This window comes from Mycolicibacterium sphagni, assembly GCF_002250655.1.
Lineage (GTDB): Bacteria > Actinomycetota > Actinomycetes > Mycobacteriales > Mycobacteriaceae > Mycobacterium > Mycobacterium sphagni.
This window is the reverse complement of the sequence record NZ_NOZR01000034.1, coordinates 1-57492: the sequence shown is the minus strand read 5'-3', so window position 1 is coordinate 57492 and position 57492 is coordinate 1. Positions and strand designations below refer to the sequence as shown.

53 protein-coding genes and 2 pseudogenes (1 of these 55 only partly in view) are annotated in these 57492 nt (G+C 64.5%); 29 read left to right on the top strand and 26 right to left on the bottom strand.

Annotated features, from left to right (window positions below; all coding sequences use genetic code 11):
- The 5 genes in view from CG716_RS27110 to CG716_RS27090 are tightly spaced (at most 20 nt apart) and all read left to right on the top strand, a layout consistent with a single transcriptional unit that may run on beyond the window.
- Positions 1–341 carry the end of an MCE family protein gene (locus CG716_RS27110; protein ID WP_094484231.1) on the top strand. The gene continues 760 nt to the left of window position 1, outside the view, so the window shows 341 of its 1101 coding nt (coding positions 761–1101); the start codon falls outside the window, past its left edge; it ends in the stop codon at positions 339–341.
- Positions 338–1825: an MCE family protein gene (locus CG716_RS27105; protein ID WP_165774320.1), complete on the top strand. Its 1488-nt coding sequence runs from the start codon at positions 338–340 to the stop codon at positions 1823–1825. The genes CG716_RS27110 and CG716_RS27105 overlap by 4 nt, the downstream gene beginning before the upstream one ends.
- Positions 1822–3102 (top strand): MCE family protein, encoded by a 1281-nt coding sequence (locus CG716_RS27100; protein WP_094484229.1) that lies wholly within the window; start codon positions 1822–1824, stop codon positions 3100–3102. The genes CG716_RS27105 and CG716_RS27100 overlap by 4 nt, the downstream gene beginning before the upstream one ends.
- A complete protein-coding gene (locus CG716_RS27095) occupies positions 3102–4697 on the top strand; it encodes an MCE family protein (protein ID WP_094484228.1) in 1596 nt (531 codons plus the stop codon). Before CG716_RS27100 ends, CG716_RS27095 begins: the two co-directional genes overlap by 1 nt.
- 20 nt (positions 4698–4717) lie before the next feature.
- Positions 4718–5233, top strand: coding sequence for an Rv2253/PknI dimerization domain-containing protein (locus tag CG716_RS27090; protein ID WP_094484227.1), 516 nt, complete (start codon positions 4718–4720; stop codon positions 5231–5233).
- Here CG716_RS27090 and CG716_RS27085 read toward each other — a convergent pair.
- Both CG716_RS27085 and CG716_RS27080 read right to left on the bottom strand, forming a co-directional pair.
- Positions 5220–6779, bottom strand: coding sequence for an FAD-binding protein (locus CG716_RS27085; RefSeq protein WP_094484226.1), 1560 nt, complete (start codon positions 6777–6779; stop codon positions 5220–5222). The genes CG716_RS27090 and CG716_RS27085 overlap by 14 nt on opposite strands.
- Before the next feature lie 77 nt (positions 6780–6856).
- The gene (locus CG716_RS27080) at positions 6857–7438 is read right to left on the bottom strand and encodes a PaaI family thioesterase (RefSeq protein WP_207760795.1); all 582 of its coding nucleotides are present in this window, start codon (positions 7436–7438) and stop codon (positions 6857–6859) included.
- Between the two features lie 99 nt (positions 7439–7537).
- On the opposite strand from CG716_RS27080, the gene CG716_RS27075 reads away from it, so the two are divergent.
- Positions 7538–8203: a helix-turn-helix transcriptional regulator gene (locus tag CG716_RS27075; RefSeq protein ID WP_094484224.1), complete on the top strand. Its 666-nt coding sequence runs from the start codon at positions 7538–7540 to the stop codon at positions 8201–8203.
- A gap of 18 nt (positions 8204–8221) precedes the next feature.
- On the opposite strand, the gene CG716_RS27070 is transcribed toward CG716_RS27075, so the two are convergent.
- Entirely contained in the window at positions 8222–9973 is a 1752-nt protein-coding gene (locus CG716_RS27070) for a 3-ketosteroid-delta-1-dehydrogenase (protein WP_094484223.1), read from the bottom strand.
- 92 nt (positions 9974–10065) lie between these two features.
- Here CG716_RS27070 and CG716_RS27065 point away from each other — a divergent pair, with 92 nt between their 5' ends.
- Positions 10066–11211: a 3-ketosteroid-9-alpha-monooxygenase, oxygenase component gene (locus CG716_RS27065; RefSeq protein ID WP_094484243.1), complete on the top strand. Its 1146-nt coding sequence runs from the start codon at positions 10066–10068 to the stop codon at positions 11209–11211.
- A 2-nt stretch (positions 11212–11213) separates the two neighbouring features.
- Complete coding sequence (locus CG716_RS30940) at positions 11214–11492, top strand: ferredoxin (RefSeq protein ID WP_094484242.1); 279 nt, start codon at positions 11214–11216, stop codon at positions 11490–11492.
- On the opposite strand, the gene CG716_RS27055 is transcribed toward CG716_RS30940, so the two are convergent.
- Positions 11484–12098: a TetR/AcrR family transcriptional regulator gene (locus CG716_RS27055; RefSeq protein ID WP_234818062.1), complete on the bottom strand. Its 615-nt coding sequence runs from the start codon at positions 12096–12098 to the stop codon at positions 11484–11486. The two genes, CG716_RS30940 and CG716_RS27055, sit on opposite strands and share 9 nt — an antisense overlap.
- A 153-nt stretch (positions 12099–12251) precedes the next feature.
- Between CG716_RS27055 and CG716_RS27050 the strand changes: the two genes are divergently transcribed.
- Complete coding sequence (locus CG716_RS27050) at positions 12252–13199, top strand: hypothetical protein (RefSeq protein ID WP_094484222.1); 948 nt, start codon at positions 12252–12254, stop codon at positions 13197–13199.
- An 84-nt stretch (positions 13200–13283) separates the two neighbouring features.
- Here CG716_RS27050 and CG716_RS27045 read toward each other — a convergent pair whose 3' ends face one another.
- The 7 genes from CG716_RS27045 to CG716_RS27015 form a co-directional block, all read right to left on the bottom strand.
- Positions 13284–13727, bottom strand: coding sequence for a nuclear transport factor 2 family protein (locus CG716_RS27045; RefSeq protein WP_207760794.1), 444 nt, complete (start codon positions 13725–13727; stop codon positions 13284–13286).
- Between the two features lie 98 nt (positions 13728–13825).
- Positions 13826–14902 carry a hypothetical protein gene (locus CG716_RS27040; protein ID WP_094484221.1) on the bottom strand — a complete coding sequence of 359 codons (1077 nt, stop codon included), beginning with the start codon at positions 14900–14902 and terminating at the stop codon, positions 13826–13828.
- Positions 14889–15923, bottom strand: a complete 1035-nt coding sequence (locus tag CG716_RS27035) for an alpha/beta hydrolase (RefSeq protein ID WP_207760793.1) — start codon at positions 15921–15923, stop codon at positions 14889–14891. The genes CG716_RS27040 and CG716_RS27035 overlap by 14 nt, the downstream gene beginning before the upstream one ends.
- A 1-nt stretch (position 15924) precedes the next feature.
- A complete protein-coding gene (locus CG716_RS27030) occupies positions 15925–16788 on the bottom strand; it encodes an SDR family NAD(P)-dependent oxidoreductase (RefSeq protein WP_094484220.1) in 864 nt (287 codons plus the stop codon).
- Entirely contained in the window at positions 16785–17267 is a 483-nt protein-coding gene (locus CG716_RS27025; protein WP_094484219.1) for a polyketide cyclase, read from the bottom strand. The genes CG716_RS27030 and CG716_RS27025 overlap by 4 nt, the downstream gene beginning before the upstream one ends.
- Positions 17268–17338: 71 nt before the next feature.
- Entirely contained in the window at positions 17339–18907 is a 1569-nt protein-coding gene (locus tag CG716_RS27020; protein ID WP_094484218.1) for an acyl-CoA synthetase, read from the bottom strand.
- Positions 18904–20076: an acyl-CoA dehydrogenase family protein gene (locus CG716_RS27015; RefSeq protein ID WP_094484217.1), complete on the bottom strand. Its 1173-nt coding sequence runs from the start codon at positions 20074–20076 to the stop codon at positions 18904–18906. The genes CG716_RS27020 and CG716_RS27015 overlap by 4 nt, the downstream gene beginning before the upstream one ends.
- Before the next feature lie 101 nt (positions 20077–20177).
- On the opposite strand from CG716_RS27015, the gene CG716_RS27010 reads away from it, so the two are divergent.
- Together CG716_RS27010 and CG716_RS27005 are read left to right on the top strand one after the other, a co-directional pair.
- Positions 20178–22100, top strand: a complete 1923-nt coding sequence (locus tag CG716_RS27010; RefSeq protein WP_234818061.1) for a flavin-containing monooxygenase — start codon at positions 20178–20180, stop codon at positions 22098–22100.
- The gene (locus CG716_RS27005; RefSeq protein WP_094484216.1) at positions 22097–22984 is read left to right on the top strand and encodes an SDR family NAD(P)-dependent oxidoreductase; all 888 of its coding nucleotides are present in this window, start codon (positions 22097–22099) and stop codon (positions 22982–22984) included. The genes CG716_RS27010 and CG716_RS27005 overlap by 4 nt, the downstream gene beginning before the upstream one ends.
- Here CG716_RS27005 and CG716_RS31260 read toward each other — a convergent pair.
- The 7 genes from CG716_RS31260 to CG716_RS26970 all read right to left on the bottom strand — a co-directional run bounded on the left by CG716_RS31260 (position 22981) and on the right by CG716_RS26970 (position 30620).
- Positions 22981–23604 (bottom strand): Dabb family protein, encoded by a 624-nt coding sequence (locus CG716_RS31260; RefSeq protein WP_337360780.1) that lies wholly within the window; start codon positions 23602–23604, stop codon positions 22981–22983. The two genes, CG716_RS27005 and CG716_RS31260, sit on opposite strands and share 4 nt — an antisense overlap.
- A 367-nt stretch (positions 23605–23971) precedes the next feature.
- On the bottom strand, positions 23972–24898 hold the full coding sequence (locus CG716_RS26995) for a LipP1 family hormone-sensitive lipase (RefSeq protein ID WP_094484214.1): 927 nt from the start codon (positions 24896–24898) through the stop codon (positions 23972–23974).
- Positions 24895–25743, bottom strand: a complete 849-nt coding sequence (locus CG716_RS26990; protein ID WP_094484213.1) for an IclR family transcriptional regulator — start codon at positions 25741–25743, stop codon at positions 24895–24897. The genes CG716_RS26995 and CG716_RS26990 overlap by 4 nt, the downstream gene beginning before the upstream one ends.
- A gap of 139 nt (positions 25744–25882) precedes the next feature.
- Positions 25883–27352 (bottom strand): FAD-dependent oxidoreductase, encoded by a 1470-nt coding sequence (locus CG716_RS26985; RefSeq protein ID WP_094484212.1) that lies wholly within the window; start codon positions 27350–27352, stop codon positions 25883–25885.
- Positions 27349–28257, bottom strand: coding sequence for a biphenyl-2,3-diol 1,2-dioxygenase (gene bphC, locus CG716_RS26980; RefSeq protein ID WP_094484211.1), 909 nt, complete (start codon positions 28255–28257; stop codon positions 27349–27351). The genes CG716_RS26985 and bphC (CG716_RS26980) overlap by 4 nt, the downstream gene beginning before the upstream one ends.
- Positions 28257–29438, bottom strand: a complete 1182-nt coding sequence (locus CG716_RS26975) for an acyl-CoA dehydrogenase family protein (protein WP_094484210.1) — start codon at positions 29436–29438, stop codon at positions 28257–28259. The genes bphC (CG716_RS26980) and CG716_RS26975 overlap by 1 nt, the downstream gene beginning before the upstream one ends.
- A 102-nt stretch (positions 29439–29540) precedes the next feature.
- The gene (locus tag CG716_RS26970; RefSeq protein WP_094484209.1) at positions 29541–30620 is read right to left on the bottom strand and encodes a ferredoxin--NADP reductase; all 1080 of its coding nucleotides are present in this window, start codon (positions 30618–30620) and stop codon (positions 29541–29543) included.
- A 103-nt stretch (positions 30621–30723) separates the two neighbouring features.
- Between CG716_RS26970 and CG716_RS26965 the strand changes: the two genes are divergently transcribed.
- From CG716_RS26965 to CG716_RS26945, 5 genes are all read left to right on the top strand, one after another.
- Complete coding sequence (locus CG716_RS26965; protein ID WP_094484208.1) at positions 30724–32337, top strand: flavin-containing monooxygenase; 1614 nt, start codon at positions 30724–30726, stop codon at positions 32335–32337.
- Positions 32337–33140 carry a mycofactocin-coupled SDR family oxidoreductase gene (locus CG716_RS26960; protein ID WP_094484207.1) on the top strand — a complete coding sequence of 268 codons (804 nt, stop codon included), beginning with the start codon at positions 32337–32339 and terminating at the stop codon, positions 33138–33140. The genes CG716_RS26965 and CG716_RS26960 overlap by 1 nt, the downstream gene beginning before the upstream one ends.
- Complete coding sequence (locus tag CG716_RS26955) at positions 33137–33970, top strand: mycofactocin-coupled SDR family oxidoreductase (RefSeq protein WP_094484206.1); 834 nt, start codon at positions 33137–33139, stop codon at positions 33968–33970. Before CG716_RS26960 ends, CG716_RS26955 begins: the two co-directional genes overlap by 4 nt.
- A 109-nt stretch (positions 33971–34079) precedes the next feature.
- On the top strand, positions 34080–34934 hold the full coding sequence (locus CG716_RS26950) for an enoyl-CoA hydratase (RefSeq protein WP_094484205.1): 855 nt from the start codon (positions 34080–34082) through the stop codon (positions 34932–34934).
- 119 nt (positions 34935–35053) lie between these two features.
- A complete protein-coding gene (locus tag CG716_RS26945; RefSeq protein ID WP_094484204.1) occupies positions 35054–36337 on the top strand; it encodes an HNH endonuclease signature motif containing protein in 1284 nt (427 codons plus the stop codon).
- Positions 36338–36357: 20 nt separating this feature from the next.
- Here the strand turns inward: CG716_RS26945 and CG716_RS26940 are convergent.
- The 3 genes and pseudogenes from CG716_RS26940 to CG716_RS26930 all read right to left on the bottom strand — a co-directional run bounded on the left by CG716_RS26940 (position 36358) and on the right by CG716_RS26930 (position 39923).
- A pseudogene (locus CG716_RS26940) lies at positions 36358–37818 on the bottom strand (FAD-dependent oxidoreductase).
- A 1-nt stretch (position 37819) separates the two neighbouring features.
- Positions 37820–38728, bottom strand: a complete 909-nt coding sequence (gene bphC, locus CG716_RS26935; RefSeq protein ID WP_094484203.1) for a biphenyl-2,3-diol 1,2-dioxygenase — start codon at positions 38726–38728, stop codon at positions 37820–37822.
- A gap of 13 nt (positions 38729–38741) precedes the next feature.
- The gene (locus CG716_RS26930; RefSeq protein WP_094484237.1) at positions 38742–39923 is read right to left on the bottom strand and encodes an acyl-CoA dehydrogenase family protein; all 1182 of its coding nucleotides are present in this window, start codon (positions 39921–39923) and stop codon (positions 38742–38744) included.
- 120 nt (positions 39924–40043) lie between these two features.
- On the opposite strand from CG716_RS26930, the gene CG716_RS26925 reads away from it, so the two are divergent.
- Positions 40044–41654 carry a flavin-containing monooxygenase gene (locus CG716_RS26925; protein WP_094484202.1) on the top strand — a complete coding sequence of 537 codons (1611 nt, stop codon included), beginning with the start codon at positions 40044–40046 and terminating at the stop codon, positions 41652–41654.
- Positions 41655–41660: 6 nt separating this feature from the next.
- Here the strand turns inward: CG716_RS26925 and CG716_RS26920 are convergent, their stop codons facing one another.
- Positions 41661–42515, bottom strand: coding sequence for an alpha/beta fold hydrolase (locus CG716_RS26920; RefSeq protein WP_410430770.1), 855 nt, complete (start codon positions 42513–42515; stop codon positions 41661–41663).
- Between the two features lie 169 nt (positions 42516–42684).
- On the opposite strand from CG716_RS26920, the gene CG716_RS26915 reads away from it, so the two are divergent.
- The 3 genes from CG716_RS26915 to lhgO are packed head-to-tail and all read left to right on the top strand — an operon-like array spanning position 42685 to position 47530.
- Complete coding sequence (locus CG716_RS26915; protein ID WP_094484236.1) at positions 42685–44907, top strand: adenylate/guanylate cyclase domain-containing protein; 2223 nt, start codon at positions 42685–42687, stop codon at positions 44905–44907.
- A complete protein-coding gene (locus CG716_RS26910; RefSeq protein ID WP_094484200.1) occupies positions 44907–46322 on the top strand; it encodes a mechanosensitive ion channel domain-containing protein in 1416 nt (471 codons plus the stop codon). Before CG716_RS26915 ends, CG716_RS26910 begins: the two co-directional genes overlap by 1 nt.
- Positions 46323–46327: 5 nt before the next feature.
- A complete protein-coding gene (lhgO, locus tag CG716_RS26905) occupies positions 46328–47530 on the top strand; it encodes an L-2-hydroxyglutarate dehydrogenase (protein WP_094484199.1) in 1203 nt (400 codons plus the stop codon).
- Positions 47531–47560: 30 nt separating this feature from the next.
- Here the strand turns inward: lhgO and CG716_RS26900 are convergent, their stop codons facing one another.
- Entirely contained in the window at positions 47561–49012 is a 1452-nt protein-coding gene (locus tag CG716_RS26900; RefSeq protein WP_094484198.1) for an MFS transporter, read from the bottom strand.
- 65 nt (positions 49013–49077) lie between these two features.
- On the opposite strand from CG716_RS26900, the gene CG716_RS26895 reads away from it, so the two are divergent.
- The 5 genes from CG716_RS26895 to CG716_RS26875 all read left to right on the top strand — a co-directional run bounded on the left by CG716_RS26895 (position 49078) and on the right by CG716_RS26875 (position 53591).
- Complete coding sequence (locus CG716_RS26895; RefSeq protein WP_094484197.1) at positions 49078–49890, top strand: acyl-CoA thioesterase domain-containing protein; 813 nt, start codon at positions 49078–49080, stop codon at positions 49888–49890.
- Between the two features lie 440 nt (positions 49891–50330).
- Entirely contained in the window at positions 50331–51179 is an 849-nt protein-coding gene (locus CG716_RS26890) for a sulfurtransferase (RefSeq protein ID WP_094484196.1), read from the top strand.
- A 5-nt stretch (positions 51180–51184) separates the two neighbouring features.
- On the top strand, positions 51185–51958 hold the full coding sequence (locus tag CG716_RS26885) for a potassium channel family protein (RefSeq protein WP_094484235.1): 774 nt from the start codon (positions 51185–51187) through the stop codon (positions 51956–51958).
- Positions 51955–53151, top strand: a complete 1197-nt coding sequence (locus tag CG716_RS26880) for a thiolase family protein (protein WP_094484195.1) — start codon at positions 51955–51957, stop codon at positions 53149–53151. Before CG716_RS26885 ends, CG716_RS26880 begins: the two co-directional genes overlap by 4 nt.
- The gene (locus CG716_RS26875; RefSeq protein WP_094484194.1) at positions 53148–53591 is read left to right on the top strand and encodes a Zn-ribbon domain-containing OB-fold protein; all 444 of its coding nucleotides are present in this window, start codon (positions 53148–53150) and stop codon (positions 53589–53591) included. Before CG716_RS26880 ends, CG716_RS26875 begins: the two co-directional genes overlap by 4 nt.
- 39 nt (positions 53592–53630) lie before the next feature.
- Here CG716_RS26875 and CG716_RS26870 read toward each other — a convergent pair whose 3' ends face one another.
- The gene (locus tag CG716_RS26870) at positions 53631–53816 is read right to left on the bottom strand and encodes a long chain fatty acid-CoA synthetase Faa4p (protein WP_094484193.1); all 186 of its coding nucleotides are present in this window, start codon (positions 53814–53816) and stop codon (positions 53631–53633) included.
- Positions 53817–53988: 172 nt separating this feature from the next.
- On the opposite strand from CG716_RS26870, the gene CG716_RS26865 reads away from it, so the two are divergent.
- The 4 genes and pseudogenes from CG716_RS26865 to CG716_RS26855 all read left to right on the top strand — a co-directional run bounded on the left by CG716_RS26865 (position 53989) and on the right by CG716_RS26855 (position 56178).
- Complete coding sequence (locus CG716_RS26865; protein WP_094484192.1) at positions 53989–54381, top strand: DUF1801 domain-containing protein; 393 nt, start codon at positions 53989–53991, stop codon at positions 54379–54381.
- A gap of 382 nt (positions 54382–54763) precedes the next feature.
- Positions 54764–55171: a nitroreductase family deazaflavin-dependent oxidoreductase gene (locus tag CG716_RS26860; RefSeq protein WP_094484191.1), complete on the top strand. Its 408-nt coding sequence runs from the start codon at positions 54764–54766 to the stop codon at positions 55169–55171.
- A gap of 28 nt (positions 55172–55199) precedes the next feature.
- Positions 55200–55357, top strand: a pseudogene (locus CG716_RS31255) (maleylpyruvate isomerase N-terminal domain-containing protein); the annotation flags it as partial.
- 236 nt (positions 55358–55593) lie between these two features.
- Positions 55594–56178: an MspA family porin gene (locus tag CG716_RS26855; RefSeq protein WP_094484234.1), complete on the top strand. Its 585-nt coding sequence runs from the start codon at positions 55594–55596 to the stop codon at positions 56176–56178.
- A 169-nt stretch (positions 56179–56347) separates the two neighbouring features.
- Here CG716_RS26855 and CG716_RS26850 read toward each other — a convergent pair whose 3' ends face one another.
- Together CG716_RS26850 and CG716_RS29980 are read right to left on the bottom strand one after the other, a co-directional pair.
- Positions 56348–56605, bottom strand: coding sequence for a hypothetical protein (locus CG716_RS26850; protein ID WP_094484190.1), 258 nt, complete (start codon positions 56603–56605; stop codon positions 56348–56350).
- A gap of 13 nt (positions 56606–56618) precedes the next feature.
- Positions 56619–57173, bottom strand: coding sequence for a RodZ family helix-turn-helix domain-containing protein (locus CG716_RS29980; RefSeq protein WP_133067031.1), 555 nt, complete (start codon positions 57171–57173; stop codon positions 56619–56621).
- Between the last annotated feature and the right edge of the window lie 319 nt (positions 57174–57492).

The window sequence follows — 57492 nt, the reverse complement described above, 5'->3', positions numbered from 1 at the left end:
TCGCCGACAACGAGAAGGATCTGGCGCCGGCGCTGGAGAAGCTCAATTCGGTGACCGCGATGCTGGAGAAGAACAACGACAACATCACCGCGGCCATGAAGGGCCTGGCCAAGTTCCAGCTGACGCAGGCAGAAGCGGTGAACAACGGCTTCTACTACAACGCGTTCGTCGCGAACCTGAGCCCGGCGCAGCTACTGCAGCCCTTCTTCGACTACGCGCTCGGCTTCCGTCGCGGCATCGATGCTGGCCGACCGAGTGACAACGCCGGACCGCGTGCGGAAATCCCGTTCCCCTACAACGGAATACCGCAACCTAACGAGCAATGGGGGCAGCAGCCATGAAGTCCCGGAGGCGATTGACGGTTGTGGTGGCGGCGGTGCTCGCCGTCCTGATCGTCGGCGGGATCGCACTGCTGGTTCGCCAGGCATTCTTCAAGCCCAACACCATCACCGCATACTTCACCAGCGCTACCGCGATCTATCCCGGCGACGAGGTGCGGGTGGCGGGAGTGAAGGTCGGCACCATCAAGTCGATCGACGCCCAGGGCACCAAGGCCAAACTGGTTCTGGCCGTCGATCGTGACGTGCCGATCCCGGCCAATGCCCAGGCGGTCATCGTCGCGCAGAACCTGGTGGGCGCCCGCTACGTTCAGCTCACCCCGCCCTATGACGACAAAGGGCCCACGATGGCCGACGGCGCGGTGATAGGTCTTGACCGCACCGCGATCCCGGTGGAATGGGACGAGATCAAGACGCAGTTGATGCGCCTGGCAACCGATCTCGGGCCGGCCAGCGAAGGCCAGAACACGTCGGTAGGGCGCTTCATCGACAGTGCGGCCAACGCGCTGGACGGCAACGGGGACAAGCTGCGTGACGCCATCCGGCAGCTGTCCGGGGTCAGCAAGGTCTTGGCCGACGGCAGTGGCAACATCGTCGACACCATCAAGAACCTGCAGATCTTCGTGAGCGCGCTGCGCGACAGCAACGTTCAGATCGTCCAGTTTCAGGATCGCCTGGCATCGTTGACCAGTGTTGTCGACGGCAGCCGGTCAGATCTGGACGGCGCGCTGACCAACCTGTCCAGCGCGGTCGTCGATGTCCGGCGCTTCATTGCCGGTACCCGCAACCAGACCGCCGAGCAATTGCAGCGGCTGAGCAGCGTGACCAAGAATCTCGCCGACAACAAGCTCGTCGTCGAGAACCTGCTGCACGTGGCGCCCAACGCAATCGGCAACGCCTACAACATCTACAACCCCGACTCCCAAAGCGCGCTGGGTGGATTCGCGCTCGCGAACTTCTCCAACCCGATGCAGGTGATCTGCTCGGCGATCGGGGCTGTGCAGAACGCGACCGCACCGGAGACCGGAAAGCTGTGCGCGCAGTACCTCGGCCCTGCCCTGCGGCTGCTGAACTTCAACTACCTGCCGTTCCCGTTCAACTCCTACCTGGGCAAGTCGACCAGCCCGGACAAGCTGATCTACAGCGACCCGGGCCTGGCCCCGGGTGGCTCGGGCGGGGTCCCGCCGGGCTATGAGACTCCGCCCGCGGTATCGGCTTTCACCGGCTATAACGGCGACGTACCAGGGCCGGCCGGCTGGGGGGCGCCGCCGAACTCGACTCCTGGTTCGTACGCCCCCAACGGATTGCCCGCCGATCCGTCGCCCGCGTTGTTCCCCGGCGCTCCCATCCCACCCGGGGTGCCGGCCGGGCCTGCGGCGCCGGCTCCGACCAACCTGGAAGGCATCCTGCTTCCGGCCGAATCGCCTGCCCCAGCTCCGGCTCCGGCTCCGGCACCGGCACCGGCTGAAGGGAATCCGCCATCATGATCCGTCGTCGTTCGGTCCAGCGACTGCTGGTGACCGCATCGTGCGTTGCGGTCACGGTGACCGGCTGCAGCTTCGGCGGCCTGAACTCTCTGCCGTTGCCGGGGACGGTCGGCCACGGCAAGGGTTCGAGCACCTACCACATTGAAATCGCGAATATCGGTCAGCTGGAATCGAATTCGCCTGTAATGGTCGGCGACGTCGTTGTCGGCAGCGTGGGCGATATGACGGTGACCGACTGGCACGCCGATGTCGAGGTGTCGGTGGAGCCTGGCGTGGTGATCCCGGCCAACGCCGTGGCGACGGTTGGCCAGACCAGCCTGCTGGGCTCGATGCATCTGGCGCTGAACCCGCCGCTGGGCCAAGCCCCCAGCGGGGTTCTGCAACCCGGTGCCACCCTCGGGCTCAACAAGTCCTCGACGTATCCGTCGACCGAGCAAACTCTGTCGGCGCTGTCGGTGGTCGTCAACGGCGGTGGACTGGGCCAGATCGGCGACATCATCCACGAGTTCAGCGCCGCGCTCAACGGCAGGCAGGACCAGATTCGCGACTTGCTCACGCGGCTCAATGATTTCGTCGGACTGCTGGCCACTCAGCGCGACAGCATCAATGACGCGGTGAACTCGCTGAACCGGTTGGCCGGCACGTTCGCCGGGCAGCAGCAGGTGCTCACCGATGCACTGAACCGGATTCCGCCCGCACTCGACGTCCTGGTCAAGGAGCGTCCGCGGATCACCACGGCATTGGAGAAGTTCCGTGACTTCTCGAACCTGGCCACTGGTCTGGTCAACGACACCAAGACCGACCTGGTGCGCAACCTGCAGAATCTCGAACCCACGCTGAAAGCACTGGCTGATGTCGGGCCCAAGCTGGACACTGCGCTGGCCTACCTCCCGACGTTCCCGTACACGCAGCAGGTGATCGACCGAGGCATCCGAGGCGACTACCTCAACCAGTTCATTGTCTTCGACTTCACCGTGCCGCGGTTGAAGAAGACCTTGATGCTCGGTACGCGCTGGGGTGACGAGAACGCCAAACTGGTTCCGGCACCGGGTGATCCGTGGTACGCGACGTACACCTACGATCCGCTGAACGCTCCGTTCACCGGCCCGCCACCGACACAGGTTGCCGATATCGACACCGGTGCACCGCCGCCGCCGGCACCCGCAGCACCTCAACCGGCAGTCCTCAGTGGCGACACCCAACCCGCCCCCGGAACGGGGACTGGCCCATTACCCGGCCCCGCCCCGCAGGCAGCGCCACAGGACGGGGGTAACTGATGCTGACGCGTTTCGTCCGAAATCAGCTCATCATCTTCACGATTGCCTCGGTGGTCGGCATCGGCGTGATGCTCGTCGCGTACATGCAGGTGGGGACGCTGTTCGGCATTGGCAAAATGACCGTCAAGCTCGAACTTCCCAGAACCGGTGGGCTCTACCAGTTTTCGAACGTGACCTATCGGGGTGTCCAACTGGGCAGGGTCACCGACGTGAAACCGACCCGCACCGGTGCTGAGGCCACGCTGTCACTGGACACCAATCCTAAGGTGCCTGCTGACCTGCAAGCCCGGGTGCTGAGCGTCTCGGCGGTCGGCGAGCAGTATGTGGATCTCGTACCACGTACCGATTCGGGCCCCTACCTGCAGGACGGATCGGTGATTCCGGTCAAGAGCGCGACCGTGCCGCAGGCTGTCGGCCCGATGCTCGACCAGGTCAACACGCTGCTCAAGAGCATTCCAACCGAACGCATCCCTGACCTGCTGAATAGCACCTACAAGGCGTTCAACGGCGCTGGTGACGACCTCACGACCCTGAACGACTCGGCGTCGAAGCTGGCCGCCGATTTCAGCGGCACCGCCGATCAGACCCGCACCCTGGTCGAGGACAGCCGTCCACTGCTGGACGGCCAGCTGGCTTCTACCGATTCGATCCGCACGTGGGCGCACAGTCTTGCGGGCATCACCGATCAGCTGAACACCAACGACCCGCAATGGCGCGGCATCCTGGCCAACGGCCCTGGCGCCGTCAACGAGGCGACCGCTCTTCTGAATCAGGTGAAACCGACGCTTCCGGTCTTGCTGGCCAGCCTCACCACGCTCGGGCAAGTAGGAGTGACCTATAACCGGTCGCTGGAGCAGTTGCTGGTGCTGCTGCCGCCCTACGTCGCATCGATCCAGGCGGTCGGCTCACCACTGAACAACCCGACGGGCATGACGCTGGGTGACTTCACCCTGACGATCAGCGATCCGCCGGCCTGCACGGTGGGCTTCCTGCCACCGTCCCAGTGGCGCTCACCGGAAGACACGTCGGACGCGGACACGCCGGACGGGCTCTATTGCAAGCTGCCGCAGGACTCGCCGACCGCCGTCCGCGGCGCCCGCAACTATCCATGCATGGGTCAACCCGGCAAGCGGGCACCGACGGTGGAGATCTGCGATAGCGACAAGCCCTATGAGCCGCTGGCGATGCGACAGCACGCGACCGGTCCCAACCCGATCGACCCGAACCTGATCGCGCAGGGCATCCCGCCCGACGACCGGACCACGTTCCAGGACCACATCTTCGGTCCGCTGCAGGGAACGCCGATGCCGGCGGGGCCGGTCCCCGCGCCGCCGTCTGGTCCGATAGCGCCGCCTGGTGGATTCACGGGGCCTGTGGGTGCTCCGAATATCGCGCCGACTGACACCGGTGGCGCACCGGGAGTAGCACCGAGTGCCTTCAAACCCGGCGCCGGAGGTGGTCCGTCGGTGGCGATTGCCACGTACGACCCGGCGACGGGTCAGTACGCGACGCCGGACGGCAACGTGTTCCGACAGAGCGATCTGGTGCATCCCGGTGGGGACCAGACGTGGAAGGACCTGTTGCCGACGACATGACGGCTGAAGGGAGAGGTCACATGCTGAGATCGGGGACGCTGATCAGCGTCGCGGTGCTGACCGCTGCCACGATGGCTGGTGCGGTGAACCCTGCCACTGCGCACGCGTCCGATAACTGGGCGCTCAACGGGACGTTCACCGCAACCTCCAATGGTGAGTGGGCCACCAACAACGACGTCTTTCACAACGAGAAGAGCGTCCGGAGTATCTGGACCATCTCGTCGACGTGCAGCTACCCGACGGAGTGCATCGGCACCGTGAGCAGCGACGCGGGCTGGACCGCTCCGATCTTCCAGACCGGCGGGGATTGGCGCGTCAAGCGGACGCTTCCGGATTGGATGCCGTGTGACGACGGCACCACCGCCCCGGGCTACCAGGTCTATCGGTTCCATGGAGCGAGCCCCGGCGGCGACCAGACCGATCCGAGTTCCACTACGTTGGTCGGCCAGGACGAGACCACCGGGGTACCGGGGGCCTGCGGTCACAGCCTCGCATTGTTCATCAACATGCCGTTCAAGCTGGTCAAGCAGACCTGACAGCCGCCATATCCAGCGCGGCCAGGTGGCTGAACAACATTGACGCGCCGATCGGGTTCCCGCCGCCCGGATATGTGGTTCCGCTGACGGCTGCCATGCTGTTGCCTGCCGCGTACAGACCGGGGATCGGCTGACCGGATTTGTCGAGCACCCGGGCCTGGGTGTCGGTGCGCAGGCCGCCCTTGGTCCCGAGGTCGGACAGGCCGAACGCCGCCGCGTGGAACGGTGGGGTGTTGATCGGCACCAGGGGCGATTCGCCTCCCGAGAAGGCCCGGTCGTAAGCCTCGTCGCCGCGGCCGAAATCGGTATCGGCACCGGCGGCGACCATCGCGTTGTAGCGGGCGACCGTCTGCTCCAGATTGTCGGCGTCCACCCCGATCACCTCGGCCAGTTCGGCCAGAGTGCTTGCACTGCGCCATAATCCGGCGCCGCGATAACTCTCGGTGTCCACCATCGAGACGTTGGTCGCCTTGACCGGGGGCACCTCGCCGTCACGATTGTCGTAGACCATCCAGAACGGAGTATCGAGGCGGCCCGCCCGCATCTCGTCGATGATCTGCCGGCCGATTCGGTCGTAGGCCGCGGACTCGTTGACGAATCGCTGCCCGGCCTGGTTGACGAAGATGCCGCCGGTGAACCACAGCGCGAACGCCGATCGACCGTCGGGGTGGGTCAGGCCGGGTGACCACCATGCCTGATCCATCAGGTCGGTGTCGGCGCCCACGCGCAGCGCCGCCTCGAGCGCGGTGCCGGTGCTGCCAGGGCCGCCCATGGTGTCTTTCGGGGAGCCGGGGACGCCGTAGGTACGGCGCAGTTCGGCATTCTGCTCGAATCCGCCTGCCGCCAACAACACTCCGCGCCTGGCGCCGACCCGCACCGGGGCACCGTCACGCTGCACGACCGCACCGACCACCCGCCCGTCTTCGGTGATGAGGTCGGTCAGCTGCGCGTTGCGGTACAGCGCGGCGTCCGGATAGCCGGCCAGTGCGGCCAGGAAGCGGCCGATGAGGGCGCGGCCGCCGAATAGTTTCGCCGGAGCCGGAGTGCCGAGCCGATCGTGGTCGAGGGGCCCGCGCACGAAACCGGCGTACGGGCCCAGTTTCTCGGCGCGGATCGGGGCGGCGACGATATGGCGCAAACCGTCGCCGCGCGAATCGGGGGCCTTGCCGTAGTAGTCCGGCCAGGGCAGCACACCAAAGGTGAAATGCTCCTCGTCGCCTTCCAGGTACTCGATCAGGCCGGGGCCCCTGCGGATGTAGGTCTCCTGCAGTTCGAGTGGGGTGCGGTCACCGATGACGGCGTGAAAGTAGTTGAGGGCCTTGTCGATCGTGTCGTCGCTGCCGGCACGTTGCAGCACCGGGTTGCACGGAAACCACATGCCGCCGCCGCCCGAGTAGGCGGTCGTCCCGCCGAACTTGTCGGTCGCCTCCACCAGCGCCACCGACAGGCCCTCGCGGGCCGCGGTGTACGCGCCCGTGATGCCCCCGCCGGAGCCGGCCACTATGACGTCGACGATCTCGTCGAATGAGGTGTCCTGCGCTGTCATCGGCCTCCTTTGTCGCCTGCCCCACTGTGATCGGTGACCGCACGCGAAGCAACAACAACTCCCGGTGAGCGAGTGTTCTAGGGCTCGACCGTGCGCGGATGAATGAACACGCCTTCCGCGCGCACGGTCACGCCGTCCGGGGTTGAGAGGTGGCCGACGGCGAAGGTCTTCGCACCCTCCACCCGGTCGACCCGGGCTTCGGCCCTCAGGGGTCCTAGTCGCGTCCCCAACTCGTAGCGCAGCGCGAGTGTGCCGGTTACGGCCGGCCGGCCGGGCTTATGCGCGGTGGCGCCGAGGACATGGTCGAGAAGCAGGGCGCAGATTCCGCCGTGCACATGACCCGGCGGCCCTTCGTAGGCCGCCCCCAACGTGACCTCGGCCCAGACGCCTCCGTCGGCTTCATGATGGACCACGAGCGGGGGAGCCAAGGCGTTGCGCAGTCCGATGACTGCGTTGCCCCACGCACGCGGCCGCCCGTCACTGTCGTGTTGAACGCCGAATGATCCAGGAATCAGCGTGTCACTCAATTCGTCTGCCGCAGCGTCGATTTTCGCCTTCGCCGACGCGATGCAGTCGAGATCGGATCGGCTGCGGATAGTGACATCGACAAGCCGACGAACGGATTCGGTAAGCGACGCGTAAAGCGTCTCCGGGTGCATCCTCCCAGGTTCCAAGCAGTGCGGGTCGTTATGCAACGCGACGTCCCGGCCACCGGTTGGTGCGAGCGAGGCCGTGACCTGGGTTGATACCCTTGGACTGTGACCGAACCCGAGCCTTCAACCCAGCCGTCGCTCTCTGCGACGGGCTGGGCACTGCTCGGTATGCTCTCGTACGAGACAGAACTGTCGGGTTATGACATCCGCAAGTGGATCGACTGGAGCATGCGCTACTACTACGGCAGCCCAGCGTTCAGTCAGATCTATTCCGAGCTGAAAAAGCTGGAGAAGCTGGGTCTGCTCACCTCACGACTCGACGGCACCGGTACACGCAACCGACGGCTCTACAAGATCACCGAAACCGGCATGGAAGCGGTCACCCGCTGGGCACGGGAAGCCCCGTTGGAGCCGCCGTCGCTGAAGCACCCGGCGATCTTGAGGGTGACGCTGGGACACCTGAGTGATCCCGCTGCCCTCAAACAGATGCTCCAAGATCACATCGCCTATATCGACGACATGCAACGCGATGCTGCCAAGGAAGCGCGATGGGCCGCTGCAGATCCGTCTTGGGCATACGCCAAGATCGCACTCGATTGGGCGGAACGCTACTACGCGTCAGAACGCGAGCTCACCTTGAGGTTGATCAAAGATCTCGACGAGGCAGAGGCCAACTTTCCGAAAGTCGGTGAGGGCGCTAAGATCCCGTGGCCAGATCCCGCGTACTGGTATGAGATCGAGCGCAAAGCCGACGCCGAAGACGCGGACTGATCCTCGGCCCCTGCCGATTTACGTCGAATTCGCGGCGTCGAGGGCGGCAATGTATCCGTACACCAATCCTTGCGCGATGGTCGCACCGGCGCCGGGATAGGTGTTGCCGAACGCATTGGCGGCGGTGTTGCCTATTGCATACAGCCCGTTGATGACAGACCCATCTTCGCGCAGTACCCGGGCTCGATCGTCGGCGCGTAGACCCCCGCAGGTGCCGAGGTCGCTCAGCACCATCTTGACGGCGTAGAACGGCCCTTTGACCAGTGGCCGCAGGTTCGGGTTCGGGGTGACAGTGGGATCGCCGTAATAACGGTCGTATGCACTTCGCCCCCGTGCGAAGTCGGGGTCCTCGCCGGCGAATGCGTTCTCGTTGAAACGGGACACCGTCGCGCGGAATTCATCGACCGGAACACCCATTCCGGCTGCGAGCTGACCGAAATCGTCTGCGCGAACAGCGATTCCTGCGTCATACCAGCTCTGGGGGATGGCCATGCGGGGGAACAGTTCAGCGGCAAAGACATAGCTGTTGCGGTAGTGCTGGTCGAAGACGATCCACATGGTGTCCACCGGCGTCCCCTGAGCTTCGAGCTGGAGGACGCGCTGCCCGAAGCTCATGTAATCCGAGGATTCGTTGGCAAACCGCTGACCTTTCTGGTCGACGATGAACGATCCGGGCAGCGACCGCTCAGCCAGCATCACCGCAGGGGCCGCGCCGGGCAGCGGCGCGACGGCGGGAAACCACCACGCCTGATCCATCAGCGCAATATCGGCACCGATCTCCTGGCCTATCCGAATCGCATCACCGGTGTTGGACTCGGCTCCGAGACTGAGATTGCTTGCGAGGCTTTCCGATTGGAACTTCCACCGCATATCCATGCTGTGGTCGAAGCCGCCGGCGGCGAGCACGACGCCACGCCGCGCGGTGATGGTGACGGTCTTGCCTGCGTGCTCAACGATTGCGCCGGTGACGTTGGTTCCGTCGGTGACCAACTCGGTCAGGGCAGTTCGGAGCCAGATCGGGATCCCGGCACGAATGGCGCCGGCGAAGAGGCCGGCGGCCAACGCCTGGCCTCCGGCCGCATAGCGACGGCCCAGGGCCAGGCCCCCGACGCCTTGCGCAAGTCGTTTGATGATGGTGGGCAGGCCCTTGCGAGGAACCCGGCTCATCAGGTTCATCCAGCGGTAGTCCGCACCGGTCGTCGGCATCGGAAAGCTGGTCTCCATGATGCCCGGACGCAGATCGGGGAGGTAGGGGCCCAGAATCGCCGTGTCCAGCGGACGGCATTCGCACGTGCGTCCGGCGGCTGAACCACCGGGCACTTCGGGGTGGTAGTCGGAGTACTCCTTGGCCCAGAACAGCTTCATCGGTGTGGTGCGGCGCAGCATTTCGACGGTCGCCGGCAGGGCCTTCAGGTAGGCCGTCGATCGCTCCGGTGGGGCTGAGCCGGCGACGACGCCGTCAAGGTAAGTCTGCGCCCGGGTTGCGGAGTCGACGCCGCCGCATTCGGAGATCACCGCGGTCGACGGGAGCCACAGAGCGCCGCCAGAGCGGGCGGTCGAACCGCCGACGTGGGAGGACTTCTCAATAACAAGAACGGACAATCCCAGTTCGCGGGCTGTCAGTGCGGCGGCGAGCCCGGTGCCCGATCCGACGACGAGAAGATCCACTTCGGCGTCTGTGATAGCAAGTCCGGCAGGAACGGTGTCGTGGCTGGTGACGGTCACAATTGCTGACGATAAGACCGTGTGCGGGGATTTCGATTCCAGCATCCCTTTCAGCGGAACGCGCTCCTCTGCGACGCCACCATGCGAAGTTCAATGGGATCAGCCCGCGAATCCACCGATCGACGAACGGACGCATGATGACGACGCATTCTGAGGCCGACGAGGTTCGGCTGATCGAGGCCGGCTCGGTGCCCACCCGGTATGCCCGCGGGTGGCATTGCCTCGGTTTGGTCCGTGATTTCGCCGACGGAAAGCCACATCAGATCAACGCCTTCGGTCAGAAGCTGGTGGTGTTTCGCGGCGAGGACGGCGCCGTCAACGTGCTCGACGGATACTGCCGGCACATGGGCGGCGATCTGTCGCAGGGGACGGTCAAGGGCAACGAGATCGCGTGCCCGTTTCATGACTGGCGGTGGGGAGGCGACGGCCGCTGCAAGTTGGTGCCCTACAGCAAGCGCACCCCCCGGCTGGCGCGCACCGCCTCGTGGCCCACGTTGCAGCAGGACGGCATGTTGTTCGTCTGGAACGACCCCGAACGGAAAGCGCCCCCGGCGGATGTGACCATTCCTCGTATCGAGGGCGCCAGCAGTGATGAGTGGACCGATTGGCATTGGTACACCACGGTGGTGCACACCAACTGCCGCGAGATCATCGACAACGTCGTGGATATGGCGCACTTCTTCTACATCCACGGATCGCTTCCGACACACTTCAAAAACATCTTCGAGGGGCACGTCGCGACGCAATATATGAACAGCGCCGGCCGTCCCGATATCGGGGAACCTGGCGAAACACAGATGCTGGGGACCACATCGGTGGCGTCGTATTACGGTCCGTCATTCATGATCGACGATTTGACCTACCACTACACCGACGTCGACCACCGCACCGTGCTGATCAACTGCCACTATCCCATCGACGCGAATTCCTTTGTGCTGCAATATGGAATCATCGTTAAGAAGTCGGCTGAGCTGCCTGATGAGCTGGCCATGCAGACGGCGATAGGTCTCGGCGACTTCGTCAAAATGGGCTTCGAGCAGGATGTCGAGATCTGGCGCAACAAGACCCGTATCGACAACCCGCTGCTGGTGGAGGAGGACGGGCCGGTGTATCAGCTGCGACGCTGGTACGAGCAATTCTATGTCGACATCGCCGATGTCACGCCAGACATGGTGAACCGCTTCGAATTCGAGCTCGACACCACCCAACCGACCGCGGCGTGGATGAAGGAAGTGGACGCCAATATCGCGGCCAGGGGCTCAGGGTCCGGATCGGTGGGATGACGATGGCCATCCGTCCGGACAACCGTCTCGCCGACGCGCCGATGGTCCCGGTCGACTGTCGGCGCTGTGGAGCCGGCGTGCAGGTGCGGAAAAGCAGCTGGAACCAAACCAGCGTGCAATGGACCGGCCCCGCTTTGGATCGATGCGAAGAGCGTTGTACCGCGGTCCAATTAGCGGCCGGCGGCGGGCGGGGCCTGTTTCTGGCTTGTTCAGCCCTCAGTGGATCGATCAACGATGCAGTGCGCACTGGCGCTCTGGTAGTTGTCGACGGCTCAGCCTGAGCCCACTGTCGGGGACAGCGCTCCGACGATCATGCGCATCGCGGTCCTTAGGGCGGCGCGCAGATCGGTGAAGTCGCCGTGGTCGACCCAATAGACATAAGCGTGTCGGCAGGCTTGAATCACCAACTGCGCCGGTAACTCCCGCGTGAACGGATCGCGCCCGAGGTCGAAGCGGGCGCCGAGGAAGTCGGTAATGGGTCCGGCGAGGTCCTGACCCCAGTCGAGCCAGCGCAGGCGGTATCCCGGAGTATCCAACACCAGGGTCATGAAGGCCCGGTCGAGATCGATCTGGCCCCGTTTGGGCACTTCGGTGCTGAATGCCTCGACGAGAACGTCGACCGCGTCACCGTCGGTGCCGGCATCGGTCAGTACGTGCAGGCTGAGCGTGCCGAACTGGCGGAACAGTGGCAGGACGACGTCTTCCTTCATCGGGAAATGCCGGTGGAACGTCCGCGGTGCGATCCCGACGGCGTCGCAAATGCGTTCCACCGTGGCGGATGTCGAACCGTCGGATAGAAAGATGTCGCGGGCCGCCACGGCGATGTCCAAGCGCAGTTCCTCGGCCCGCCGCTCGGTGAGAGTCGCAGGCCTGCCTTCTCGACTCACCGTCGCCACTCCTCAGCTCTCATATTTCCGCCGTGATCTCCCGGTCATCGGGAAGCGGTCCTGCCGCAGGTCGCGCTGCGGCTAGCTTCTGAGTCAGATTCTGCCACATAGGCCGAATCTGACATCCAACGACTGCCCACTGAGGAGGAGCGAATGTCGACCGCTACCGAACAAGCCGCGGGGAATGCGGCACCACCCGAGGCCGAGGAACTGAACTACGACGACTACACCCATGACTTCATGGGGAAGGTCGGCAACATCCAGGACTTCTCGCGCGACTTTCTCCTCGGCCTCGCCCAGGTCTTCGAGGATGTCCTGAACTTCATGCCGTACGCCCACGTGAAGATCTACTCCGAAAAGGTAGGCATCAATGCGGCCATGGACGTGGCGGCCGAGGTCTCACGGGCGGGGATGCGACAGGTCATGCCCATGGGGCGGTTCATCGCACCTCCCGGCTGGGACTGGAAGGACGCGCAGTATCAGGCCATCCCGTTCGACGTGCAGACCGAGGACTTGACCAAGCCGGCGTTGATACGGCTCATCAAGACGTACTGGGACCAGTACCTCAAGGGGCACAACTACTTCATCGACCAGTGGACGAAGATCATCCCGGAGGAAGAGGTCTGGCTCGGCTTGCCGGACATGTACCAGCTGATCATCGATTACCAGTACCCGAAGCTGGCTAAGGTCTTCAAGATCGAGCCGGTGCACGTCGTGGACTTCCTCAAGCTCGCGGTCTTGAGTATCGACGGCACGCTGGGTTACGGCGGCGAGTACATCGTTTACAACCCTGACCACGTGGTGCTGAATATGCGCCGATGTGAGGTGTTGCAGAAGTACACCGACGAGGGTCTTTACCCGCCGGCGCGGGCGTGGATGAATTGCACGTTCGAGCAGCGCATCTCTGCACCGTTCTTCCCCGGCTGCAAGCTCGCAATCAATCTGCCGCCCAAGGACTTCAAGTTCGCCCAGGGCGAGCCGTTCTGTGTGTGGACCTACACCCGAGGTGAAGAGAACCACGCGGCCGCCGACGCGGCACCAGACCCGCGCGCAACGGCCATGAGCCGAATCCCTCTCATGGATGTGACGGTCAAGGAATAGGGCTTAGTCGTTGTCGTGCACGGTCCCGGTCGGAGGCACACCCACCGGCAGGGGCTGTGCCGGCCAACCGCTACGCAGGCGTGCTCAGTTGCCGAACACTTCGAGTGTTCCGACGTATCCACGGTTAGCTTTGACTCGCTCGGCCAAGCACCAGGATCCGTCCGGGCGCCGCCGCCACGTGTCCCGGTAATCGCCGATCGTATAGAAACGCGTGTCTGGGGCATCGGTCGAGTCAAGGTGCACATCCCGGATGTATGCGTGGCTGACGGCACTATCCCCCTGGATGTCGACTAGGACGTTGCCCAGAAGGTGCTGGGTCGCGCCACAGTTGTCGAGATACCCGCGAATCAACTCGATGATGGCTGCGGCGCCTTCGAGCCGTCCGGTGCCGAAGTCTCCTTGAGCGTCTTCCGCGAGGATCTCGGCCATTGTGGTCCAGTCACGTTCGTCCATCGCACGTGCGAAGAGGATCAGCGCCCGCTCGATGGCACGTTCATCGCGCAACTGCATCAGGAAATCTGAATCCATACCACATCCCTGTGTCGGTCAGGCGTGTGCGCCGTGGCGCCTTCGTCGAGTACGCGAGCCACCGTTGCCGCGCCGATACCCGATCCGACTCCGGGACCTCACGCGAACTGAAACGCGCTCACCGGCGCGTCTTCTGGGTAGCTGGTTGGACCGCCGAGGTCGTACGCGGCGTTGAGCGCTCCGATGAACTGCGGATCGTGCAGCGGCTCGCCCGGCACGTCGAGTGTGATGCCCTTGCCTTTGAGGTCGTCAACCATCATGCCGATTGCCCGCTCGATCGTGATGTCGTCGGAGCCGTCCATATTCTTCTTGAGTTCGTCGAAGTCGGTGAACACTTCTGCTGACCAGTGCACCAGGAAGCGCAACTCATTCGTGTGGTGCCGTGCGATGACGTCGTCACCGTTCTTCAGCAGCCATTGATCGCGATCAGCGGGGTCGCCGGTGAAGACGGTGTCGAATGCCAGACCGCTCGGAACCTGTTGATCCAGTGGTCCATTGGCCTCCCCGCGGTGCACCATCATCTCGTTCTGGACCACCACCCCGCGATTGTTGATGGGGGGTAGCACGCGGGCGGGTGGCTTGAGCGGGCCGTCGGCCCAGTAGGTGAAGCCCGAGCCTTCATCGAGGGAGAACCAGGTGATGACCTGCGCCATCTTGATCAGATATTCGGTGAACAGCCCCGACTTGCCCATCACGCTGCACAACCAGGTCGGGGCGTTTTCATGGCGTACCCCACGGAAGCTCGGGGAGTCCAGGTGGCCTGGGTCGCGATTGGCGCACGGCCCATTGATGTTGAACAGCATCATCTCTGGCTTGGCGTACTGCGCGTTCCAGTAGTTCTTGGCGTGCTCGATGAAGTCGGCGTTGTAGAAGCAGTCATGCAGCTCGGGATAAAGGACCGTTCCGTAGTTGGCCAGATACCCGCGGAACGTCGGCGTCAGGAAGAGGTCGAGCGAAGGAGTGAATCCCTCGGGGAACGCACCGCTCATGGTCGCCATGAGTTCGTCGGCCGAAGCGAAGTGCTGAGCGATGATGAGATTCCAGGGTCCTTGAGTGTGTACGACATTGAGCAGTCGCTGTCGCTGATCATCGGTGTAGATGTCGCTGATCTCGCGTGGCGGGGCGACGGGGCGCAGGACATCGGACAGTTCGAGACGCCGCTCATCGGTCAGCATGGTGCTCTCCTTGGTGGTCTGGTGTTTCGATTGTGGGTAGCGCCTGCTCTGATGATCTGTCGAGCGTCCGTTGACCGGGAGATTCGTTGTTGAGGTGGATGAACCTCGCGCGGAGCAGCGCGCCGATCTCGGCGATCGCCAAGCGGCCGCGAGCGGTCGTGTCGGAACGCATCAGAAAGCCGTGGTACACACCGGGATAGCGCGTCAGCGTGGTCTGTACCCCCGAACCAGCCAACCGGCGGGCATAACGCTCACCCCAATCCCGAATCGGGTCACACTCCCCGGTGACGATGACGGCCGGCGGCAATCCGCTCACATCGGTGGCATAGGCCGGGATCTGATAGGCATCCTGGGGCGACCCGGCCTCGCCATCGACCACTTCGTGCATGTACACGATGTCGTCATGGCGCAGCATCGGCGCATCCGGCATCGAGGTGATCGATGGTGCACCCATGTCTCTGTCCAGGCCGGGGTAGAGCAACACCTGCGCACAGATGTGTGGACCTGCGCGGTCGCGGGCGGCGAGGGCCACGGCGGCGGCGAGCGAACCGCCCGCACTGTCGCCGACGACCGCCAGCCTGCCGACGTCCAGGTCGAGGTCATCACCGTGGCTGCTGACCCATTCGGTGGCCGCGTAGGCGTCCTCGAACTGCGCCGGTGGTGGTGACTCCGGTGCCAACCGGTATTCGACGGCGACGACCACGGCGCCGCTGGCGTGGGCGAGCTCACGCGCCAGCGGCTCGAACGAGTGGTTGGTGCCCATCACCAGACCGCCGCCGTGCAGGTAAATCAGCACGGGAGAACGAGACTCGGCGGTGGGGCGATAGAGGCGAAGCGGGATCGGACCCGCCGAGCCAGGTGCCGTCAGGTCCTCGATGCTCACCATGGGCGGCATATCGGGCCGCGGTGCGGATTCCAGGCCGGCGCGCACGACCGCCAATCCCCGGGTGCGCATCGGCTCTATGTCACCGAAGGATGCGACGCGGGCGGCGGCGTCAGGATCGAGCTGGGGGCGGCGCACCTCAGTTCTCAGCGGGATCGAACCGGCGCTCGGTGCGCAACCGGGGAGCCGCCTGACTGGTCAAGACACGCGCCCGTTCCGCCATCGCCGACCCGACGTAGTCGGGTTGGGTGAGCAGATAGAACCGGCCCTCTGCGGCTTGCTCGAACACTGCTTCGGCAGCGGCCAACGGGTCCATCGCTTCGGCCTTGATATCGAGCATGGCCATGCGCTGGGCCTCGGCGGCGCTGGCGTCACCGGACTGCACACCGCCGGCGGACTCAAAGATGTTGGACACCACCGCCCCGGGCAGTACCGCCTGAATGTGGACGTGGTGATCGTGGCCAGCCGACTGGACTTCCAGATGCAGGCACTCGGTCAGCGCGAGGACGGCGTGCTTGCTCACGATGTAGGGCGCCTGCAACGGAACCACCGCGACGCCCCCGACAGAAGAAAGATTCCACACCCAGGCGGGTGCGGTGGTGGCCATCATCTTTGGCAGAAACGCCCGGATACCGTGGAAAACGCCGGTGACGTTGATGTCCAGTACCCGTTGCCAATTGGCTACCGGGGTGTCCCAGAGGTAGCCGAACTGTTCGATTCCGGCGTTGTTGACCAACAGTCGCACATCGCCTACGTCGCGGTATACGGTGTCGGCCAGAGCCTGCACGGCTTCCGCGTCGCGAACATCGCAGACGATGTCGATCGCTGATCCGCCTGCGGCAGTCAGCTCTTCGCGAAGCGTCGCCACTGCCGCCCCGTCGACGTCGACGAGTACCACTGTCATCCCCAGCCGACTGGCATGCCGGGCCAACCCGGCGCCGATCCCGGCGCCGGCGCCCGTGATGACGGCGACGCCTCCAGAGAAGGCCTCGCGGGCGTTCACGCGGGTTGCGTGGTGGCGGCCGCGGCGTGCTGAGCGAACGGCACTGAATCCTCGGCGTCGAGAACGACCGTCATGAAGGTGAACACGAGTCCGTCGGCCGAGCGTCTGATGCCGGCGTCGACCACACCGCTGGACACGGCGAAGGGCACGTTATTGGTGATCTGATTGACGAAAAGATAGAACCGGACACTCGTCACGTCACCGGTGGTCCCGGTCCGGAAGATGTTGGTCGCGTGGTGACGGCACGGGTACGGGTTCTCGTTGCGATGCTCGATCAGCCACGCCAGCGTCTCCGGTCCGCCGCGAAGCTCGGCTGCCAGTAGATGCTCGAACGGGCAGCTGCCCGAATCCGAGCGGCTGAGGTACTCCATTTCCTCGCCGATTCGGGTCGCGAGCACGTCGAACTGTCCCTGGTCATAGGCGTACCAGAATCCGGCGACGAACTCCTGAAGCTCGGGCAGAGTGATCTCGTTGCTCATGAACGCAGTGAACTAGAAACTGGCCAGGAAAAGACCTCCGGTGTCCGATGAGTGGAACACCCCGAGGTGTCCTAGCCAGGCAGGCTAAACCGTTGCCGGAGGTCGCGTTTGAGAAGCTTCCCACTGGGATTCTTCGGCAAATCGCTGACGAAGAAGATGTGCTTGGGGGTCTTGAACCCGGCGAGATGCTTCCGGCAGTGCGCAAGCACGTCATCCTCGGTCAACTCCACGCCCGCACGTGGAATCACCGCGGCCACGACCGCCTCTACCCACACGGGGTGCACCAACCCGAACACCGCGGCTTCCTCGACACCGCTGTGCAGATACAGGACTTCTTCGACCTCGCGGCTGGCCACATTCTCCCCGCCCGTCTTGATCATGTCCTTTTTGCGGTCCACCACGTGAAGAAATCCGGCGTCGTCGTAAAAGCCGAGATCCCCGGAATGGAACCAGCCGCCGCGGAACGCCTCGGCGGACTTGAGCGGGTCGTCGAGATATCCGAGCATCAGATGTGGACTGCGATGGGCGATCTCGCCGATCGCCCCAGTGGGCACGGGGGTGTCGGTGTCGTCGAGGATGACGGTTTCGACGTTGAGCACTGGGCGCCCGGCAGCACCTGCATGTGCTTCTTGGTCTGCGGGACCCAACGCCGAGGCGAGTGGTGCGATTTCCGTTTGCCCGTAGAAGTTCCAGAGCTGGAGGCCGGGCAATCGTTCTCTGATTTCATGGAGGATCTCCGTCGGCATCGCCGACGCTCCGTAGTAACCCTTTTGCAGGCTCGACAGATCCACCTGATCGAACACTGGGCTGCGTAAAAGGCTTATCCAGACTGTGGGCGGTGCGAAGTAGTTGGTCACCGAGTAGCGCTCGATGGTGCGCAACACCGGCTCCGGATCGGGGCGGGGGAGAAGGATGCTTGTCGCCCCGAGGTACACGTCGGTCGCGAGGAAGTTGTCCAATTGAGCGCAGTGGTAGAGCGGCATCGAATGGATTTCGACGTCGTCGGCGCTCATTGAGCCCGCCGTGATGGAGCTGACGTACTGCCACATCAAACTGCGGCTGGTGTGCATTACACCCTTGGGTCGTGATTCGGTGCCGCTGGTGTACATCACCCTGAGCAACTGGTCATCATGGATCTCCGGCGTCGGCGGCGATGACGTCGTGGCTAGCCAGTCCGCGAAGTCGGTCCATCCTGGTAATGCCGGCGTTCCGGTCGTCCTGATCGCGATCCGCGTCGAGAGCTTCCCGGTCCGGCGCATTGCGTCTTCGGCCACGGCGACCAGGGCGGCTTCAACAATGAAACCTGTTGCCCGACAGTGCCCCAAGATATAGGCGATCTCCTCAGCGGTGAGCATGAAATTCAAGGGCACCAGCACTACCGCTGCGCGCGCGGTGGCGAAGGCGAGCACTGCGTACTGCCAACAATTGCGTGCCAGCAGTGCCACGCGGTCACCGGCACCTAAACCGCTGTCGCTCAATGCCGCCGCGGCTCGGTCGACGAGTTCGTCGAACTCGGCGAAGGTCAATGTGATCTCGCCGTCGATGATGGCGACCTTCTGCGGGTGGCGCCGAGCGGAGCGCCGTGGAATGTCTCCCAAACCCTGACTACGGGCAGAACGAACGAGGTCCTCCAGGCTCACATCGAAGCTTTCGTCCGAGTCGGGTCCAGGGCAAGGTCACGGCCGATGATCTCCCGCATGATCTCCGAGGTTCCGCCGTATACCCGGGTGACACGGGCGTCGATAGAGGCCCGTGCAATGGGATACTCGCGCATGTAGCCGTAGCCGCCGAACAACTGCTGGCAGCTGTCGAGCACCCGAAACTCCATTTCGGTCGCCCACAGCTTGGCTTTCGCGGCGTCGGCAGGAGTCAGTTGGCCGGCGTTTAGCTGGATGACACAGCGGTCGATGAAGGACTCCGCAACCGCAACCTCGGTAGCGGCATCGGCCAATGCGAACCGCGTATTCTGCAGTGCTCCGATGGGCTTTGAAAACGCGACGCGCGTGCGGACGTAATCAATGGTCCATTGCAGCGCCGCGCGGGCCCGGCCCACACTGCCCACCGCAATCTGCATGCGTTCCTGAGGAAGGTTGCGCATCAGGTACTCGAATCCTGCGCCCACGTCACCGAGAACGTTCGCCTTGGGCACCGCCACGTCGGTGAAGACCAGCTCCGAGGTGTCCTGGCAATGGAGCCCAAGCTTGTCGAGGTTACGGCCACGTTCGAAGCCAGGCATTCCGCGCTCGATGACCATCAGAGTCAACCCATTGCGGCGATCCGGAGATGTGCGCACCGCAGTGATCACCAGGTCCGCGTTCTGCCCGTTGGTGATGAACGTCTTTGCCCCGTTGACGATGAAGTGATCACCGGCATCGACGCCACTGGTGCGAATGGCGGCGACGTCGGAGCCCGCCCCGGGTTCGGTCATGGCTATCGCGGCGATCAACTCGCCCCGGACGAAGCCTGGTAGCCATCGCTGTCGCTGCGCCGCATTGCCGACGTCGGCGAGGTAGGGCAGGCAAATGTCATTGTGTACGGCGAAGCTCAGACCGACGTTTCCGGCATGGACTGCCATGCAACGCTCGATGAGGATCTGGTTGTAGCGAAAGTCGTTGGTGCCCAGGCCGCCGAACTCTTCGGGAGCGGCGAATCCGAGGAGACCGATGGCGCCTGCCGACGCAAAAATCTCGCGGGGTGAGATCCCGGCGTCCTCCCAGGAATCGATGTGCGGGGCAATCTCCTTAGCGGCGAAACTGCTGGCCAGCTCGCCGAAAGCAAGGTGGTCATCGTCGTAATGCACGCGTTGCATGGTCGGAACCCTAAGCCGGGGAGCGGCTGCGGCAGTCTTGTTTCCCGCTGAGTAGACAACAGCGCCGCCCCAGCTCCTCATCGCTTCGATACTCGGGAGCCATGAGCATTGGATCATCTGCCGCCGCGTCGAGCGCTGATGTCGACATGGGAACACTTCGTGACCACCTGCTGCAGGCCGACCCCGGTGTGCTCGTGGCTGTTCTGGCGCAGATGACCGGAGACGCATCGGTTATCGACCGGTATGCCGGGAAAATTGATCATGTCCCCGACCCGCCCGAACGAGCAGGCAGGACCGACGAGGCGACGGCTGAGGCCCTGGCGGACGAGATCGTGGCCGCGCTCCGCCAACCCCGACGACCCGACGCGCCCGCCGCCGATGACCGTGAGTTGTTCGCCCGGCTGTTGCCGGTCGCATTGGGCACAGTGGTCGACGACGAACAAATCGACCTGCTTCTCGAGCAGGGTGGTTTTCGACCCTGGCAACCCACGCTGCCACGGACCACGCCGATTCCGGCGACGACCACGATGGCGATCATCGGCGCCGGCATCGCCGGGATCGCCGTGGCGCTCGCCGCCGCGGAGGAAGGGGTGAAGTTCACCATCTTCGACCGCAATGCCGAAGTTGGTGGAACCTGGTTGACCACAACGTATCCGGGCATCGGAGTGGACACGCCGTCGGCCTACTACTCGTTGTCGCGGGAGGTGAATCCGGACTGGTCGAGCTACTACCCGATCGGAGCGGAATACCAGGATTACCTGGTGGGACTCGCCGACAAACACGACTTGCGCCGTCATATCAGGTTCGGCACCGAAGTCGAAGCGCTGTGGTGGGACGAGCAGTGCCAACAGTGGCAAATACACTCGCGCACCGCCGACGGCACCCTGAGCTTTGACTATGCCAGCGTCGTCGTGACGGCGGCCGGGTACTTGAATCGGCCTCGCTTTCCCGATGTGAAGGGCCGTCACACGTTCGGCGGCGTCAGTGTCCACTCGGCGCACTGGGATCACACCCTCGATCTCGGCGGGAAACGGGTGGCGATCATTGGCGCGGGTTGCACCGCCGTGCAGATCGTCGACGCGTGCGTCGAAGAGGTTGAGCACCTCACTGTGTTTCAGCGCCAACCACATTGGGTGGCGCCACGCAAGCGACTGACCGACGACGTGCCCGAGCACCGTCGCTACCTCGGCCGAGTGCTGCCGTTCTACGCGATGTGGCACCGACTGAAATCGTATTGGGGCACCGCCGACAACAACTACCCGATCATCCTGCAAGATCCCGAGTGGTCGCAAACCCACCTGTCGATCTCGCCGGCCAACGACGTGCTGCTGCAAATGTGTCTGGACTACATCGACCGCACCTTCGGCGCCGGAACGGCATTGGCGCGCAAGGTCACCCCGGACTTTGCGCCGTATGGCAAGCGCATCATCCGCGATCCCGGTGGCTACTACACCGCATTGACCCGTGATCACGTCGATGTCGAAGCCAGTGAACCCGCGGAAGTGAACGCCGACGGCATCGTCACCGCCGACGGACGCCAGATCGACCTCGACGTCATCATCTACGCCACCGGCTATCACCTGGACTTCCTCTCCACAATCGACATCCGCGGCCGCGACGGCAAGACCCTGAGCGAGGAGTGGGGCAATAGTCCGCGCGCGTACCGGGGCGGCACCATCCCGGGATTCCCGAACCTATTCGTCACCTCGGCACCCAACTACAGCCCCGGCCATGGTGCAGGCGCCAACTTCTCGATGGAGGTACTGGCCCATTACATCCTGGAGTGTCTGCAATTGATGGCGCTTCGCGGCGCGACCACGATCGAAGTCAGTCAGCGCGCCTACGAGGACTACGTCGCCAACGTCGACGAGGCGATGCAACGCACTGTCTGGTGCCACACCCCGAATGCCCACACGTATTACCGGTCCGAGTCCGGGCGCGTCGTGGTGGCCACCCCCTATCGACTGGTCGACCTGTGGCAACAGCACCGGGCGCCGATCGAAGAGGACTTCATCCTCCGATGAGCCAGATCCTGGTCGGCAGAACGGCGTTGGTGACCGGCAGCAGCCGGGGGATCGGACGGGCGATTGCGCAACGACTGGCTGCCGAAGGAGCCACCGTCGCTGTGACTGCGCGCGCGAACACGCCATCGATCTCGGTCCGTTCAGACTTCAGCGAGACCATGCCGGGCACCATCGAGGAGACCATCGCGCTCATCGAAGAGGCAGGCGGTAGCGCGTTCGGACTCACTGCCGATCTCGAAGACCCCACAGCGCGCGACGGCCTGGTCGGGGCGGTGGTAGAGCGCACGGGCCGCATCGACATCGTGGTCAACAACGCCGGCTTCGCCGACTACGGGCTGGTTGAAGAGATGTCACTGTCGACGTTTGACCGCACCGTCGAGCACTACCTGAAGGTCCCGTTCGTGTTGACGAAAGCCGCAGTGCCGCACATGCGGAGACAAGGGGCAGGGTGGATCGTCAACATCGGGTCGGTAACCGGAGTGGCTCCGGCTCGGCCCTACCGCGACTACAACAAGACGGCCGGCGACGTGATCTACGCATCGTGCAAGGCCGCACTGCACCGCTTCACTCAGGGCGTGGCCGCTGAACTGCTTGACGCCAATATCGCAGTGAACTGCGTGGGCCCGTCGACGGCGGTGCGGACCCCCGGTGCCGCGGCGCTGATTCCCGACAGCTTTCCGACTGAGCCCGTGGAATATCTAGCCGAGACCGTGTTGGCGATGTGTCACCTGCCCGCCGAACAACGAACGGGCCTAGTGGCTTTCAGCTTGCACTATCCGTGGTCGCAGCAGTTGACGGTGCATTCGCTCGACGGAGCCACCGTGTTACCTCCGTTGCCGCCGCCGGATACGGCTAATCCGAATATCCTGCCCGCCGGGCTTTAGGTTTCGCCGGCCGGCAGCGCCGGAGTTGTCAACTCGCAGAAGCTGTGGCATACCCGGTCTCGGACGATCATGTCGGTGGTTTCAGGATCGAACCAGCGGTCAACCACCGCCCAGTGGACGGGATGCATCAGGTAGGGACCCATAAGGCCGTCTACGTCGGTGAACTCCTGCTCGAAGACGTGGGTCCAGTCGCTCGTGCCGACCGCGTCATCGACTCGGCTCAGCTGCCACGCTCTGATCGTTGGTACGTAACGGGGCATCATCGCCAGCTCGCGTTCGAACGCGGCGACCTGTTCCTCGGATGCTTCGGGGGAGACCCGCAACAGCAGCGTCCGGTATACCGTGCCGTTGCCGCGGCGAAGCGGTGTTCCCCGGTAGGTCACGCCGTTGACATGCGTGATCGCCGGGTCGCCCAGCGCGTCATCGAAATCAGTTCGATCCCAGGCGTGTTGGTCGTGAAACCGCAAGTGCACCAGGATGTCGCCGCCGTTGCGCGACCCCGGCAACGTTGGTGCTACCAGCGCCCGCAGTGGATCAGCGGCGTCGGCCGCCTTCCGCAGTGCGTCCAGTACGCGCTCGCGTTCGGATTCGACGACATCGAGCAACCGCGTGACGCCCATCGTCGCGGTGCCACTGGCCACGTCAGATAGGGGCGCTGGTGGCTCGGCGCCATCCAGGTCGTCGGCGTGTGACGCGACGCTACGGGTGCGCTCGACTACGAGATCGGAGATCTCTGCCCACCATTGAGCCACCGTCGGATCGGGTCGACCCTGCCACGTCATCTGCCACCAGGCTTGCGGACTGGGCAGCGACCACGTGATCGTCACGATGTTGGAGCGGTCGTCGAACAAGATCGGTGGACTCACCAGAACGTCACGCAGATCCATCCCACGCTCGCGGGCTCCGGGGACGTAGCCGGACAGGTAGGCGTCGATGAAAGCCTGTGCGCACCCAGGCGCCGTGACCACTCGATCGATAACGAACACCTCAGCCATGGTTGAGCACATCAGCAAGTGATTGGCTGGCCTCCTGGCGTGCCCGGTGGGCGAGGTCGAGCATCGGCATGGTCATGAAACCGTGGATGCCGCCCTCGAATTCACATCGGGTGGTCGAAACCCCGGCGGAAGTCAAGGCATTCGCGTAGGACACGCCCTCGTCGAGCAACGGGTCGTGGCCCGCGAGTACGACGATCGCGGGGGGCAGTCCGGTCAGATCCGCGTGCAGCGGTGAGGCGTAGGGATGTCGGCGGTCGTCGAGTGCCGGCGCGTACTGATCCCAATACCATTGCAGCGCAGGACGGGGGTTGTAGAACCCTTCCCCGAACGACCGGTACGACTCGGTGTCGAAGTCGGCAGCAATCACCGGATACAGCAGAAGTTGCGCAGCGATATTGGGTCCGCCGCGGTCGCGCGCCATCAGCGTGGTGACCGCCGCGAGGTTGCCGCCTGCGCTGTCTCCGCCGACGGCAATCCGGCTGAGATCGCCCCCGAACTCAGAGGCGTGCGCTGCGGCCCACTCGGTGACCGCAAAAACGTCTTCGGCAGCCGTGGGCCACCGGTGCTCGGGCGCCAGCCGGTAGCCGACCGAGATCACCACGGCAGGAACCAGGTTGGCCAGGCTGCGGCACAGTCCGTCGTGGCTGTCCAGGTCGCAGAACACGAATCCGCCGCCGTGCGCGTACACGAGTATCGGTAAGGGGTTACCCGACGCGGGCTGATAAACCCGGACGTCGATGCTGCCACCAGCGACGTCGACCTGATGGTCGCTCACCTGTGAAACGAGCTCGGGGTTCGGGTTGGGGACGAAACGGGCGCGGATCGCAGCGCGGGCCTGGGCGCCGGTCATCGTGTGCACCGGCGGGAAGCCTGAGTCGAGAGTTTCGATCAGCCCGGCGATCTGAGGGTCGAGAGTCACGCCGGCTGCAGGGCGGCGGGATTCCGAGGCCCGACCGGGCGCGGCCCAGGACCGCCGCGTAGCGGGCGCAGTGGCTGCAACGTAGGAGCCACTCGGTCGGGCCCCTCGTCAGCGCTACGCCAGATAGCCATGGCCGTCATCCGTATCGGAGCGACGAGCCGATTGTCAAAGGACATCCGATTCATGGGGCCGCACACCGAAACCGCAGCCACTGCATGACCGGCCGGGCCGATAGGTGCAGCCACACAGCCGAATCCGGGCAACGATTCTTCACGCTCGAAGGCCACCCCGTGCGCGCGAACCTTGGCCAACTCGGCCTCCAGCTGCGCGGCTGTAGCAATGGAATACCGGGTCCTTCGGTTCGACAGGTCGATTTCCGTGGTGTCGTTCTCACCGAGGATCGCCTTGCCGACCGCAGTACAGTGCGCCGGCTGGCGACCGCCCACCCGAGTGGGGATCGCTGCCCCCATCTGTTCGCCGATCTTCTCCAGATACACCACGTCGGAGCCATCCAAGACCGCGAGGTGCACCACCAATCCGGTCGCTCGGTGCAGATCGCGCAGCAATGGAATGGCGGCGCGGTGAATTCTGTCCTGGTGCAGCGCCAACGATCCCAGCTCGACCAAACGCATGCCCAATTCGTAGTCGCGGCCATCGCGGCGCAGCCACCGCAGCGCGACGAGACGCTCGAGCATGCGGTGCGCTGACGACCGCGGAAGACCCGTGCGGCGGACGATCTGTGCCAATGTCAGTCGCCCTGGCCCGTCGAATGAATCCAGGACCAGCGAAATTCGGTCAATGACGGCGCTCGGCGTCTCGCCCGCCTTCTCGACAGCCATTGTCATGAGGCCTCCTACATCGACAGCATGCCAACCAGGCATATAACTATTAGTCATATAGTTTTAGCACAGTGCTGTGGGCCCTGTCACATAAGATTGCGGAGTGTTGACCGTCCGTGTCGGCCAATGACGAACGCGACGGAGGCTACGCGTGGGCGGCAGCGCGACCGGCCCGCCGGCCGTAAAAGCTTCCGTCGCCCAGCGAGATCCCGCTGGCATAGCCCCATGCCGCCAGGCCGGCGGTGCAGCGTCCCGCCGCGAACAGTCCGGGGATCGGCTCGCCGCTCACGTGCATGACCTCCCCGTTCAATGAGGTCATCAGCCCGCCGAGGGTGAAGCCACCGCAGCTGGCCCGCAGGTCGATCGCACCGACCGGGGTGATGATCGGTTTGATCCACTCCGGCTTCTTGTGCAGCAGCGGATCCTCGCCCCGTGCGGCCGCCTCGTTGTAGGCGCCGATCGTCGCTTGCAGGGAACCGACCGGTAGACCGATTTCGGCCTCGAGTTCGGCGACCGATTCGCACACCCACGTCGCGGGTCTCTTCAGAAACGGGGTGGCCGACGTCGCCGCCATCGCTTCGTCCTGGGCGTCGCCGTCGATGATCAGGTAGGCGGTGTCTTCCTGCCGGTAAAGCGTCAGTTGTCCGATCCGGCCGGAGTACATGTCCTCGGGGACGTATCGCTGACCGAGGCCGTTGACCAGAACGCCGCGCACGGTCTGTTGCGGATCGATCAGGAATGCCACCTCGGTGGCGTCCATGTGCGCGAGATCCGCGCCGAGCGCCTGGGCCATTCGGATCGCGCGCCCATCGTGTTGTTCGATGGAAGCGGCAGGGCGTCCGGCGATACCCGGTGCGAACTGCTTGACCATCGACTCGCTGTAGGCGAAGCTGCCCGCGGCCAGCATCACCCCGCGCCGGGCGCGTACCCGCACCGTCTCGCCGTACTGTCGAGCGATTACCCCCGACACCCGACCGTCGGATTCGACGATCAACGTCTGCGCCCGCACGTCGTAGACGGCTCGCACGCCGAGCGACGTCGCAGTCTCGACCAGTGGCTTCATCAACATGAATCCACCGCTCTTCTCGCCGGCGACCTTTCCGGTCATCTGCGGAATATGGCCGCGCGGAGCGGGTTCGGCGATCGTGTTGAACGGGTAGGCGTTCTCACCGCCGGTGAACATCAGACCCTGGTCTCCTGGTGGCTCCCATCCAGGCTCGCCCCAGAACTCCGGTTTGAACGGCACACCGCAGTCCGTGAGCCAGTCGAAGTGGGCGAGACTGCCGTGGCAGTAGTCCGCGATTCGGGTCTCATCGGCCCCCGGTCCCATCGCGACGTTGAGAAACGCTGCCATGTTCTGAGGCGAATCGGTGAAGCCGCAAGCCTTCTGGATCGGCGTACCGCCGCCGAGGTATAGGAACCCGCCCGCCATCGACGCGGCGCCGCCCCACGACCCGGTGCGCTCGAGCACCAGGACGTCGGCGCCCGTGCGGGCCGCTTCCACAGCCGCTGCGGCGCCCGCGATGCCGTAGCCCACGATGACCACATCGGCCTCGTGGTCCCAGTTCTCGATCGATGAGGCGGGAACCGGGGTGACGTCATCCTCGGCTGTCATGGGCGCATGGCCGCGGGCAGGTCCGATACCCACTGATGGCCCCAGTAGCTGTCGGCGGTGATTTCCTCAGCCGTGTAATACGTTTCGTCGACGCACATGCCTTCGGTGCCGAATTCGATGTCCCAGTCTCCTGGGGTGCGTACGTAGAACGACACCATCTTGTCGTTGGTGTGCCTGCCCAGAGTGGACGACAGCTGGAAGCCGTCCCTGTTCACCCGGTCCAGGGCCTGGCCCACCGCGTCGAGTGTGTCGACCTCGACCATCAGGTGGATCACGCCAGGGTCCCGCAACGTCATCGCGGGGCACAGCGCAAGACTGTGGTGGCGCTGGTTGATACCGAGGAACCGGACCCGAATCGGGCCGAACTCCGGCGGGGCCGGCACCCGGAATGCGCCGCGCGAGACGAATCCCAATACCTCGGTGTAGAAATCGAACAAACCGGGCACGTCGAGCGCGGGCAGCACGACATGTCCGAGTCCCTGCTCTCCGGTGACGAACCGCGCGCCGAACGGCGTCACGACGGGGCTGTGGTCGAGGACGGCGCCGTGGAACACCTCTGTTGAGGTGCCCGCCGGATCGTCGAACGCGATCACCTCTTCGACGCGGCGTGCATCGGCCTCGGCTTGCGAGAGTTCTTTGACCGGCACGCCCGCGGCGTCCAGCGCCGACTTGACCCGCTGCAGCGCCGCGTGGTCGCGGACCTCCCAGCCGACGGTGACGATCCGGTCGGTGTCTCCGGGAACGACGATGATCCGCGCGGCGCGTTCGTCCATCCGCAGATACAGCGCATCGGAATCAGGACCCGAGCCCTCGGCGAAGCCGAGTACGTCGAAGGCGAACTGCCGCCACCGCGGGATGTCGGAAGTTGCAACCGTGACGTAACCGAGGCTCTTGAGGTCACCCATCAGATCATCGCCCGCAGTGGGCCCTGTGGATCCACACCCAGCGAGCTTAGCGCCGCCGCGTGATAGACCGTCCCGGGTACGTGAATGGCGTGCGCCTGCCCCACATGCACATCGCGCCAGTACCGCTGCAGTGGTTTGTCCATCCGCGTGGCGTTGCCGCCGCACCGCGCGAAGATCTCGTCGACCGCTGCCACCGCACGCCACACGGCGCGCACCTGGGTGCGCCGGCCTGCAGCGCGGTCTTCAAAGGACACTTCGTTACCCGCGTCGACCATGTCGAAGATGCGATCGGCGTTCGCGAGCAGCTCCTGCCTGGCGGCGTTGATGTCGGCGGCGGCCTCACCGATGGCGTACATGACGTAGGGGTCGTCCTTGATCGCCACTCCGCTGGAGTTCACTCGCTCGCGCTGGTAATCCAGTGCTGCCGCCAGGGCGCCTTCGGCGATGCCGATGGTCGCCGCACTGATGCCCAGCGGGAACATCGTCGACCACGGCATGAGGTAGAGCGTGTCGGTCATGCCGGCTTCACGCTGCGCCGTCCCGTCCATCACCTTCATCGCGTTCATCGTGCGATAGGACGGTACGAACGCGTCTTTGACGATGACGTCTTTGGAGCCGGTGCCGCGCAGCCCCACGACATTCCACGAGTCCTCGACGATCGTGTAGTCCTTGCGCGGCAGGATCATGTGCAGCATCTGCGGCGGCATCAACGGCTTACCGTCGGCGTCGCCGAGCATCGCGCCGAGGAAGATCCAGTCGCAGTGGTCGGTGCCGGAGCTGAACTGCCACCGACCGTTGAAGAGATAGCCGCCGTCGACCGGCGTGGCCACCCCTTGTGGAGCGTAAGGGGAGGCGACCCAGGTATCGACGTCGTCGGCCCAGATTTCCGTGGCGACCCGGGGATCGGCATAAGCCAGCTGGTAGGGGTGCACACCCACGACACCGTTGATCCAGCCGGCGGACGGATCGAGTGCGGCGGTGGCCATCACGGTTTCGGCGAACTCGCGAGGATGTACTTCGAGGCCGCCGTGGGATTTTGGCTGCAGCAGGCGGATATTGCCTGCGGACTTCATCAGCTTGACGGTGTCGTCGGTGAGTTTGCCGATCTTCTCGGCCTCGGCGCCCTGGTCACGCAGTTGGTCGGCGATCTCGCGCACGCGGTCGATTACGCGCTCAGTCATGATCTGGTCCTATCGTCGGTCGCTATCACTCATCGTGAGCCGCTCCGCTGTCGGCAACCGCGCCGAATCCCGTTCAGTGGAAAGCCGTTGCACTCACTGCCTTCAGAACTCGATGTGGAGGTCGTCGGAGACGGGCCTGGCCTGGCAGCCCAAGATCAAGCCGTCGGCGAGGTCCTCGGGTTCGAGGATGTCGCAGGAAGCCATCTCCACCTCGCCGCGGAGCACGGTCGCCGCGCACGATCCGCAGCGGCCTTCCTTGCAGGAATACGGCACATCAATACCGGCGGCGAGCATGGTGTCGACCAGTGTTGCGCGTCTGGGCCACCGCAACCGGTGGCATGTTCCGTCTAGGTAGAGCTGCACCGTGGCGGCGTCGCTGGTATCGGAATCGATGACGCCCGAGCCGATATCGTCGGTGAACGGATCCCCGGACAGTGACTGAAACACTTCCAGATGGATTCGCTGCCGAGGTACACCGGCCTCTGAGAGAGCCTCGTTGATGACCGCCATGTACGGCGCTGGCCCACAGATGAACGATTCGACTGCTGCCGAACCGGCGAATACCGTGTGCGTGAATCCACTCACCTGTGCACGGGTGGGCAAGCCCTGCAACGATTCCAGCCAGTGCAATACCGTCAACCGGCCCGCATAGCGGGCCGCGAGATGGCGCAACTCGGCGGCGAAGATCACCGACTGTTCGTCTCGGTTCGCGTAGCACAGCACCACCCGGCCAGTCCCCGCGGCCAACACAGATTTCAGGATCGACATCACCGGCGTGATTCCGCTGCCGGCCGCCCACAGCAGGAAGTCCGCGTCGAGGTCGGCTGGGGTGAACACGCCCGCAGGGGGTAAGACCTCAATAGTGTCACCGGGGGTGATGTTGTCGCACAGCCAGTTCGACGCGTATCCGTCGATAGTCCGTTTGACGGTCACCTTTAGTGCTTGGTCGCTGTGGGGTGAGCTGGCCAGCGAATAGCATCGGGCTACCGATCCCGTTCGCTCGCTGGGCACGCGCAATGTCAAGAACTGTCCGGGCCGATAGGCGAATCGATCACGCTGGTCATCGGGAATCGCGAACACCAGCGAGTGGGCGTCGGAGCTCTCCACGATGACGTCGGACACCGTCACCAATACGCCACGCCCCAGGGCGACCGCTTCACTGCCGCTCTCGACGTCGGTCATGGACGCCGATTCTGGCGTGCGATCGCCGTGACGCGGTCTCTCGGCGCCCGCTGACCGGGAAGTACGCCGCACGGGCGCGCGACGAGCGCCTAGCGTTCGGCGCGTGAGCGGTGAATCGAAGACTCCTGTCGATGTCGTTGTGGTGGGGGCCGGGTTCGCGGGCCTGTACGGCCTGCACAAGTTCCGCTCGCAGGGGCTGTCGGTGCGGGTATTCGAGGCCGCACCAGACGTGGGCGGCACCTGGTACTACAACCGCTACCCGGGGGCCCGCTGCGATGTGGAAAGCGTGGACTACTGCTACTCGTTCTCCGACGAACTGCAGCAGGAATGGACGTGGACCGAGAAGTACGCCACTCAGAGTGAGATCCTGGCCTACCTCAACTGGGTCGCCGACAAGCTAGATCTGCGCCGCGACATTGCCTTCGATACCCGCGTGGTGAGCGCGGTGCTTGACGAGCAGACGTTGCGGTGGACAGTCACGACCGACGCCGGGGACAGCGTCGAGGCGAGGTTCGTCGTGATGGCCACCGGTCCGCTGTCGGCGGCGATCACTCCCGACTTCGCCGGGCTGGACACCTTCGGCGGCGAGATCTACCACACCGCGCATTGGCCGCACGAGGGTGTTGATTTCACCGGTAAACGGGTCGCTGTGATCGGCACCGGCTCATCGGGAGTCCAATCGATTCCGATCATCGCTGAACAGGCGCAACAGCTTTACGTGTTCCAACGCACGCCCAACTACAGCGTGCCGGCAGGCAACCGGCCCTTGACAGCCGACGAGGTGGCCGACATCAAGGCGAACTACGCCGAGCGACGGCGGGTGTCATGGCGCAGCGGCGGTGGCTCGCCGCACGTTGCGCATCCGAAGCTGACCATGGAAGCGACGCCCGAGGAGCGGCAGGCAGCGTTCGAAAAGCGTTGGGACCTCGGCGGCGTGCTGTTCTCGAAGACCTTCACCGATCAGATGGTCTCGCGGGAAGCCAACGATGAGGCGCGCAAGTTCTACGAAGAGAAGATTCGCTCAGTCATCGACGATCCCGATCTGGCTGAGTTGCTCATCCCAACCGATCACCCGATCGGCACGAAGCGAATTTGCACCGACTCAAACTACTTTCAGACGTTCAACCGAACCAACGTCAAGCTGGTAAGCGTCCGAAAGACCCCGATCGAATCGATCGACGAGTCGGGAATCAACACCTCCGAAGCCCATTACGACATCGATGCACTGGTTTTGGCCACCGGCTTCGACGCAATGACCGGCACGCTTGCCAAAATCGACATCGTTGGCCGCGGCGGCCAAAAGCTGGTTGACGATTGGGCCGACGGGCCGCGAACTTACCTCGGTCTGGGCACCGATGGGTTTCCCAATCTGTTTCTGGTGTCGGGGCCGGGTGCTCCTGCCGTCTTGGCGAACATGGTGTTGCACGCCGAGGCGCATGTGAATTGGATCGCGGATGCCATCGGTTACCTCGATGACCACGGCTGCGCCGGGATCGAGCCGGCGGCCGATGCGGTGGAGAACTGGGTTGCCGAGTGCGCCCAGCGTGCTGAGGCAACGCTGTTCACCAAAGCCAACTCCTGGTACATGGGCGCGAACGTGCCCGGCAAGCCCCGGCAGTTCATGCTGTTCATCGGCGGCTTCGCCACCTACCTCGATATCTGCAACGAGGTGGCCGCCGCTGGTTACAAGGGCTTCGACCTCATCAAGACGCCATAGTGTCAAGCCTGCACGGCAAGGTTGTCCTGGTTACCGGCGCCGGCGGAGGAACCGGGCGGGTGCACTGTGAGCGCTTCGCCGACGCGGGTGCCGATGTCATCATGCTCGACCATAGCGACGCCGCCGACGGCCTACGCGACACTGCGGAAAGGGTAGGGGAGCGGCGTCGGCGCGCGGTCATCGGCTTGGCCAACATTGCCGCCCTCGACGAGGTCACTGCCGCGGTCGATGCCGGCGTCAAACAGCTGGGCCGCCTCGACTTCATCGTGGCCAACGCGGGCATCCACACCCTCGGCGGGCCGGCATGGCAGATCAGCCCGCAGGAATGGCAGCGCACCATCGACATCAACCTCACCGGTGTATGGCACACGGTCAGGGCGGGCGCGCCACATATCGGCCCCGACGGTGGTGCCGTGGTGATCATCAGTTCCACCAACGGGTTACGGGGCACCGCCGGCACCGCTCACTACACGGCCAGTAAGCACGCCGTCGTCGGGTTGGCCCGCACACTCGCCAATGAACTGGGACCCAGAAACATTCGCGTCAACACCGTGCACCCGGGTGCGGTCGCGACCCCAATGGTGCGAAACCCGGTAACGTACAAGCGGTTACGGCCCGACCTGGATAGCCCCACCGAGGCCGATGCCGCCGAAGTCCTCACTGCGAGAAACCTACTTCCGGTGCCGTGGGTGGAGCCCGTCGACGTGGCCAATGCCGTCGTCTTCCTGGCATCTGATCACTCCCGCTACATCACCGGCAGTCAACTTGTCGTCGACGCCGGCCTCACTCAGAAGACGACATGACGGGGCGACTGACGGGTAAGACCGCATTCATCACTGGGGCCGCCCGCGGCATCGGCCGGGCCCAGGCAGTTCGCTTCGCGCAGGAGGGCGCGGCGATCATCGGTGTCGATGTGTGTGGACCGATCGAATCGGTGCACGTGCCAGCCAGCACGCCAGGCGACCTTGACGACACCGCCCGCCTAGTGAAGCAGGCAGGTGGCCAGATTGCCGCCGATATCGTCGATGTGCGCGATCTGGACGCTTTACGAGCAGCAGCCGACCGCGGAGCTGCCCGATTTGGCGGGATCGACATCGTCTGTGCCACAGCAGGAATCACTTCACGCAGTCCTGCCATTGAGATGACGCAATCAACGTGGCGCACCATGCTGGACGTCAACCTCACTGGAGTGTGGCACACCTGTACGGCTGCGATTCCCCATCTGATCGATCGCGGGGCGGGCTCGATCGTCATGGTCAACTCCATCGCCGGGTTGCGGGGTCTGATGGGCGTGGCCCATTACACCGCCGCCAAACACGGCGTGGTCGGTCTGATGCGCAGTTTGGCAATTGATCTTGCACCTCATGGTGTCAGGGTCAACTCGGTGCACCCGACGAACGTCGATACACCGCTGATCCAGAACGATTCGGTCCGGAGTGCGTTTCGGCCTGATCTGAGCCGGCCGCCGACCAAGGAGGAGTTCGCGGAGGCCGCGACGCGGATGAACATGTTGGCCGTGCCATGGGTCGATCCAATGGATGTCGCGAATGCCAGCTTGTTTCTCGCGTCCGACGAGGCGCGGTACATCACCTCGGTCAGTTTGCCGGTCGACGCGGGAAGCACCCAACGCTAGACGTGTGATCTGCCCAACTCCCAGTCAATGAGTAGTTCGTCGAATTGCACTCCAGCCACGGTGCGATATTGATGGCAGCAGAGAACGAAATCGGTGCGAGAGGCATGAGATGACAGCACTCAGTGATGACGTGGTGACCTACGAGGTCGTAGGCGGAACCGCCGTAGTGACGATGAACAGACCCCGCTATCGCAATGCCCAGAACTCGGTCATGACGTATGCACTGGACGCCGCGTTCCAGCGGGCGGTCGAGGACGATGCCGTGCACGTCATCGTTCTTGCCGGCAACGGCGATCATTTCAGTGCCGGCCACGACATCGGCACACCTGACCGGGACCACCACATCTCTTACGACAACAAGGCAGCGCTGTGGTGGGACCACGTCGGCAAAGAGGGTGGCGACATGCGCTACGCCCGCGAAGTCGAGGTGTACCTGGGGATGTGTCGCCGATGGCGTGAGATTCCCAAGCCCACCATCGCGATGGTCCACGGTGCATGCATCGCCGGCGGGCTGATGCTGGCATGGATCTGCGACATGATCGTCGCCTCCGAGGACGCCTTCTTCTCGGACCCCGTCGTGCGAATGGGTATTCCGGGCGTTGAATACTTCGCCCACCCTTGGATTGTGGGGTCACGTTTTGCCAAGGAGATGCTCTTCACCGGGGACAAGTTCGGTGCACAGCGTGCCTACGAGATTGGAATGGTCAACCGGGTCGTGGCGCGCAAAGAACTCCGCGCCGTGACACTCGAGATGGCCGAGCGCATCGCGACCATGCCGAGATTCGGTCTCGCACTGGCGAAGCGGGCGGTCAACCAGTGCGAAGACCAGATGGGCTTGCGCAACGGCATGGACGCGGTGTTCGGTCTGCATCACTTCGCACATTCACACAACGTGGAGGTGGGACAAGACTCCCTTGGCGGCCTGGACGCGAAGGCGATGGCGGCCCCGAGTCCAACGCGGTAGCCAGGTCCGGGGCGACGCCCGAACTGGGAAGTACTGCAGGGGTTTCCACAGATCAGGGCTCATCCACATCAGCGGCCGGAAGCACCAGACTTGTCGGTTGGTCGACGTAGTATCCGAACATGCGTTCGATCGATGTGGCTCTGGATGCGCTTGATGCCGCGGTCGGACTCGTGGCTGCCGCCGACATCGACGAATTACCCGCACCGGCGCGGTTTGCGGCTATCGAGCGGCTGGAGAAGGCGGTGCGTCGTCAGGTCGCGGTGTCACACGCGCAGATCACGCATCTGGAGCGCTATGAAGGGTGTCCGCCGATCTCGATCGTGCTGGCCGATGTATTGCGGATCAGCCGTTCTGCGGCCAAGCGGCGACTGCGTGATGCGGAGCAGCTGACGGCGCGCACCTCGCTGACCGGCGAACCGCTGCCGGCGTTGCTTCCGGCGACCGCCACCGCGTGGCAGGCCGGGGATCTCGATGGCGAACACGTACGGGTTATCCAGACGTTCTTCAAGGATCTGCCCGACCATGTCGGCCCGGCCGACGTCGAGAAGGCCGAGAGGTCCTTGGCAGAGCATGCGGTGAATCTGCGCCCGGACCAGCTGGAGAAGGTCGCCGACCGCCTAGCCACCCACCTCAATCCCGACGGCAAGTATTCCGAGGAAGACCGGGCCCGCAAGCGTGGCTTCCTGTGGTGCGGGAGCCAGCGCCCCGACGGGATGAGCGTTGGAAAGCTCATCGCCGATCCGGTGCTGCGGGCACAACTCGATGCGTTGTTCGCCAAGACCGCCGCGCCCGAGCCCGACGATGTGCGCAGTCATGCCCAGCGCCAACACGACGCGTTGGCCGACTTGGTCCGCAGTCGCCTGGGAGATCCGAAACTGGGCCAGCACAATGGACTTCCGGTCACCATGATTGTCACGACGACCCTGCAGGAGCTGCAGCGTCGTGCGGGACACGCAGTCACCGCCGGCGGGACGCTGATCCCGATCACGGACCTCATCAGAGCAGCAACGCCGTCATACAACTACTTGGCGGTGTTCGACGGTGTGACAGGCAAATCGCTGTGGCTGGGTCGCAGTAAGAGGTTGGCGTCGGCCGATCAGCGAATCATGTTGCTGGCCAAATACCGTGGCTGCTCAGCGCCCGGGTGCACCGTCAACGGTTACAACAGCCAAGTCCACCATGCGGCCAAGGACTGGAAGCACGGCGGAAACACCGACGTCGACGACATGACCCTGGCATGCAAATGCGACAACCTCCTGGTCGAAAACGAGGGCTGGACCACCCGCCAACGTCCCGACGGCCAGACCCACTGGGCACCACCACCAGGCGTCCCACTACGCGGCGGCGTCAACGACTACCACCACCCCGAACGATTGCTTCCCAAAGACGATGAAAAAGATTGACGTAAACGGCGGCTGATGCGTTATCCACGCGCCGCTGAGCGCCCAGCGCGACGACCGTAGAAGCTGCCGTCGCCCAACGAGATACCGCTGGCGTAACCCCATGCCGCCAGGCCGGCGGTGCAGCGCCCCGCCGCGTACAGGCCCGGGATCGGCTCCCCGCTGACATGCAGTACCTCGGCCGAAAGGCTGGTGCGCAAGCCGCCGAGACTGAATCCGCCGGTGCTGTGCCTCAGATCGATGGCGCCGATCGGGCTGCCGAATGGGCGCAGCCAACGAGTTTTCTTGTGCAGCAACGGATCCTCGCCGCGGGCCGCGCCTTCGTTGTAGCGCGCCACCGTATCCTGCAGGCTCCCCGCGGGCAGACCCATCTCCGCCTCCAGTTCGGCCACCGTCTCGCACACCCACTTCGGCTTTCGCAGAATCAGTTTGGGCGTTTGCGACGCCAGCGCCTCTTCCTGGCCCTGCTCGTCTAGGATCAGGAAGGCCTTGTCGTCCTGGTAGTAGAGCGTGTGCTGACCTGCGCGGCCGGGGTAGGTGTCCTCGGCGACGTAGCGCTGCCCTCGCGCGTTGACCAGGATGCCGCGCACCAGCTGTTGCGGATCGACGAAGAACGCGACCTCGGTGGCGTCGGTATGAGCCAGGTCGGCGCCCACCGCCTGGGCCATCCGAATCCCTTGCCCGTCATGCTGTTCCACCGCCGAGATCGGCCGTCCCGCGATCCGCGGCGTGAACCGGGCCATCATCGACTCGTTGTAGGCGAAGCTGCCGGTGGCCAAGACGACCCCGCGGCGAGCCCGGATCGCGATGTCAGTTCCGTACTGGCGGGCAGTCATACCGACGACTCGGCCGTCGGACTCGACGACCAGCGACAGCACCCGAACGTCGTATACGGATCGCACGCCCAGCTCTGTCGCGGTCTCGATAAGCGGCTTCATCAGCATGAACCCGGCGCTGGCCTGGCCCTGCTTCTTGTTCTGCATCGTCGGCACATGCCCGCGTGGCGCGGGCTCGGCGATAGTGTTGAACGGGTAGGCGTCCTCGCCGCCGCTGTACATCAGTCCTTGGTCGCCCAGAGGCTCCCAGCCCGGCTCACCGAAGAACTCCGCCTTGAACGGCACCCCGCAGTTCACCAGCCACTCGAAGTGTGCGACGCTGCCCTCGCAATAGTCGGCGATGCGCTCTGTGTCAGCGCCGGGGCCCATCGCCGTATTGAGGAACGCCGCCATATTATCGACGGAATCGGTGAAACCACAGGCGGTTTGCAGCGGTGTCCCTCCGCCGAGGTAGATGAAGCCGCCCGCCAACGCCGCAGCCCCGCCCCACGCCCCGGCCCGTTCGAGCACCAGTACATCGGCACCGGCACCCGCGGCTTCGATCGCGGCCGCAGCCCCGGCGACCCCTTAGCCGGCGATCACCACGTCGGCCTCGTGATCCCAGTTCGCCACCGAGGCGGCCGGGACCGAATGCACGTCAGCGTTCACGTCAGGGACGCATTGCGGCCGGAAGGTCGCCGACCCACTTGTGACCCCAGTAGCTGTCTGCCGTGATTTCCTCAGCGGTGTAATGGTTTTCGTCGACCCTCAGGCCGCCGGTGCCGAACTCGATGTCCCAGTCGCCCGGCGCGCGGACATAGAACGAGACCATCTTGTCGTTGGTGTGACGGCCCAGCGTGGACGACAGCTGGAAACCCTCCGCCGCGATGCGGTCGAGAGCCGCCCCGACCGTATCGAGCTCGTCGACCTCCACCATCATGTGAATCAGGCCCGGGTCGCGCTGATGCATTGCCGGTGCGATCGCCAGGCTGTGATGGCGTTCGTTGATGCCCAGGAAGCGGATCCGGATCGGCCCGAATTCCTTGGGCAGCGGTACGCGAAATGCGCCTCGAGATACGAAACCCAGTACCTCGGTGTAGAACTCGAACAACCCCGGCGCATCCATCGCCGGCAACACGACGTGGCCGAGCCCCTGATCGCCGGTGATGAACCGCGCGCCGAACGGGGTGATGACGGGGCTGTGGTCGAGAACCGCGCCGTGGAACACCTCGAGCGTGGTACCGGCCGGGTCGTCGAATGTGATGACCTCTTCGACTCGCCGGTCGTCGGCCTCGGACTGCGACAGTTCCTTGAATGCCACGCCCGCACCGTCGAGGAGCTCCTTGACTTGTTGCAGCGCCGCGTGGTCGCGAACCTCCCAGCCGACGGTGGCGATCCGGTCGCCGTCGCCGGGGACCACGATGATGCGAGCCGCACGCTCGTCCATCCGCAGATACAACGCTGACGGGTCCGGTCCTTTGCCTTCGGCGAATCCCAATACTCCGAACGCGAATTGGCGCCAGCGGTCGATATCGGCGGTGTGGATGGTGACGTAGCCCAGGCTCTTGAGGAGGCTCACCGGTCCACTCCCGTCAGATCATCGCCCGCAGCGGGCCCTGCGGATCGACACCGAACGAGCTCAGCGCGGCGGCGTGGTAGGTGGTGCCGGGCACGTGGATGGCGTGCGCCATGCCGGTGTGGGCATCGCGCCAGTAGCGCTGCAGCGGCTTGTCCATTCGCATGGCGTTGCCGCCGGAGCGGGCGAAGATCTCGTCCACCGCGCTGACTGCCCGCCATACCGCGCGGACCTGGGTGCGCCGCCCGGCGGCGCGGTCCTCGAAGGACACCTCCTTGCCGGAATCCACCATGTCGTAGATCCGGTCAGCGTTGGCCAGAAGCTCCTGACGCGCTGCGTTGATGTCGGCGGCAGCCTCACCGATCGCGTACATCACGTACGGGTCGTCCTTGATCGCGGTGCCTGCCGCGCTGACCCGCTCACGCTGGTAGTCCAGATGTGCGGCCAGCGCGCCTTCGCAGATGCCGATGGTCGCCGAGGAGATGCCCAGCGGGAACATCGTCGACCACGGCATCAGGTAGAGGGTGTCGGTCATTCCGGCCTCGCGCTGCGCGGTGCCGTCCATCACCTTGAAGGCGTCCATCACGCGGTAGTCGGGCACGAAGGCGTCCTTGACGATGACGTCTTTGGAGCCGGTACCGCGCAGCCCGACCACATCCCAGGAGTCCTCGACGATGGTGTAGTCCTTGCGCGGCAGGATCATGTGCAGCATCTGCGGCGGCATCTGGATTTTGCCGTCGGCGTCGCTCTTGATGGCGCCGAGGAAGATCCAGTCACAGTGGTCGGTGCCGGAGCTGAACTGCCACCGGCCGTTGAAGATGTACCCGCCGTCGACGGGCTTGGCGATGCCCTGCGGAGCGTAGGGCGAGGCCACCCAGGTGTCGACGTCGTGGGCCCAGATCTCCTCGGCCACCCGCGGGTCGGCGTAGGCCAGCTGATATGGGTGCACGCCGACCACGCCGTTGATCCAGCCGGCGGCGGGATCCAGTGCGGCCAGCGCCATCACGGTCTCGGCGAATTCCCGCGGATGCACCTCCAAGCCGCCGAACTTCGCGGGCTGAAGCAGCCGGATATGGCCGGCATCCTTCATCGCCTTCACGGTCTGGTCGGTGAGCTTGCCGATCTTCTCGGCCTCTACGGCCTGCTCGCGCAGCTGGTCTGCCAGCTGCGTCGTCTTGTCGAGCACCGAAGCGGTCATCATGCATCCTTAGTCCAGGTCTGGGCTGTTGGTTTCATCCTGAACCCACGAGACCGCCAGTATCGAGCAATGTCCCGATGAGCGGGGCAACTTGCGCAGTGTCGCCCTACGCTGCTGGGCATGAGCGCAGGCGACGACGCACTCGACGTCGTGGTGGTCGGTGCCGGATTCGCCGGGTTGTACGCCCTACACAGGTTCCGCACGCAAGGCCTCGCGGTCCGGGTGTTCGAGTCGGCTCCAGAGCTGGGCGGCACCTGGTATTTCAACCGATACCCGGGGGCACGGTGTGACGTCGAGAGCGTCGACTACAGCTACTCGTTCTCCGACGAGATCCAACAGGAATGGACTTGGACCGAGAAGTACGCCGCCCAGTCGGAGATCCTCGCCTATCTCACCTGGGTCGCCGACAAACTCGACCTGCGCCGTGACATCAGCTTCAACACCCGGGTCACGGCCGCCGTGCTCGATGAGACCACGCTGCGCTGGTCGGTGACGACAGAGGAAGGCCAGACGGTGACCGCGCGATTCGTCGTCATGGCTACGGGAGCCCTGTCGGCAGCCGTCACGCCGGCGTTCGACGGGCTCGAGCTTTTTCGCGGTGAGCTCTACCACACCGCGCACTGGCCGCACGGGGGAGTGGACTTCACCGGCAAGCGCGTGGCCGTCATCGGCACGGGTTCCTCAGGCATTCAATCGATTCCGATCATCGCCGAGCAGGCCGAGCACCTCACCGTCTTCCAGCGCACGCCCAATTACAGCATCCCGGCGGGCAACACGTCCCTCACCGCCGAGCAGGTCGCCGAGGTCAAATCCACCTACGCCGAGCGGCGACGGGCCTCGATGCGCAGCGGCGGCGGATCGCCGTACGTGGGCACGACACGATTGACGATGGACGTCTCTCCGGAAGAGCGGCGGGCGGCGTTCGAGGAGCGTTGGCAGCTGGGCGGCGTGCTGTTCTCCAAGACCTTTCCCGATCAGCTGACCAACTCCGAGGCCAACGATGAGGCCCGCAGTTTCTGGGTGGAGAAGATTCGTGCGGTGATCGACGACCCGGAGGTCGCCGAGCTGTTGATCCCCAATGACCACCCGATCGGGACGAAGCGAATCTGCACTGATTCCAACTACTTTCAGACGTTCAACCGGCCGAATGTCAGCCTGATCAGTGTCCGGCGGACACCGATCACGTCGATCGACGGCACCGGCATCAACACCTCCGATGCGCATGTGGACCTCGATGCGATCGTGTTCGCCACCGGATTCGACGCGCTCACCGGATCGTTGGGCAAGATCGACATCGTCGGGCGAGCAGGGGAGCGACTGCGCGACGACTGGTCAGCCGGTCCCCGCAGTTATCTCGGACTGGGCGACGACGGGTTCCCGAACCTGTTCGTGGTCACCGGCCCTGGTGCGCCGGCGGTGCTGGCCAACATGGTCCTGCACGCCGAATCGCACGTGGACTGGATCGCCGAGGCGATCGCCTATCTCGACGCGCACGGATACGCCGGCATCGAGGCGACGCCGGAAGCCGTCGAGAATTGGCTGGCCGAACTCAATCAGCGCGCCGCCAACACCCTGTTCCCCAAAGCCAACTCCTGGTACCTGGGAGCCAATATCCCTGGAAAGCCGCGGGTTTTCATGTTGTTTATCGGTGGCTTCGGCGCCTACAACGACATCTGCGCCCAGGTCGCCGCCGACGGCTATCGGGGCTTCGAGCTGATCAAGGAGCCCTGAGGCGGGCTAGTCCCGGTGCAGGAAGCTCATCACGGTGCTCTCGAACGCCTGCTTGGCTTCGATCATCACCCAGTGCCCGCAGTTCGGGAACACGTGCAACTCGGCGTTCTCGATGGTGCGCATCGGGATCAGCGCCATGTCCAAAGGACTGACCCGATCGTCGCGCCCCCACGTCAGCAGCGTGGGCGCCTTCACCTTGTGCATGATGGCCCAGGGCAGCGGGAAATCGGCGTTGCGCATCATCTTCGTCATCCCCGCGAACGCGGCCTTGCCGTACATACGCCGCGCACTGGCCAGAGTCTCGGGGTCGGTTGCCAGCGCCCAGCGTTCCTCGATGAGTTGCTCGGTCACCAGCGCCGGGTCGTAGACCATCGAATTGAGCCAGTCGACGAGCCGCTGGCGGGTGGGGTCCTCGGTGAACTCCTGCAGCAGCCGGATCCCTTCGCTGGGACCTGGGCTGAAGATGTTGGTGCCGATACCGCCGATGGTCACCAGCTTGCCGACCCGGTCGCGATGGTTGATCGCGAAGTTGATGCCGACACCGCCGCCCATGGAGTTACCGATCACATCCACCCGTTCCAGGCCCAGCGCATCGACGAACGCCGGCACCGCGGCCTGGGCGTCGAGCATCGGATGGCCACCGAAATCGTCGCTCACCCCGAATCCTGGGAATTCCAGCACCAGGCACCGGTAGTGCTGGGCGAAGAATCCCAGGTTGCCGCGGAAGTTGCGCCAGCCGGTGACGCCGGGGCCCGAGCCGTGCAGCAGGAGCAGAGGGGGGCCGTCGCCGGCTTCGTGATAGCGCAGAACGCCTTTCTCGGTGGAGATCTCGCGCTGGGTGCCCTCGTAAGTCGTATCCACGGTTGCTATCCGAACACCGCAGCGGCCGGGATGGCAACCGGGTGTACCGGTAGGCGAGCCGCGACATGAACGGATTCATCGTTGTTCACAGCAGCCTCATTGGTCACATGGTGCGGTAATCTGCTCGGTGACCCGTGCCTTTCGGGTCGTGGCGGGCGAAGGGATGCCTATGACGCAGGTGTCTGAACAGGACGCTGCCGAGGCGGTCACCGAAGGGGACCCGGCGGCTGATGTGCAGCGCACACGTCTGGACCGTTTCCGCCGTCGCCGGCTCCTGGCCCACGTCAGCATTCTCTCCAAATTGATCCTGATGATGGTGCTCTGCACCGTGGTCGCCTCGGTGGTGATCGGTGGTATCGCGTTCCAGGCCGGGCGCAGTGAGATGCGCGACGCCGTGTTCAGCCGGTTGACCGAGGTGCGGGAGTCCCAGACACGCGAGTTGACCTCTCAGATCACGGATCTCAGAAATTCGCTGATCATTTATACCCACGGAGTGGTCGCTCGCAGCGCGCTCGAGGCGTTCACCGCGGGATTCGACCAACTGGCGAACGCCCAGATCAGCCCAGAGCAATCGCAGTCGATCGCCGACTACTACGACAACGGCTTCATCAAAGAGGTCGAACAATACAGCGGCACGAAGCTTGACCCCACCGCCGTGCTTCCGAGATCCAACGCCCAGCGATACCTGCAAGCCAACTACACCGCGAAGAGGCCCCTCAATCTCGATGACGGCGATCAATATGCCATCAGTCTGGATGACGCCCACGATGGAAGCGCGTGGTCAGCGGCCAATGCTCAGTACCAGGACTTCTTCCGGCAGATCACGACACGCTACGAGTTCCAGGACGCGCTTCTGATCGACGGGCGGGGCAACGTCGTCTACAGCGCCTACAAGGATGTCGACCTCGGTACGAACATCGTCGATGGCCCCTATGCCGGATCCAAGCTCCACGCGGCGTATCTGAAGGCGATGTCGTCCAACACCCTCGACTATGTCGGGTTCACCGATTTCGAGTTCTATCAGCCGGCCGAAATGCAGCCGACCGCGTGGATGGTGGCCCCGATACTCAAGGACGGCCGCGCGTCCGGGGTGCTGGCGCTACAGTTCCCGATCACCAAGATCAACCGGTTGATGACGTTCGACAAGCAGTGGCGGCAAGTCGGTATGGGCGACACCGGCGAGACGGTGTTGGGTGGCCCCGACGAATTGATGCGATCTGATTCGCGTCTCTTCCTGGAGAATCCTCAGCAGTACAAGGCCGATGTCGTCGACGCCGGCACGCCTCCTGACGTCGCCGACATGGCGATTCGGCAGGGTGGCACCACGTTGGTTCAGCCGATGACCTCGGCGGCGACCCGCAACGCCCAAAAAGGCGAGACCGGAACTATCATCACTCAGGACTACCTGGGGCAGGACACGCTTCAGGCTTACGCGCCCGTGGTGATCAAGGACTCGGACCTACATTGGTCGATCGTTGCGAAAGTTGATACCAGCGAGGCGTTCGCTCGCGAAACGTCGTTCACCAAGATCATGGTTTTGGTCACTACCGGGATCATCTTCGTGGTGTGCCTGTTGCCGATCTATTTGGCTCAGATATTCGTACGACCGATCAGACGCCTGGAAACCGGTGCGCAACGCATCAGCGCCGGCGACTACAACGTCACCATCCCCGTCGATACTCGCGACGAAATCGGTGATCTGACAGAAGCTTTCAACGAGATGGGTCGCAGCCTGACGGTCAAGGAAGATCTGCTCAACCAGCAGCGCAAAGAAAACGACCAGCTGTTGCGCTCACTGATGCCAGAATCGCTCGCCGAGCGGTTCAAGCAGGGTGAGGAGACCATCGCCGTCGAGCACCAGAATGTGACGGTCATCTTCGCCGACATCATCGGGCTCGATCGACTTCAGGCCGAATTGACCCCCGACGCATCGTTGACGTTGATCAACGAATTGATCCGCCAGATCGATGCGGCCGCAGAGACTCTCGGAATGGAAACCGTTCGTACCGTGCGCAACGGATACCTGGCGAGTTGCGGCCTCACCATCCCACGGTTGGACAACGTGCGCAGGACGTTGGATTTCGCGTTGGAGTGCCAGCAGATCGTCAGCCGGTTCAACAACGAGACCGGCAACGACCTCAGCGTGCGCGCGGGCGTCGACACCGGCGCTGTGAGCAGCGGTCTGCTCGGCCGGCCTTCCGTGGTCTACGACATGTGGGGTTCCGTCGTCAACCTGGCCCACCAGATCAAGGATGGCTCACCGCAACCCGGAATCTACGTGACGTCCAGCGTTCACGACGTCCTGCAGGAGACGATGCGGTTCGAGTCAGCGGGAACAACGCTGGTTGACGGTCAGGCGCAACCGATCTGGCGACTCTCGGAGCGTCGCTGATGTCGGACATATTCTCCTCAGCGTGGTTTTACTGGGCGGTTGGGATCGCGGTCGGTTTGCCGCTGGGCCTTGTTGCGCTGACCGAGTGGCAACACGCGTTGCAGCGCAGGCAAAGTGTGCTGCTGCGGCCAGTCACAATCCTGCGAAATTACTTGCTGCCGCTCGCCGCGCTGCTGCTCTTGATGCTGGAGGCCAACCGGGTTCCGCCGCACGCGACGTCGGTACGGGTCGTCTCCACACTCGCGGCCTTCGTGGTGCTGGTGCTGATGCTGTCGGGAATCAATGCGGCACTGTTCCAGAGCGCGCCCGACGGCTCCTGGCGCAAACGGATGCCGTCGATCTTCCTCGACGTGGTGCGTTTCGTTATCATCGCCGTAGGCCTGGCGATGATCTTCGCCTACATCTGGGGCGCCAACGTCAAAGGATTGTTCACCGCGCTGGGGATCACTTCGATCGTCGTCGGCTTGACGCTGCAGAACTCGGTGGGACAGATCATCTCCGGGTTGTTGATGCTCTTTGAGCAGCCGTTCCGGCTGGGCGACTGGTTGCAGACACCTCAGGCCAAGGGCCGTGTGGTGGAAGTGAACTGGCGCGCTATCCATCTCGAAACCAGCACCGGGCTGCAGATCACCCCGAACTCGGTGCTCGCCGCGGCGTCATTCACCAACCTCAGCCGCCCCGAAGGTAAACACACGTGCGAAGTGGAGACCGTCTTCGCCCACGACGATCCACCCGAACGGGTATGCGCCATGCTCACCCTCGCGGCATCGGAGCTTCCCCAGCGCGACCCGAGCCGAAACCCCAACACCGTGCCGCTCGGCGGGATGCAGTACCGGACGAAAATCCCGCTCATATCGCCGGCCGAAGACGGCAAGGCCAAAGCCAGATTCCGGCGCTGGATCTGGTACGCCGCGCGCCGCGAGGGGCTGCACCTCGACGAAGCCGACGACTCGTTCTCCACATCGGAGCGGGTTGAAGAGGCCATCTTCAAGGTCGTCGGTCCGACGTTTCGGTTGACCCGTGACGAGCACGAGGATCTGGTCGAGCACGCGAGAATCGAGTGCTACGCCGACGGAGAGCGGATGCAACGGGCGGGCGAGACCCCTGCCGGGATGACATTCGTCCTGGCGGGCGCCGTGCAGATGAACGCGATCATGGAAGACGGCTCCGAGGTGGTCGCCTGGACCCAGGATGAAGGTTCCTTCCTCGGGCAGTCCACGCTGACCCGTCAGCCGGTTCTCGGGTCCGCCTACGCGGTCGGGGAGGTCACCGCGGTATTCGTCGGCCGGGACAAGATCGCCGAGTTGGTACAGCGCAATCCGCGCCTTCAGCAAGAGTTGGGCCGGACCATCGAGGAACGACGCAAGCACGTCCTTCGTGCACTGGATCAGACGACCGAAGTGGACATTGATTGAGCGACATGGTTTCTGCTGGTGTGCATGACCTGGTAGTTGTCGGTGCGGGCATAGTCGGTCTGGCTGTGGCCAGAGAGTGGACCACACGCCGGCCCGCAGACTCGGTTCTCGTCCTGGAGCGCGAGGCCGCCCCGGCGTGTCATCAGACCGGCCACAATTCGGGGGTGATCCACGGCGGGATCTACTACCAGCCGGGATCGCTGAAGGCCCGCCTGTGCGTCGAGGGTGCCCGACTGATGTACGAGTATTGCCAGCACAACGTGATCAGCCATGAGCGCTGCGGCAAGCTCATCGTCGCCCTGTCAGCGGACGAGTTGGGCCGCCTGGACGATTTGGAGCAGCGTGGCATCGCGAACGCCGTGCCCGGGTTGCGCCGGATCGGCGCCGAGGAGATCGCCGAGATTGAGCCCAATGCTGTTGGCGTGCAGGCACTTCACGCACCCAATACCGGCATTGTCGACTACCCCGCGGTGGCCAGGACGCTCGTCGACGAGCTGAGGGCGGTCGGCGTGTCGGTACGCTTCGGCACTGCGGTCGATGCGATCGACGGCGCCGAGAATCCCGTCGTGCACACCGAGGGTGGACCGGTGCGGGCCCGCACCGTGATCGCCTGCGCCGGGCTGTGGTCCGACCGGCTCGCACGTCGTGCGGGAGCACCGCGCGAACCGCAGATCGTGCCGTTCCGCGGGGCTTATCTGGGGCTCAGGCCCACTGCGCAGCCCCGGCTCAACGGGATGATCTACCCGGTGCCCAACCCCGAACTGCCGTTCCTGGGGGTGCACATCACCAAGCACATCACCGGCGACGTCACCCTCGGGCCGACCGCCATGATGGTCGGCGCCCGCGACGCATACGCGTTGCGCCGGTTGAGTATTCGCGATTCCTGGGAGACGCTGACCTGGCCGGGCACCTGGCGGGTGGCACGCCGCTACTGGCGGGTGGGCCTCGACGAGATCCGGATGGCGGCCAGTAAGCGCGCGTTCGTCGCCGCTGCGGCGCGCTACATGCCGGGCCTCACGGTGGACGACCTCGATGGCAGCTCGCACGCCGGTGTGCGAGCACAAGCGGTGGGCCGCGACGGCTCCCTGGTCGACGACTTCGTCATCTCCCGCGACGGTCATGTCTCGCATGTGCGCAACGCCCCGTCACCGGCCGCCACGTCGGCGTTCGCGTTGGCCCGCGAACTGGTCGACCGAGTCACCGGCTGATTACCGTGATCGGGTGAAAGTCGCTGAGGCTCAGCCCCACTCGTGGTTCATGGCGCGGGACTGGCTGACGTCGTCGATCGAAGCAAGAGGCCGCAACCGCGGCCGGGTGACAGCGATCAGCAGCATTGCCCCGCCCGCGGTGATCGCGCCGAGGGCGAAGATGATGATGAAGCTGCTCTCCGGGGTGTGGCCGTGCTGGGATCGGCCCAGGAGTACCGCCACGATCGCCGCGGCGATCGAGCTGCCGATCGTCCGTGCGATGGCGTTCATGCTTGTGGCGACACCGGTTTCGTCGGCTTCCACTTCGCGAACCACAAGTGCGGGCAGCGCGCCGTAGGCCAGGCTGATGTACGCGTTGGCCAGTACACCGGCCGCGACCACTTGCCAGGGCTGGTCGTGCCAGGTGGCCAGTAGGACAAATCCGATCACGCCCGTGGCGGCGCCGACCATCAGCACCGTTCGGGCGCCGTAACGATCGATGTAGCGTCCGCTGATCACGGCGGTGACGAAGCCGGCGAGCGCGCCGGGCAGCAGAAATACCACGCTGGCGCCCAGTACCGTCGCGCCGAATCCGTAGCCGCTACCCGCCGGCGCCTCGACGAAATCGGTCAGGCCAAGGAAGGCGAAGTACAGGCCCGTACCGACCAGGACGGTCGCGAGGTTGGTCAATAGGATCGGGCGGCGAGACAGCATCGTCGTCGACACCAGCGGTTGCCGGCAACGGCGTTCCCACCACCACCAGACGCTGAGTACGGCGACCCCGGCGGCGAAGCTGCCGATCGTGCGCGCCGAGACCCACCCCCAACTGTGGCCCTGGGTGATTGCCAGCAGCATTGCCGACAACCCCAGCGCCAAGCCCGCTGCACCGGCCCAGTCGACGGTGCCCTCGGAGCTTCGCGGACGCGTGGGCAGAACCAGCAACACGGCAACGATCACCATGACGGTGAACGCCGTCGTCAGCCAGAACACCCGGTGGTAGCCGGCGTCGCCGCGCATCAGCAGACCGGTGACCACAAGCCCCATCCCGCCGCCGAAGCCGAGTGAGCCGGACAGCACCGCCATCGCTCGCATGAGGCGGTCGGCCGGCAACTCCTCACGCAGGATGGACACGCCGATCGGGTACAGCGCGTAAGAGGCGCCCTGCAGCACCCTTGCCGCGATCAGCAGCGGCAGCGACGACGTCAGCGCGGCCAGCAGCGAGCCGCCGAGCACCACCGCGAGCACCGCCAACAACACCCGCTTCTTGCTGTACAGGTCGGCCAGCCGGCCGATCAGCGGTGTGGAAGCCGCGGCGGCCAGCAGGTTGGCGGTCACCGCCCAGCTGACGTCGACGGGGGAGGCGTGCAACTGTCGGGCCATCACGCCCAGGACCGGCACGACGCCGGTCTGCAGGACGGCGACAGTGAGCGCGACGACACTCAGGGTGGCCACCAGCAGCCCGGGCCTGCGATACCCGATGCCACGCGTCTCAGGATCTGACACCCGTTGATTATGCCGTCTAAGAATCCGGGTGCTGGCACCGGAGCGCGCTATGCGAGGATGCCCCGATGGCCACCCGACCGGCGCATTTCATTTCCGATCCTGACGGGATCTTCCATCCGACGGAGAACGCCCGAAGCCGCTGGGGCGCCGACATGCTCAACGGCCCGGCGGTGGTGGGCCTGGCCGCGTTCAACTTGGAGCAGCGGTTCGGCTTACCCGGCTTCCTGCCCGCCCGCCTCACGGTGGACCTGTTCAAGGCGGCCAAACGAGTCCCGACAGTGGTCCGGTCGCGCCTAGTTCGCGACGGGCACCGCGTGCGCAATGCCGAGTGCGACGTCATTCAGGGCGAGGTGATCGTGGCCCGGGCGACCCTGGTGCAGTACCGCCAATCTGAGCCACCGCCCGGTGAGGAATGGGCGAGCAAAGCCTCGTTCACTCCGCCGCCGAAAGGCGAGGACCATGGGTTCTTCATCGGCAGCGACGACGCCGGCTGGAGTCCCACCGGTGGGGCGCACCAGAACACCTCGCGAAAGCGCGTCTACCACAGCCCGATCGATGTGGTGGCTGGCCACGAGATCACCCCGTTTGTACGCTCGGTCATCGTGGCCGAGGCGACCAGCCTGGTCAGCAATATGGGAACCAAGGGCATCGGCTACATCAACGGCGATCTCACCGTCGCGCTGAGTCGCCTTCCGCGGTCGGAAAGCATTGGTGTAGAGGGTGACTCACATTGGGTGTCGGACGGGATCTCGGTCGGCACGGGAACCCTCTACGACGATGTGGGCCCATTCGGAACTGGTCTGGTCACCGCGATCGCCAACCCGGCTGCGCAGATCGACTTCAGTGCCCCCGACTCCATTCCGAAGCTCAGCGTCTGACTCACAGCAAGGCGCGCAGCTGATCGTGCGGCAGCGCAGGTGAGCGGTGTCCATCGCGGCCCGCCATGTCGGCATTACTGTCGGCTGAGAATCGGTTCTACCCGAGAAAGACCACGGACGCCGGGGAAGGCTTTGATACCTTCCCCAGCGCCGCCTGGCGCTCACACCACACCCCCCAGTCGTGGTGTGAGCCATCAGGCGATCCCGGTGCCCCCATCGGAATCCGTGTCTCGACTGATGTTGTATGCAAAGTTATCGGGCCTAGGACTACGTGCGCACGCGTAGTCCACTACTCGATTACAGCGTTTTCTCAGGTTGACTACCTGCCCCAGCGTGGGGGCCCACGGCCGAGGCATGATCGTCGGGGACCGACACAGAAACATCGTCGGGGACCGACAGAGAAACATCGTCGGGGACCGACACAGAAACGAGGAGACCCTATGGCGGGGCGCGCGGACGTGTTGATAACAGCCGAAGCGCTGGTCAACAGCTTGGCTGCGGGTGAACCGGTCACGGTGCTCGATGTCCGCTGGACGCTCAGCGAGCCGGACGGGCGCGGCCACTACCTGCAGGGGCACCTCCCTGGCGCGGTGTACGTGTCGCTGGATGATGACTTGACCGACCACACGCGCACCGGCCGCGGCCGCCACCCACTGCCGTCGGGTGCAGCGCTGCAGGCCGCCGCTCGGCGCTGGGGTGTTTGCGAGGGCATTCCGGTTGTGGTCTACGACAACTGGAACCGTGCTGGCTCGGCGCGAGCCTGGTGGGTGCTGACGGCGGCCGGGGTGGCCGATGTGCGGATCCTCGACGGCGGGCTCTCCGCGTGGACGGCCGCAGGCGGCAGCCTCGAGACGGGCCCCGTCGATCCGGCTCCCGGCGACGTCACCGTGGTTTACGAGGACCTTTACGCAGGCGCGTTGCCCACGTTGACAGCCGACGAGATGGACCGCCGGACCCTGCTTGACGCCCGCGCGCCGGAACGCTTCCGCGGCGACCTAGAGCCGGTCGACGCGGTCGCCGGACACATCCCAGGCGCCCGGAACCTGCCGAGTACGGTGCTGCTGAACGGGGACGACACATTCGTCGCCGACGCGGCGGTGGCCGATCTGCTCGGCGAGCGTGGGATCGGGCCCGAAGAGGACATCGGGGTCTACTGCGGATCGGGCATCACCGCGGCCGTCGCCATCGCGGCATTGACCGCCTCGGGCCGCGACGCTGCGCTGTTCCCTGGTTCCTGGTCGCAGTGGAGCTCGGATCCCGACCGGCCGGTCGCCCGCGGCGAGCGCTGACGATCGTGACCGTCGGACCGGCACCGTCGAGCCACGCGAAGGCTCCCGAATCGCGACTGCAGCGCTGGGAGACCCTGTCGGAATGGCCGCTGGCGGCCTGCGCGGCGGTTTTCCTCGCCCTGTTCTCGGTCAAGGTGCTGGCTCAACCGCAGGGGTTGAACAGGAACATCATCCACGGGATGTTGTTCGTGCTCTACTTGCCGTTCCTCATCGACTATCTGGCGCGCCTGGCTCTGGCAGAGCAACGCATGAGGTGGTTCTTCCGACACCTGGTCGGTCTCCTTGTGGTCGTCGTGCCATTGATGGGCCCTCTGTTGCTCTTGCGACTGGTCGCGCTTGTGGGTGCCTTGCAACGGGCAGCCGGCGACGCTATCCGGGGGCGGGTGGTGGCGTACACGGCATTCAGCGCGGTGCTGTTGGTCTACGCCGCGTCGCTGGCGGTACTACAGGTTGAACGCCCCGCACCGGGAGCCAACATCAAGAACTTTGGCGACGCCGTGTGGTGGGCGGTAACCACGATCACCACTGTCGGGTACGGCGACCTCTATCCGGTGACAGTTCTGGGCAGGATCGTTGCCGCGCTGCTCATGGTTGGCGGAATCAGCTTGGTCGGTGCCATTACTGCCACGATTGCGAGCTGGATCGTTCAGCGGGTATCGGCCGAGGACAGCGCTCAGCAGGCGGCCACCGTCGCGCACATCGAGAGCCTGCAAGCCGAGGTGGCGCGCCTCGCGGAAGTCATTGCTGCGCAGAATGAATCGCGAGGTGCGGTGAAATGAATCGCGGACCGTTCGACGGCAAGGCGGTGATCACTGGCGCGGGCAAGTCCCAGGTCGGGCGTCGGCTGGGCCGCACCGGACTGGAACTCACGCTGGAAGCGGTGCTCCGGGCGATCGCCGACGCCGGCCTGGATGTCGACGACGTCGACGGCATCGCGAGCTATCCGGGGGCGGTCGCCGGCAACCCAGGGTTCTCCGGTGCCACCGTCACCGAGGTGCGCACTGCGCTGGGCCTGCGGAGCAGGTGGTACATGTCCGGGCTGGAGACGGCGGGCCAGATCGGGCCGGTGATCGAGGCGTGTATGGCCGTCACCCTCGGGCTGGCCAACCACGTGGTGGTGTTCCGGTCGGTCTGGGAGTCGACGGCGGCGCAGCAGGCCGGCGGCGGGCATGCGTCGGTGCTGCTGGGCGGCGGCGGCAAGCTGCCGCCCCAAATGGAGTGGACCGCGCCGTTCGGCGCACTGTCGGCGACCAACTGGCTGGCCATGCCGGCGCAGCGGTACATGCACGACTTCGGGCTCACCCGTGAGCAACTCGGCGCCATTGCGTTGAACGCCCGGCGCAACGCGGGGCGCAATCCCGACGGCGTCTACCGCGATCCGCTGACGATGGAGGACTACCTGAACGCACGGATGATCTCGGAACCGTTGTGTCTCTACGACTGCGACGTGCCCTGCGACGGGGCCACCGCGGTCGTGGTCTCCCGGCGTGATGCCAGCGGCGAGTTGAACCGGCACCCGCTGACGGTCGAATCCGTCGGGCCGGGGATGTTCGAAAGGCCAACCTGGGAGCAGCGTTTCGATTTGACCACGATGGCCGCCCACGATTCGGCAGCGACGCTCTGGGAGAACACCGAGTTACGGCCAGGCGACGTCGACATGGCCCAGCTTTACGACGGGTTCAGCTTCCTGACGGTGATGTGGTTGGAGGCGTTGGGATTCTGCGAGCACGGGCGGGTCGGCGAATTCATTGAGGGCGGCGAGCGGATCGCGCTCGACGGGAAGCTGCCGTTGAACACCAGTGGGGGTCAGCTGTCGGGAGGACGCTTGCATGGGATGGGCTTTCTACACGAGGCCTGCGTTCAGTTGTGGGAGGAGGGCGGCGAGCGCCAGGCCACCCGGACCCCTGAGATCGTCGCGATCGGCGTCGGTGGCGGTCCCGTCGCGGGTTCGATGCTGGTGAGCAGCCGATGAGCTATCAACGGCCGGATTTGCGTCTGGCTCCCAGCCCGACATCCGAATCGGCGGCATTCTGGACCGGCGGGCGAAACGGGGAGCTGCTGATCAGCCGTTGCCACGCGTGCGGGCATTTCTTCCACCCCCCGGGGCCGGCCTGTTGGCGCTGCCGCAGCACCGATGTCGCACCCCAGAAGGTGTCTGGGCGAGCGACCGTCGCGGCGTTCACCGTTGACCGCCAGCCGTGGATCCCCGGATTCGAGCCGCCCTACATTGTGGCGATCGTCGAACTCGCCGAGGAACCTGACGTTCGGCTGATCACCAATGTGGTGGACGTCGAGCCGGACGACATGAACATCGGGCTCGAGGTAGAGGTGTTCTTCGAGGACTGGACGGCGTTATCCGGCGAGGAGGACACCCGCGTGTGGATACCGTTGTTCCGGCCCGTCACCCACTGAGAGGCCACGCTTAACCGCTGTAGGACAACGGGATTTGGGTCAGTCGCGAACCCATACAGAGATGTAGCCGATGGGGATGCCGGTGCGGACTGCGATACATTCACGGGCGGCCAATTCGACCTTGTCCCGCGACGTCGCCTCAGTCGCATCGTTGATCTCCGGAATCCGGATCACCCACCGATTGCTGTCGAATTGGATCTCGATCTCAAAGCACTGCCCGGCCATCGGCCGCAGTACCTGATGGGTGCGAAGACCCCGATGCGGGCGGGTGGAGAAGCCGCGAGTTCGATAGTGAGTACGCATCTTCTAGCTTTCCGGAGCAATTTTGGGCCGCGGGAAAAGATACTCTTTGAATCTTGGAATACAAAATCGTTCGCTTTTATGGGTATATGGGTGTATGGCCCAAGACGACATCACCGCTTCAGAACACATCGGCGCCCGAATCGCCGAGCTCGACGATTGGCGTGGCGAGATGTTGGCCCAGATCCGCGCCGTGATCACCAAAGCCGACCCGGACGTGGTCGAAGAGTGGAAGTGGCGCGGGGTTCCAGTGTGGTCGCACGCCGGCGTGATCTGCACGGGCGAGACCTATAAGGCGGCGGTGAAAATGACGTTCGCGAAGGGGGCCTCGTTGGAGGACCCGGCCGGTCTTTTCAATGCCAGCCTGGAGGGGAACACCCGTCGCGCCATCGATTTTCACGAAGGCGACCTCATTGACGAGGAGGCGTTGACGGCACTCATCCAGGCGGCGGTGGAGTTGAACCTGTCCAAGAAGCCCCGTCGCCGGTGACAGATCGATAGCCCTGCCCGATGTCGGGAGACGACTGATCGGGTACCGGGGCGCTTGGCGGTCGTCCTGGGCGTCGGGTTAGCCGTGCTGGCTAGGCGGGGCCAGCCTGGCACCCAAGGCGATCTCTTACCACATGCACCTCAAGCCGAGGTGGAAGACGTTGTGACGCTGGACGTGTCCTAGCCGGGCGACGGTCGTCGTGCCATCAGTCCAGATAGTCATCCTGCGATTGCCGCGTGACGGAGTCACCGTAACTGTCAAAACGTTCGCGGATGCTAGGCGATCTTCGGTACCACGCGGCCAATGGAGTAGCCGTTACTACGATTGGGTTTCGTGTCGTAGCGAGCGTGGAGGCGCGTCAGCGAGAACGAGAGGACTCATCATGGCCGACGACTGGAACGAGAAGATCATCGCGGAGTTCCGCGCGAACGGCGGCAAGGTGGGCGGTCCGTTCGAGGGCGCAACCCTGCTCCTGTTGCACACCACTGGCGCCAAATCCGGCCAGCAACGGATCAGCCCGGTGATGCCGTTCGACTTGGACGGCAAGCTCTACATCGCCGGTTCTTATGCGGGCGCAGACGTGGACCCGGCCTGGTTGCACAATTTGCGTGCCAATCCCAACGCGCACATTGAGATCGGCACCGATGCCTTCGATGTCGTGGCCCACGAAGTGCCGAAAGAGGAGCGCGACGCCCTTTATCCGCGGATCGTCGAGCAGGCGCCTGGGTTCGGTGAATACCAGGAGAAGACTTCGCGGGTCATCCCAGTCATCGAGTTGCGGCGTTCATAACGACCGATCCCGATTTCAGACTGCCAGAATGCGGCTGAGCCCAGCAGAACGCGAGCGGGTATTCGCAGCGGTGGCCGAGGAACGGCGATCGATCACCGGCTTGATCGACAGTCTTAGCCCGACCAGCTCGCCAAGGCGAGCCTGTGCGCCGGGTGGGATGTCAAAACTGTTGCCGCGCATCTGGTGCCCCTGCTCAAGTCGCGCGGAGACGCGGGGAGAGCCGACTGGTGCACTGCCGGCTCGGCTGATGCGGGGCACTCAGACAGTCAGCTGAGTCCCAGGAACCGTCCAGCTGATTCACTTACGATCTCTGACGGTGCCCGTGTTTGGTCACCGGCGATGGAACAGCTTCAGCTGACCGAAAGCAGGTATTGGTGGCCAGACTGCTGCGAGCCGGCGGTGCTGCCGCGGTCCTGATGTGCCTGAGCCACGGCGTGGCCGCGGCGGAACCGATTCCGATCGCGGACGTCACGCAGTCGTCGGACACCGACGATGGCTGGCATCTGAGCACCACGCTGACCAGAATGGCCATCAACTCCGTGCCGAATATGGCGGCGACCGCGTTCACCAGAGAGGGCTTCGTCACCGGCAAGGCCGTGGCGACGATCGGTGGCAACGGTTCTATTCCGGTCAACTCGGGCGTGCTAGTCCTGGGCTTGCAGCTCGGTTGTCAGGTGGACCTCAGCGAGGGCGGAAGCCTGAATGCGGATACCGACCTCGGTATCAGTCCAGGACTGAAAGGTGGGGATCCGATCGATGACGTCGGGCCCTACGCGGACATCGACCTCGGCGGGTCGATCAACCTGTTGCCCGGCAATATCACCAACATCGGGTTGGGTAAGAAGGCCCTCAAGGGCCGAACCGGCGAGATCGTCGTCCACGATGCGCACGTCAAGGTCGACGGGTGCGGTGGGCAGGTCGCGATCCGGTTCTTCGCCACGGTGATGATCGACACCGACAAGTCCGACGACAGCATCAACGCCTACGGCGACATTCTGACATTGTGAAATCCGTTATCCTTCAACCGGTTCGGTGGCTCGCGACGTTATGCGTCGTCAGCTCGATCGCAATCGTGCCTGCAGGCATCGCACACGCCGACTGTGACACCCCTGGTGATTTCGGCGCTGGGGCGGGATGTGCACCGCCAGGGTCGGATTCGTCGGGCAGCGGTGGTACTCAGAGCTGGCCGCCGACCTCGGTCGATTGGCCGCCGCAATTCGAGTCGCCGTTAGGTGGCGGCAGCGACGACGAGAAGTCCAAGCCGAACCCGATCGTTATGCCTGACGGTGCGACGTCGCAAACCACGGGATCGCCCTCGAAGTCGGGTTCGACGGATACCTCAGAGGCGCCCACGCCGATCGTCGTGGCCGGGTCGGGGCCAAACACGGTGAGCAACAGCACCAGCACAAGCACGACGTCGACACCGATCGTCATGCCGGGCAGCTGATCAGTTGCGCGAGCTCGGGGGACAGACGCCAGGCGGCAGACCTAGCGAATTGGCCATGGCGTTCAAATTCTGACACGCATTCACCCCTGAATCTGGTGGGGTAACCGGGCCCTGGGTTGCCGGGCATGTGGTGGCTTGCAGGCCGATGGCGATGGGCATGGCGCTTTGGTTTTGGCAGGCGGTCATCCCGGAATCTTCGGGGCTGCTGCCGGTGGAACTGTTCTCCGACAGATCCTTGTCGGGCGAGCTGGCGCCGTCCTGACTCGCATCCTGATCGGTGCCGGAAGAGTTGGTCGGCGAGCTGGAGTCGGTGGGTTTGGCAGCCTGATTGTTGTCGGCCTTCGGTGCCGTCGTGGTGCATTTTGACGGGTTGTACCCGCCCAGCTGAAAACAATCGGCGCCAGCGGTACCGGTCCCGAACCCCGTCCCGAAATGACGACGATCAAAGCGATTGCGCACGAGCCCCAAGCGCGTAGTCGCATAATCCTGGAAGGTAGCTGATCGACCAAGGATTTGCCGCGATTGGGGAATGCGGAGATCATCCGGAATCGTCACCGTGACGAATTATGCTGTGGGCGTGAGCTTTCCGCTCATCGCAGGCCACCGAGGGAATGCCGGCATATCACGCAAGGTGGGGCTCGAGTTCGGCCACGAGTTGCTTCTACTGCCGAAGCCGAAGCGGTCCCAGATGCCATCGAACTGGTCGACGTTGATCTTGCGGATGATCAGCCGTCCGACCCATCCTGACTCCGATCCATTGGATCCCTCCGCATCCCCGAAACGGATATGCACGACGCTAGCGGGGCCGGTGTAATTGCGGGCGGGGGCGGGTTGACCGATAAAACGTCACAGTGACGAATTGACACCGCTGGGG

What these genes read in the sequence shown, in the direction of transcription:
- CG716_RS27105 (WP_165774320.1), top strand. Translation starts at nt 338, where the DNA reads ATGAAGTCCCGGAGGCGATTGACGGTTGTGGTGGCGGCGGTGCTCGCC.
- CG716_RS27100 (WP_094484229.1), top strand. Translation starts at nt 1,822, where the DNA reads ATGATCCGTCGTCGTTCGGTCCAGCGACTGCTGGTGACCGCATCGTGC.
- CG716_RS27095 (WP_094484228.1), top strand. Translation starts at nt 3,102, where the DNA reads ATGCTGACGCGTTTCGTCCGAAATCAGCTCATCATCTTCACGATTGCC.
- CG716_RS27090 (WP_094484227.1), top strand. Translation starts at nt 4,718, where the DNA reads ATGCTGAGATCGGGGACGCTGATCAGCGTCGCGGTGCTGACCGCTGCC.
- CG716_RS27085 (WP_094484226.1), bottom strand. Translation starts at nt 6,779, where the DNA reads ATGACAGCGCAGGACACCTCATTCGACGAGATCGTCGACGTCATAGTG.
- CG716_RS27080 (WP_207760795.1), bottom strand. Translation starts at nt 7,438, where the DNA reads ATGCACCCGGAGACGCTTTACGCGTCGCTTACCGAATCCGTTCGTCGG.
- CG716_RS27070 (WP_094484223.1), bottom strand. Translation starts at nt 9,973, where the DNA reads ATGCTGGAATCGAAATCCCCGCACACGGTCTTATCGTCAGCAATTGTG.
- CG716_RS27065 (WP_094484243.1), top strand. Translation starts at nt 10,066, where the DNA reads ATGACGACGCATTCTGAGGCCGACGAGGTTCGGCTGATCGAGGCCGGC.
- CG716_RS30940 (WP_094484242.1), top strand. Translation starts at nt 11,214, where the DNA reads ATGGCCATCCGTCCGGACAACCGTCTCGCCGACGCGCCGATGGTCCCG.
- CG716_RS27050 (WP_094484222.1), top strand. Translation starts at nt 12,252, where the DNA reads ATGTCGACCGCTACCGAACAAGCCGCGGGGAATGCGGCACCACCCGAG.
- CG716_RS27045 (WP_207760794.1), bottom strand. Translation starts at nt 13,727, where the DNA reads ATGGATTCAGATTTCCTGATGCAGTTGCGCGATGAACGTGCCATCGAG.
- CG716_RS27040 (WP_094484221.1), bottom strand. Translation starts at nt 14,902, where the DNA reads ATGCTGACCGATGAGCGGCGTCTCGAACTGTCCGATGTCCTGCGCCCC.
- CG716_RS27025 (WP_094484219.1), bottom strand. Translation starts at nt 17,267, where the DNA reads ATGAGCAACGAGATCACTCTGCCCGAGCTTCAGGAGTTCGTCGCCGGA.
- CG716_RS27015 (WP_094484217.1), bottom strand. Translation starts at nt 20,076, where the DNA reads ATGCAACGCGTGCATTACGACGATGACCACCTTGCTTTCGGCGAGCTG.
- CG716_RS27010 (WP_234818061.1), top strand. Translation starts at nt 20,178, where the DNA reads ATGAGCATTGGATCATCTGCCGCCGCGTCGAGCGCTGATGTCGACATG.
- CG716_RS27005 (WP_094484216.1), top strand. Translation starts at nt 22,097, where the DNA reads ATGAGCCAGATCCTGGTCGGCAGAACGGCGTTGGTGACCGGCAGCAGC.
- CG716_RS31260 (WP_337360780.1), bottom strand. Translation starts at nt 23,604, where the DNA reads ATGGGCGTCACGCGGTTGCTCGATGTCGTCGAATCCGAACGCGAGCGC.
- CG716_RS26990 (WP_094484213.1), bottom strand. Translation starts at nt 25,743, where the DNA reads ATGACAATGGCTGTCGAGAAGGCGGGCGAGACGCCGAGCGCCGTCATT.
- CG716_RS26985 (WP_094484212.1), bottom strand. Translation starts at nt 27,352, where the DNA reads ATGACAGCCGAGGATGACGTCACCCCGGTTCCCGCCTCATCGATCGAG.
- bphC (WP_094484211.1), bottom strand. Translation starts at nt 28,257, where the DNA reads ATGGGTGACCTCAAGAGCCTCGGTTACGTCACGGTTGCAACTTCCGAC.
- CG716_RS26975 (WP_094484210.1), bottom strand. Translation starts at nt 29,438, where the DNA reads ATGACTGAGCGCGTAATCGACCGCGTGCGCGAGATCGCCGACCAACTG.
- CG716_RS26970 (WP_094484209.1), bottom strand. Translation starts at nt 30,620, where the DNA reads ATGACCGACGTCGAGAGCGGCAGTGAAGCGGTCGCCCTGGGGCGTGGC.
- CG716_RS26955 (WP_094484206.1), top strand. Translation starts at nt 33,137, where the DNA reads ATGACGGGGCGACTGACGGGTAAGACCGCATTCATCACTGGGGCCGCC.
- CG716_RS26950 (WP_094484205.1), top strand. Translation starts at nt 34,080, where the DNA reads ATGACAGCACTCAGTGATGACGTGGTGACCTACGAGGTCGTAGGCGGA.
- CG716_RS26945 (WP_094484204.1), top strand. Translation starts at nt 35,054, where the DNA reads ATGCGTTCGATCGATGTGGCTCTGGATGCGCTTGATGCCGCGGTCGGA.
- CG716_RS26930 (WP_094484237.1), bottom strand. Translation starts at nt 39,923, where the DNA reads ATGACCGCTTCGGTGCTCGACAAGACGACGCAGCTGGCAGACCAGCTG.
- CG716_RS26925 (WP_094484202.1), top strand. Translation starts at nt 40,044, where the DNA reads ATGAGCGCAGGCGACGACGCACTCGACGTCGTGGTGGTCGGTGCCGGA.
- CG716_RS26915 (WP_094484236.1), top strand. Translation starts at nt 42,685, where the DNA reads ATGACGCAGGTGTCTGAACAGGACGCTGCCGAGGCGGTCACCGAAGGG.
- CG716_RS26910 (WP_094484200.1), top strand. Translation starts at nt 44,907, where the DNA reads ATGTCGGACATATTCTCCTCAGCGTGGTTTTACTGGGCGGTTGGGATC.
- lhgO (WP_094484199.1), top strand. Translation starts at nt 46,328, where the DNA reads ATGGTTTCTGCTGGTGTGCATGACCTGGTAGTTGTCGGTGCGGGCATA.
- CG716_RS26895 (WP_094484197.1), top strand. Translation starts at nt 49,078, where the DNA reads ATGGCCACCCGACCGGCGCATTTCATTTCCGATCCTGACGGGATCTTC.
- CG716_RS26890 (WP_094484196.1), top strand. Translation starts at nt 50,331, where the DNA reads ATGGCGGGGCGCGCGGACGTGTTGATAACAGCCGAAGCGCTGGTCAAC.
- CG716_RS26880 (WP_094484195.1), top strand. Translation starts at nt 51,955, where the DNA reads ATGAATCGCGGACCGTTCGACGGCAAGGCGGTGATCACTGGCGCGGGC.
- CG716_RS26875 (WP_094484194.1), top strand. Translation starts at nt 53,148, where the DNA reads ATGAGCTATCAACGGCCGGATTTGCGTCTGGCTCCCAGCCCGACATCC.
- CG716_RS26870 (WP_094484193.1), bottom strand. Translation starts at nt 53,816, where the DNA reads ATGGCCGGGCAGTGCTTTGAGATCGAGATCCAATTCGACAGCAATCGG.
- CG716_RS26865 (WP_094484192.1), top strand. Translation starts at nt 53,989, where the DNA reads ATGGCCCAAGACGACATCACCGCTTCAGAACACATCGGCGCCCGAATC.
- CG716_RS26860 (WP_094484191.1), top strand. Translation starts at nt 54,764, where the DNA reads ATGGCCGACGACTGGAACGAGAAGATCATCGCGGAGTTCCGCGCGAAC.
- CG716_RS26850 (WP_094484190.1), bottom strand. Translation starts at nt 56,605, where the DNA reads ATGACGATCGGTGTCGACGTCGTGCTTGTGCTGGTGCTGTTGCTCACC.